This window comes from Geomonas diazotrophica, from assembly GCF_018919385.1.
GTDB lineage: Bacteria > Desulfobacterota > Desulfuromonadia > Geobacterales > Geobacteraceae > Geomonas > Geomonas diazotrophica.
Window position 1 is genome coordinate 171,475 of sequence record NZ_JAHLMF010000003.1, and the last position, 57,671, is coordinate 229,145.

Annotated in this window: 49 protein-coding genes, 1 tRNA gene and 1 riboswitch (1 of these 51 running past the window's edge); of the genes, 41 read left to right on the forward strand and 9 right to left on the reverse strand. The window is 60.7% G+C overall.

Annotated elements, in window-relative coordinates; translation table 11 throughout:
• Positions 1–34: 34 nt before the first annotated feature.
• Positions 35–814, reverse strand: a complete 780-nt coding sequence (locus KOM00_RS04370) for a carbon-nitrogen family hydrolase (protein ID WP_216497617.1) — start codon at positions 812–814, stop codon at positions 35–37.
• Positions 815–1,180: 366 nt separating this feature from the next.
• On the opposite strand from KOM00_RS04370, the gene hemW reads away from it, so the two are divergent.
• From hemW to KOM00_RS04405, 7 genes are all read left to right on the forward strand, one after another.
• Positions 1,181–2,326, forward strand: a complete 1,146-nt coding sequence (gene hemW, locus KOM00_RS04375) for a radical SAM family heme chaperone HemW (protein WP_216497618.1) — start codon at positions 1,181–1,183, stop codon at positions 2,324–2,326.
• A 114-nt stretch (positions 2,327–2,440) separates the two neighbouring features.
• Entirely contained in the window at positions 2,441–3,475 is a 1,035-nt protein-coding gene (gene hrcA, locus KOM00_RS04380; protein ID WP_216497619.1) for a heat-inducible transcriptional repressor HrcA, read from the forward strand.
• Positions 3,476–3,500: 25 nt separating this feature from the next.
• On the forward strand, positions 3,501–4,067 hold the full coding sequence (grpE, locus tag KOM00_RS04385; RefSeq protein WP_216497620.1) for a nucleotide exchange factor GrpE: 567 nt from the start codon (positions 3,501–3,503) through the stop codon (positions 4,065–4,067).
• Positions 4,068–4,216: 149 nt separating this feature from the next.
• The gene (gene dnaK, locus KOM00_RS04390) at positions 4,217–6,136 is read left to right on the forward strand and encodes a molecular chaperone DnaK (RefSeq protein WP_216497621.1); all 1,920 of its coding nucleotides are present in this window, start codon (positions 4,217–4,219) and stop codon (positions 6,134–6,136) included.
• 120 nt (positions 6,137–6,256) lie between these two features.
• Positions 6,257–7,378: a molecular chaperone DnaJ gene (gene dnaJ, locus KOM00_RS04395; RefSeq protein ID WP_216497622.1), complete on the forward strand. Its 1,122-nt coding sequence runs from the start codon at positions 6,257–6,259 to the stop codon at positions 7,376–7,378.
• Positions 7,375–7,908: a phospholipase D-like domain-containing protein gene (locus KOM00_RS04400; RefSeq protein WP_216497623.1), complete on the forward strand. Its 534-nt coding sequence runs from the start codon at positions 7,375–7,377 to the stop codon at positions 7,906–7,908. The genes dnaJ and KOM00_RS04400 overlap by 4 nt, the downstream gene beginning before the upstream one ends.
• A gap of 253 nt (positions 7,909–8,161) precedes the next feature.
• The gene (locus KOM00_RS04405; RefSeq protein ID WP_216497624.1) at positions 8,162–10,255 is read left to right on the forward strand and encodes a penicillin-binding protein 1A; all 2,094 of its coding nucleotides are present in this window, start codon (positions 8,162–8,164) and stop codon (positions 10,253–10,255) included.
• Here the strand turns inward: KOM00_RS04405 and gpmA are convergent.
• Together gpmA and KOM00_RS04415 are read right to left on the reverse strand one after the other, a co-directional pair.
• Entirely contained in the window at positions 10,252–10,959 is a 708-nt protein-coding gene (gpmA, locus tag KOM00_RS04410; RefSeq protein ID WP_216497625.1) for a 2,3-diphosphoglycerate-dependent phosphoglycerate mutase, read from the reverse strand. The genes KOM00_RS04405 and gpmA overlap by 4 nt on opposite strands.
• 30 nt (positions 10,960–10,989) lie before the next feature.
• Positions 10,990–12,312, reverse strand: a complete 1,323-nt coding sequence (locus KOM00_RS04415) for a M23 family metallopeptidase (protein ID WP_216497626.1) — start codon at positions 12,310–12,312, stop codon at positions 10,990–10,992.
• A gap of 549 nt (positions 12,313–12,861) precedes the next feature.
• On the opposite strand from KOM00_RS04415, the gene KOM00_RS04420 reads away from it, so the two are divergent.
• On the forward strand, positions 12,862–13,395 hold the full coding sequence (locus KOM00_RS04420; RefSeq protein WP_216497627.1) for a DUF3332 domain-containing protein: 534 nt from the start codon (positions 12,862–12,864) through the stop codon (positions 13,393–13,395).
• A gap of 401 nt (positions 13,396–13,796) precedes the next feature.
• Here the strand turns inward: KOM00_RS04420 and KOM00_RS04425 are convergent, their stop codons facing one another.
• Both KOM00_RS04425 and KOM00_RS04430 read right to left on the reverse strand, forming a co-directional pair.
• Entirely contained in the window at positions 13,797–15,023 is a 1,227-nt protein-coding gene (locus tag KOM00_RS04425; protein WP_216497628.1) for a cytochrome C, read from the reverse strand.
• Between the two features lie 342 nt (positions 15,024–15,365).
• Positions 15,366–15,441: transfer RNA gene (locus tag KOM00_RS04430), tRNA-Thr, on the reverse strand.
• Between the two features lie 322 nt (positions 15,442–15,763).
• Between KOM00_RS04430 and KOM00_RS04435 the strand changes: the two genes are divergently transcribed.
• The gene (locus KOM00_RS04435; protein ID WP_216497629.1) at positions 15,764–16,441 is read left to right on the forward strand and encodes a heavy metal response regulator transcription factor; all 678 of its coding nucleotides are present in this window, start codon (positions 15,764–15,766) and stop codon (positions 16,439–16,441) included.
• Between the two features lie 46 nt (positions 16,442–16,487).
• Positions 16,488–17,888, forward strand: a complete 1,401-nt coding sequence (locus KOM00_RS04440; RefSeq protein WP_236026740.1) for a heavy metal sensor histidine kinase — start codon at positions 16,488–16,490, stop codon at positions 17,886–17,888.
• Positions 17,889–18,081: 193 nt separating this feature from the next.
• Here the strand turns inward: KOM00_RS04440 and KOM00_RS04445 are convergent, their stop codons facing one another.
• Positions 18,082–19,452, reverse strand: a complete 1,371-nt coding sequence (locus KOM00_RS04445; protein WP_216497631.1) for an ATP-binding protein — start codon at positions 19,450–19,452, stop codon at positions 18,082–18,084.
• A 102-nt stretch (positions 19,453–19,554) separates the two neighbouring features.
• The gene (locus tag KOM00_RS04450; protein ID WP_216497632.1) at positions 19,555–20,268 is read right to left on the reverse strand and encodes a response regulator; all 714 of its coding nucleotides are present in this window, start codon (positions 20,266–20,268) and stop codon (positions 19,555–19,557) included.
• Between the two features lie 333 nt (positions 20,269–20,601).
• Between KOM00_RS04450 and KOM00_RS04455 the strand changes: the two genes are divergently transcribed.
• The 3 genes from KOM00_RS04455 (at position 20,602) to KOM00_RS04465 (ending at position 22,145) form a co-directional block, all read left to right on the forward strand.
• The gene (locus KOM00_RS04455) at positions 20,602–21,132 is read left to right on the forward strand and encodes a Spy/CpxP family protein refolding chaperone (RefSeq protein WP_216497633.1); all 531 of its coding nucleotides are present in this window, start codon (positions 20,602–20,604) and stop codon (positions 21,130–21,132) included.
• A 5-nt stretch (positions 21,133–21,137) separates the two neighbouring features.
• On the forward strand, positions 21,138–21,527 hold the full coding sequence (locus KOM00_RS04460) for a PDZ domain-containing protein (RefSeq protein ID WP_216497634.1): 390 nt from the start codon (positions 21,138–21,140) through the stop codon (positions 21,525–21,527).
• Between the two features lie 186 nt (positions 21,528–21,713).
• Positions 21,714–22,145 (forward strand): response regulator, encoded by a 432-nt coding sequence (locus KOM00_RS04465; protein ID WP_216497635.1) that lies wholly within the window; start codon positions 21,714–21,716, stop codon positions 22,143–22,145.
• A gap of 289 nt (positions 22,146–22,434) precedes the next feature.
• Here KOM00_RS04465 and thiC read toward each other — a convergent pair whose 3' ends face one another.
• Together thiC and thiD are read right to left on the reverse strand one after the other, a co-directional pair.
• Positions 22,435–23,745: a phosphomethylpyrimidine synthase ThiC gene (gene thiC / locus KOM00_RS04470; RefSeq protein WP_199390632.1), complete on the reverse strand. Its 1,311-nt coding sequence runs from the start codon at positions 23,743–23,745 to the stop codon at positions 22,435–22,437.
• Positions 23,746–23,889: 144 nt separating this feature from the next.
• Positions 23,890–25,344, reverse strand: coding sequence for a bifunctional hydroxymethylpyrimidine kinase/phosphomethylpyrimidine kinase (thiD, locus tag KOM00_RS04475; RefSeq protein WP_216497636.1), 1,455 nt, complete (start codon positions 25,342–25,344; stop codon positions 23,890–23,892).
• A gap of 186 nt (positions 25,345–25,530) precedes the next feature.
• Positions 25,531–25,632, reverse strand: a riboswitch (TPP riboswitch).
• Positions 25,633–25,783: 151 nt separating this feature from the next.
• Here thiD and alr point away from each other — a divergent pair.
• From alr to KOM00_RS04615, 28 genes are all read left to right on the forward strand, one after another.
• Entirely contained in the window at positions 25,784–26,923 is a 1,140-nt protein-coding gene (alr, locus tag KOM00_RS04480; RefSeq protein ID WP_216497637.1) for an alanine racemase, read from the forward strand.
• 135 nt (positions 26,924–27,058) lie between these two features.
• Entirely contained in the window at positions 27,059–28,090 is a 1,032-nt protein-coding gene (selD, locus tag KOM00_RS04485; RefSeq protein ID WP_216497638.1) for a selenide, water dikinase SelD, read from the forward strand.
• Positions 28,077–29,330 carry an ASKHA domain-containing protein gene (locus KOM00_RS04490; RefSeq protein ID WP_216497639.1) on the forward strand — a complete coding sequence of 418 codons (1,254 nt, stop codon included), beginning with the start codon at positions 28,077–28,079 and terminating at the stop codon, positions 29,328–29,330. The genes selD and KOM00_RS04490 overlap by 14 nt, the downstream gene beginning before the upstream one ends.
• Positions 29,331–29,452: 122 nt before the next feature.
• Complete coding sequence (purH, locus tag KOM00_RS04495; protein WP_216497640.1) at positions 29,453–31,015, forward strand: bifunctional phosphoribosylaminoimidazolecarboxamide formyltransferase/IMP cyclohydrolase; 1,563 nt, start codon at positions 29,453–29,455, stop codon at positions 31,013–31,015.
• A 115-nt stretch (positions 31,016–31,130) separates the two neighbouring features.
• Positions 31,131–32,402, forward strand: coding sequence for a phosphoribosylamine--glycine ligase (gene purD, locus KOM00_RS04500; protein ID WP_216497641.1), 1,272 nt, complete (start codon positions 31,131–31,133; stop codon positions 32,400–32,402).
• Between the two features lie 26 nt (positions 32,403–32,428).
• The gene (gene purE / locus KOM00_RS04505; RefSeq protein ID WP_216497642.1) at positions 32,429–32,935 is read left to right on the forward strand and encodes a 5-(carboxyamino)imidazole ribonucleotide mutase; all 507 of its coding nucleotides are present in this window, start codon (positions 32,429–32,431) and stop codon (positions 32,933–32,935) included.
• Between the two features lie 92 nt (positions 32,936–33,027).
• Positions 33,028–33,297, forward strand: a complete 270-nt coding sequence (locus KOM00_RS04510) for a cytochrome c3 family protein (protein ID WP_216497643.1) — start codon at positions 33,028–33,030, stop codon at positions 33,295–33,297.
• A 167-nt stretch (positions 33,298–33,464) separates the two neighbouring features.
• Positions 33,465–34,826 carry a cytochrome c biogenesis protein ResB gene (gene resB / locus KOM00_RS04515; RefSeq protein ID WP_216497644.1) on the forward strand — a complete coding sequence of 454 codons (1,362 nt, stop codon included), beginning with the start codon at positions 33,465–33,467 and terminating at the stop codon, positions 34,824–34,826.
• 68 nt (positions 34,827–34,894) lie between these two features.
• Positions 34,895–35,743, forward strand: a complete 849-nt coding sequence (gene ccsB / locus KOM00_RS04520) for a c-type cytochrome biogenesis protein CcsB (protein WP_216497645.1) — start codon at positions 34,895–34,897, stop codon at positions 35,741–35,743.
• A gap of 50 nt (positions 35,744–35,793) precedes the next feature.
• Entirely contained in the window at positions 35,794–36,762 is a 969-nt protein-coding gene (locus tag KOM00_RS04525; RefSeq protein ID WP_216497646.1) for a cytochrome c3 family protein, read from the forward strand.
• 67 nt (positions 36,763–36,829) lie between these two features.
• Positions 36,830–37,828 carry a glycosyltransferase family 2 protein gene (locus KOM00_RS04530; protein WP_216497647.1) on the forward strand — a complete coding sequence of 333 codons (999 nt, stop codon included), beginning with the start codon at positions 36,830–36,832 and terminating at the stop codon, positions 37,826–37,828.
• Between the two features lie 196 nt (positions 37,829–38,024).
• Complete coding sequence (locus KOM00_RS04535; RefSeq protein WP_216497648.1) at positions 38,025–38,969, forward strand: glycosyltransferase family 2 protein; 945 nt, start codon at positions 38,025–38,027, stop codon at positions 38,967–38,969.
• On the forward strand, positions 38,962–40,143 hold the full coding sequence (locus KOM00_RS04540; protein ID WP_216497649.1) for a glycosyltransferase family 4 protein: 1,182 nt from the start codon (positions 38,962–38,964) through the stop codon (positions 40,141–40,143). Before KOM00_RS04535 ends, KOM00_RS04540 begins: the two co-directional genes overlap by 8 nt.
• Positions 40,144–40,560: 417 nt before the next feature.
• Positions 40,561–41,166 carry a winged helix-turn-helix transcriptional regulator gene (locus tag KOM00_RS04545; protein ID WP_216497650.1) on the forward strand — a complete coding sequence of 202 codons (606 nt, stop codon included), beginning with the start codon at positions 40,561–40,563 and terminating at the stop codon, positions 41,164–41,166.
• Between the two features lies 1 nt (position 41,167).
• On the forward strand, positions 41,168–42,268 hold the full coding sequence (gene pseG, locus KOM00_RS04550; RefSeq protein ID WP_216497651.1) for a UDP-2,4-diacetamido-2,4,6-trideoxy-beta-L-altropyranose hydrolase: 1,101 nt from the start codon (positions 41,168–41,170) through the stop codon (positions 42,266–42,268).
• The gene (locus KOM00_RS04555) at positions 42,265–43,599 is read left to right on the forward strand and encodes a flippase (RefSeq protein ID WP_216497652.1); all 1,335 of its coding nucleotides are present in this window, start codon (positions 42,265–42,267) and stop codon (positions 43,597–43,599) included. Before pseG ends, KOM00_RS04555 begins: the two co-directional genes overlap by 4 nt.
• A gap of 87 nt (positions 43,600–43,686) precedes the next feature.
• Entirely contained in the window at positions 43,687–45,042 is a 1,356-nt protein-coding gene (locus KOM00_RS04560; RefSeq protein ID WP_216497653.1) for a DUF362 domain-containing protein, read from the forward strand.
• A 25-nt stretch (positions 45,043–45,067) separates the two neighbouring features.
• Positions 45,068–46,123, forward strand: coding sequence for an ATP-grasp domain-containing protein (locus KOM00_RS04565; protein ID WP_216497654.1), 1,056 nt, complete (start codon positions 45,068–45,070; stop codon positions 46,121–46,123).
• Positions 46,120–47,340, forward strand: coding sequence for a glycosyltransferase family 4 protein (locus tag KOM00_RS04570; RefSeq protein ID WP_216497655.1), 1,221 nt, complete (start codon positions 46,120–46,122; stop codon positions 47,338–47,340). Before KOM00_RS04565 ends, KOM00_RS04570 begins: the two co-directional genes overlap by 4 nt.
• A gap of 10 nt (positions 47,341–47,350) precedes the next feature.
• Entirely contained in the window at positions 47,351–48,499 is a 1,149-nt protein-coding gene (locus tag KOM00_RS04575; protein ID WP_236026741.1) for a glycosyltransferase family 4 protein, read from the forward strand.
• A gap of 17 nt (positions 48,500–48,516) precedes the next feature.
• A complete protein-coding gene (locus tag KOM00_RS04580; protein WP_216497657.1) occupies positions 48,517–49,704 on the forward strand; it encodes a glycosyltransferase family 4 protein in 1,188 nt (395 codons plus the stop codon).
• Positions 49,698–50,618, forward strand: a complete 921-nt coding sequence (locus KOM00_RS04585) for a glycosyltransferase family 2 protein (protein ID WP_216497658.1) — start codon at positions 49,698–49,700, stop codon at positions 50,616–50,618. Before KOM00_RS04580 ends, KOM00_RS04585 begins: the two co-directional genes overlap by 7 nt.
• Before the next feature lie 7 nt (positions 50,619–50,625).
• A complete protein-coding gene (locus KOM00_RS04590) occupies positions 50,626–52,257 on the forward strand; it encodes an AMP-binding protein (protein ID WP_216497659.1) in 1,632 nt (543 codons plus the stop codon).
• Positions 52,254–52,487, forward strand: a complete 234-nt coding sequence (locus KOM00_RS04595) for an acyl carrier protein (protein WP_216497660.1) — start codon at positions 52,254–52,256, stop codon at positions 52,485–52,487. The genes KOM00_RS04590 and KOM00_RS04595 overlap by 4 nt, the downstream gene beginning before the upstream one ends.
• Before the next feature lie 27 nt (positions 52,488–52,514).
• Complete coding sequence (locus KOM00_RS04600) at positions 52,515–53,600, forward strand: alginate O-acetyltransferase AlgX-related protein (RefSeq protein WP_216497661.1); 1,086 nt, start codon at positions 52,515–52,517, stop codon at positions 53,598–53,600.
• Positions 53,597–55,045 (forward strand): MBOAT family O-acyltransferase, encoded by a 1,449-nt coding sequence (locus KOM00_RS04605; protein WP_216497662.1) that lies wholly within the window; start codon positions 53,597–53,599, stop codon positions 55,043–55,045. Before KOM00_RS04600 ends, KOM00_RS04605 begins: the two co-directional genes overlap by 4 nt.
• 46 nt (positions 55,046–55,091) lie before the next feature.
• Positions 55,092–56,300 (forward strand): glycosyltransferase family 4 protein, encoded by a 1,209-nt coding sequence (locus tag KOM00_RS04610; protein ID WP_216497663.1) that lies wholly within the window; start codon positions 55,092–55,094, stop codon positions 56,298–56,300.
• Between the two features lie 45 nt (positions 56,301–56,345).
• Positions 56,346–57,671: the 5' portion of a YfhO family protein gene (locus KOM00_RS04615; protein WP_216497664.1), read on the forward strand. 1,128 nt of this gene lie beyond the right edge of the window; 1,326 of the gene's 2,454 nt are visible here — the first part of the coding sequence; its start codon is at positions 56,346–56,348; its stop codon lies off the right edge, out of view.

Below are 57,671 nucleotides of genomic sequence, written 5' to 3' on the forward strand. Positions count from 1 at the left end.
CTGAACCCTTGGGGAAGTCAACAGGAAACACGTCTTAGTAGCACTCCGGCCTTCTGTCCTGGAAGCAGTTGATGCTCTGGCGCCAGGCGGTGATCTCGGCGGGATCGAGGAGCGCGGTCGGTTCGCAGTTTTCGTACCCCCCTTCGGCCAGGAGTTCCCCCTTGGGGTTGACGATCAGGGAGGAGCCGAAGAAGTCCAGCTTCCCGATCATCCCGCAGGTGTTGGTGGCGACCACGAAGAGCTGGTTTTCGATGGCGCGGGCACGGATCAGGGTGCGCCAATGCTCCTCGCGCGGCTTGGGCCATTCCCCGGTGATCACGATGATCTCGGCGCCGTCCACCGCGAGCCTGCGGGCAAGCTCGGGGAAGCGGAGGTCGTAGCAGATGATGACCCCGATCTTGCCGACGCTCGTGTCGAGCAGACAGACGGCATCGCCGCGGTCGAGGTGCCGGTCCTCGTGCATCAGGCCGAAGAGGTGCATCTTTCGGTAGCTTCCCGCGAGCTTGCCGCGGTCGGCGACGTAGGCGGTGTTGTAGACCTTCTCGCCGTGCGGTTCCGGCAGGCTGCCGATGACGGTCATGGCGAACTCTCCGGAAAGGGCCAGGATGCGCTCCACGAGGGCCGGGGTCTGCAGGGCCAGCTGGTTCAACTGACGGTAGTCGAAGCCGCAGCTCCACATCTCCGGCAGTACCGCGAGCTCCACGCCATCTGCGGCGAGCCGGCGCAGTTTCTCGGTGACGTACGCGAGGTTCTTGTCGATGTCCCCCAGCGCTATGTTGAACTGCAGCGCGGCGGCCTTGATGCTCTTCTGCATGTCCCCTCCTGATTGAACTGGGTGCCTGCTCTAGGGCGATTGATCATGCGCCCCCTCTGCTGCGTCTTTGTCCCTTTTTGCCATTGTCAGTGACAAGGCGCCGACGGCTGGGCAAATATTTATTTGCCCCTACGGCGGTGGACGGCCATCTGCACGTAGGGGCGAATGATCATTGCCCTGTCCGATCTCCCCTTAGCGCCACCCTGGTTGACCCCTCCGCGAAGGGAAGGAAGCTGACGAAGTTCGGAGTGTAATATTCATCCCGGGGAATTTCAAGCATCTTCGTACAGTTGCGGCGCTTTTACGTGACAAGAAGAGACGGGATCTGCTAGAACGTTAGCTGGCGGGTAAAGGAGCGCTGCAGCCATGAGAGCAGGTCTATATATACACTTCCCCTTCTGCCTGAAAAAATGCCTGTACTGCGACTTCAACTCCACCGCCTGGTCGGGGGACGAACTTTCCGGGTACGTGGAGCTGTTGCTGCGCGAGATGGAGCTGCGCCACGAGGCGCTGGCGGAGCCGGTGCAGACGCCCACCCTCTACTTCGGCGGCGGTACGCCGTCGCTCATGGCGCCGGAGCTGGTGGGGCGACTGATCGAGCAGGCGGCGCTCCGCTTCGGGCTCGAAGGTGACGCCGAGGTGACCCTGGAGGCGAACCCGGGTACGCTGACACCGGAGCGGCTCTCCGGCTACCGGGCCGCCGGGGTGAACCGCCTGTCGCTGGGGATCCAGTCCTTCGAGGAGCGCCTGCTGCAGAGGCTCGGGCGGGCGCACACCGTGCCCCAGGCGCTCGCGGCCTTCGATCAGGCGCGCCGGGCGGGATTCGACAACGTGAGCATCGACCTGATGCACTCCCTCCCCGGGCAATCCCTGGACGACTGGCGCGCCGCACTCGGCCAGGGGATCGCGCTCGCCCCCGAGCACGTCTCCGCCTACGCGCTCTCCGTCGAGGAGGGCACCCCCTTCGAAAGGCTCTACGACCGGGGAGAGCTGATCCTGCCGGGGGAGGAGGAGGCCGCCCGGATGTTCGAGACCACCGCCGAGCTCCTCACCGGCGCCGGCTACCTCCATTACGAGATCTCCAACTTTGGCAGGCCCGGGCGCTTTTCCCGCCACAACCAGTCCTACTGGAGCCGGTTAAGCTACCTCGGATTCGGCTCCGGCGCGCATTCCTTCTGGAATCCCGACGGCCTGGGGCGCCGCTGGAACAACGCCGCCGACCTCGACGACTACCGCGCTGCGATCACCGCCCACCTCCTCCCCGAGCGGGAGCCGGTAGAGCTCTCCCTGGAGGACGCCGTCTCCGAGAGCTTCTTCCTGGGGCTTAGGGTGCTGACCGGGCTCGAACTTTCCCCTCTCAAGGCCGCCTTCGGCGAAGAGGCGCTGGCCGGCCGGCTGGCGCAGGTGGACGAGCTGCTGCGGGCGGGGCTCCTGGTCGCTGACGGGGAGCGCATCCGTCTCGCCGACCGCTCGGTAATCATCGCCAACAGCATCTTCTCCCGCTTTCTGTAAAACCGCTTTTATATCGCCAGAGAACCCCTTGACAAAGCAAAGGTGCATTGCTAACTTGAAGCTCGTTTAGCACTCGAACTTTTTGAGTGCTAAACGCTTTTGAGGACCAAGGCTATGGAAGAGCAACTTTCCGAACGAGGCAAACGCATCCTCGAGGCGGTCATCGAGGATTACATAACGACCGCCGAACCAGTGGGGAGCCGGACCATCACCCGCAGCCACGCGCTGGCGCTTTCGCCGGCCACCGTGCGCAACGTCATGTCCGACCTGGAGGAGATGGGGCTTTTGACCTCGCCGCACACCTCCGCCGGCCGCATCCCCACCGACAAGGCCTACCGCCTCTACGTCAATTCGATCCTGGAGGCGAAGCAGAACCTCACCGCGGGCAAGCGCGAAGAGATCCGCAGGCACTGCCGCATGGCGGGCAAGGATCCCGCCCAGGTGCTCAAGGAGGCGAGCCGGCTCCTTTCCACCACCTCGAGCTACATGGGGGTGGTGATGGCGCCGCGCATGGCGGCCAACGTCTTCCACCAGATGGAATTCGTGAAGCTGTCCAGCCACCGCATCCTGGCCATCCTGGTATCGCAGAACGGGACGGTACAGAACCGGCTTTTGGAAACGGAGGAGGAGATCCCGCAGGAGGACCTGGTCCGCATGGCCAACTACCTGAACGGGATGCTGCAGGGGCTGACCATCGCCCAGGTGCGGGAGCGGCTCTTGGCGGAGTTGCAGAGCGAGAAGGTCCGCTACGATTCGCTGATGGCGAAGGCGATCGCGCTTTCCGAGCAGACCATCAGGACCGACAGCACCGAGATCTTCCTGGAGGGGCAGGCGAACATCCTGGACCAGCCCGAATTCGCCGACGCCGCCAAGATGCGTGAGATTTTCCGGGCCTTCGAGAAGAAGAGCCTCCTTTTGGACCTGCTGGACCGCTCCATGCAGGCCGAAGGGGTGCAGATCTTCATCGGCTCCGAGTCGCCCCTGCTCAAGGTTGAGGGGATGAGCCTGGTCACCTCCACCTACCTCACCGGCAAGGACACGGTCGGGGTGCTGGGGGTCATCGGCCCGACCCGGATGGGCTACGGCCGGGTGATACCGATCGTCGATTATACGGCCAAACTGATCAGCCGCCTGCTCGAAACCGAGTAGCGCGAGAAAAGGAGAGTACAAAGGGATGGACAAGAAAAAACACGATGCGCACCAGCACGACAAGAAGGCGGAGGGGGCGCAGGACCACGTGGAGCTCGCGCAGCCGCTGTCCGATGCGGATCGGATCAAGGAACTCGAAGAAGCCCTGGCCGCCAAGGGGCTGGAGTCGGCGAGCAACTGGGACAAGTACCTGCGCGAGCGCGCCGACCTGGAGAATTACCGGAAGCGGGTGCAAAAGGAGAAGGAAGAGATCCTGAAGTACGGCAACGAGCAGATCGTCCTGGAACTTCTCCCCTCACTAGACAACCTGGAGCGTGCCATAGACCACGCCAGCGAGGATGATCCCATCGTCGAGGGGGTGAAGCTCACCCTGAACATGCTGGTCTCCACCCTGAAGAAGTTCGGCGTGACGGCGCTGGAGACTCCGCCGGGCACCCCGTTCGACCCCGCCTTTCACCAGGCGATGACCCAGGTGCCGAGCGAGGAGCAGGAGCCGAACACCATCGTGAACGTGTTCCAGAAGGGGTACCTCTTGAACGACCGGCTGCTGCGCCCGGCCATGGTCACCGTCGCCGTTAAGCCTGCGGCTTAGAGGCGGATTGAGATAAAGATCAAGATTTAGAGGGAGCTTTTACTTAGTCTTGATCTTTGTCTTTATCTTTTTTTCACCCCGCCCCTTGTTTTTTGCTGGGGGCATGACTAGCTTGCTGAGTGACAGTTACCATATGAGGAGGCAAACACATGAGTAGAGTAATAGGAATCGACCTCGGGACCACCAACTCCTGCGTCGCAGTGATGGAAGGTGGGGAGCCGGTTGTCATAGCGAACGCAGAGGGAAGCCGTACCACCCCTTCCATGATCGCTTTCGCCGAGAACGGCGAGCGGCTGGTGGGCCAGCAGGCCAAGCGCCAGGCGGTCACCAACCCCGAGAACACCCTGTACGCCATCAAGCGCCTCATCGGGCGCAAGTACGATACCGAGGCGGTCAAGAAGGACATCGCCATCTCCCCGTTCAAGATCGTCAAGGCCGATAACGCCGACGCGTGGGTCGAGGTGCGCGGTCAGAAATACTCTCCCCCCGAGATCTCGGCGATGGTGCTGATGAAGATGAAGAAGACCGCCGAGGACTACCTCGGTGAGACCGTCACCGACGCGGTCATCACCGTCCCGGCTTACTTCGACGACTCCCAGCGCCAGGCCACCAAGGACGCCGGCAAGATCGCCGGTCTGAACGTCCTGCGCATCATCAACGAGCCGACCGCGGCGGCACTCGCCTACGGCCTGGACAAGAAGAAGGACGAGAAGATCGCCGTGTTCGACCTGGGCGGCGGCACCTTCGACGTCTCCATCCTGGAACTGGGCGAAGGGGTCTTCGAGGTGAAGTCCACCAACGGCGACACCTTCCTGGGGGGCGAGGACTTCGACCAGAAGATCATCGACTACATCGCCGACGAGTTCAAGAAGGACCAGGGGATCGACCTCAGGGGCGACAAGATGGCGCTGCAGAGGCTGAAAGAGGCGGGCGAGAAGGCGAAATGCGAGCTCTCCACCTCGCTTGAGACCGACATCAACCTCCCGTTCATCACCGCCGACGCTTCCGGTCCGAAGCACCTGACCATGAAGCTGACCCGCGCCAAGCTCGAGTCCATCTGCGCCGACCTGATCGCGAAACTCGAAGGCCCCTGCCGCACGGCCCTCAGGGACGCCGGCCTCTCCGCCTCCGACATCGACGAGGTCATCCTCGTTGGGGGCATGACCCGCATGCCGATCGTGCAGAAGAAGGTGCAGGACATCTTCGGCAAGGTCCCCAACCGCGGCGTCAACCCGGACGAGGTGGTCGCCATCGGCGCAGCCATCCAGGGCGGCGTTCTGCGCGGCGACGTGAAGGACGTGCTTCTCCTCGACGTCACCCCGCTCTCCCTGGGCATCGAGACCCTGGGCGGCGTGATGACCAAGCTGATCGACAAGAACTCCACCATCCCGTGCCGCAAGTCCCAGGTGTTCTCCACCGCTGCCGACAACCAGCCGGCGGTTTCCATCCACGTCCTGCAGGGCGAGCGCGAGATGGCGGCGGACAACAAGACACTGGGCAACTTCGAGCTCTCCGGGATCCCGGCCGCGCCGCGTGGCGTGCCCCAGATCGAGGTGACCTTCGACATCGACGCCAACGGCATCGTCCACGTCTCCGCGAAAGACCTCGGCACCGGCAAGGAGCAGTCCATCCGCATCACCGCCTCCTCCGGCCTCTCCAAGGAGGAAGTGGAGAAGATGGTGCGCGACGCCGAGGCGCATGCCGCCGACGACAAGAAGAAGCGCGAGCTGATCGAGGCGAAGAACCAGGGGGACAACCTGGTTTACTCCACCGAGAAGTCCCTGAAGGAATTCGGCGACAAGATCGACGCCTCCGAGAAGCAGAAGATCGAGGAAGGGATCGCGGCCCTCAAAAAGGCGCTGGAAGGAAGCGACGCCGACGAGATCAAGAAGGCGAGCGAGACCCTGATGCAGGCCTCCCACAAGCTGGCCGAGGCGGTCTATGCCAAGGCGCAGGCCGCGGGCGCCGAGGGTGCCGAGCCGCAGGCCGAGCCGGAAGCGGGCGGAGCCGCCAAGGGCGAGAAGGTGGTCGACGCCGACTTCGAGGAAGTGAAGGATGACAAGAAGTAAGAAAGGGTTGCAAAGCGGGGCCTCTTTGGTAGAAGATGGCGCTGCATGTAGAAAATGACAACCGCAACGGGCAGCGTCTCATGAGATGGGGCGCTGCTCTTTGTGTTACGAGGGCATACTTTGGCAAACGGTGAAAAACAGGATTACTACGAACTGCTCGAGGTGAACAAAAACGCCTCCGAGACGGAGATCAAGAAGGCGTATCGGCGCCTGGCCATCAAGTACCACCCGGACAAGAACCCGGGTGACAAGAGCGCCGAGGACAAGTTCAAGGAGGTCTCCGAGGCCTACGAGGTGCTCTCCGACCCCGAGAAACGTGCGCGCTACGACCAGTTCGGGCACGCCGGCATGGGGGGCGGCGGCTTCAACGGTTCCCCCTTCGGCGGTTTCGGCGGTTCCCCCTTCGGGGACATCTTCGGCGACATCTTCGGGGAGGTGTTCGGCGGACGCCAGAAGACCTCGCGCGGCAAGCGGGGCGACGACCTGCAGTACAACCTGGAGATCAACTTCGAGGAGGCCGCTTTCGGGGTCGAGAAGAAGATCGACATTCCCTACGCCAAACGCTGCGAGACGTGCGGCGGTTCCGGCGCCAAGGCCGGCACCCAGCCGAAGACCTGCCCCACCTGCCAGGGGGCGGGCCAGATGCGGTTCCAGCAGGGCTTCTTCAGCGTTTCCAAGACCTGCTCGCACTGCAACGGCGAGGGGCGCGTGGTTGAGCATCCCTGCCCGAGCTGCCGCGGCACCGGTACGGTCCGCGACAAGAAGACCATCTCGGTAAAGGTCCCCGCAGGGGTCGAGACCGGCATCCGTCTCAAGCTCTCCGGCGAAGGGGGGCAGGGGATCAAGGGGGGCGCCAACGGCGACCTCTACGTGGCGCTCACGGTGCGCGAGCATTCCCTCTTCCGGCGCGAGGACAACGACGTCCTGTGCGAGATCCCGATCAGCTTCACCCAGGCGGCCCTTGGCTGCGAGATCGAGGTGCCCACGCTGGACGGCAAGGTGAACATGAAGATTCCCGAGGGTACCCAGTCCGGCGCCGTCTTCAGGATGCGCGGCAAGGGGGTCCCGGCGCTGCAGGGGTATGGGCGCGGCGACCACCTGGTCATCGCCAAGGTAGAGACCCCGATCAACCTGAACAAGCAGCAGCGCGAACTCCTGGAGGAGCTGGCGCGCATCAGCGGTGAGGACGTGAACCCGATGCGCAAGAACTTCTTCTCCAAGGTGATGGACATATTCACTTGATAAGAAAGCTCAACCGGTGCGCGGCGGTACTTTCGGCCATTGTTTTCCTGGTCGCCCGTCCCGCGCCGGCCCTGAGCTCCCCGGCCCAGGCGACGCTGCTTGCCGATGCCTCCTACTCGGGGGCGCTCAAGGAGCGGATTCGCGGGGCCCAAAGGCGCATCATCTGCGCCTTTTACCTTTTCAAGGCCACCGACCGCAGGGGGAACCTCCCCGCCGCGATCGCGCAGGACCTGGCGCAGGCCAGGGCACGCGGGGTGGAGGTCACCGTGATCCTGGAGGGCGAGGATTCTGTGGGGCGCGACAACCGCGCCGCCGCCGGGTACCTGGCACGCAAAGGGGTGCGGGTGCGGTTCACGCGCGACCGGCGCACCACGCATGCCAAGGCCGTGGTCATCGACGACCGTTTCGTCATAATCGGGAGCCACAATCTCTCCCACGCCGCGCTGACCAGAAACCGTGAGCTCTCGGTGCTCCTGGACGCGCCGGAACTGGCAGCGCAGGTGACGCGGTACCTCGAGGGGATCAGGTAGGGCGGACGAGTCGGATCGGGTCCGATATGGGGACAAAGGCGGGCGAATGATTATTCGCCCCTACAGGTCGCCCGGATCACGGCAGCACCTCTTTTCCAAGCATCCTGAGCCCTTGTGATCATCCCCAGTGGAGGGCTCCATCACTGTAGGGGCGAATAACCACTCGCCCAGCGCTCTCGCCTCCTATACGTTCGTTGCCATCACGAAAGCCGCAGCATCACCGTCGTCCACCTCCTTACAAGGAGTAGCAACCTTGCGTAACCGTCGGCACGTTTCACTGAAGAAGCTCTTCTCCCCCGTTCTCCTCGTTCTTCTCCTGGCACTCGGCTGCGCCGTTTCCGCCCACGCCTCCATCGCGACCTATCCGGAACTCCCGACCGGCTACACCTCCATCCGGGTCTTCGACGGACAGCAGCGCTACGTCGGGCGCATCCTCCCCACCCAGCGCTACTGGGTCTCCATCGACCGGATCCCGCTCTTTCTGCGCAAGGCACTGGTTGCCACCGAGGACGCCCGTTTCTACGAGCACGGGGGGATCGACGTGCGGGGCATCGCCCGGGCCCTGGTGAAGGACGTGGTGAAGGGCCGGCTCGCCGAGGGGGGCTCCACCATCACCCAGCAGCTGATCAAGAACAAGTTCCTGAGCGGCGAGAAGTCGATCGACCGCAAGGTGAAGGAAGTGCAGCTCGCCATGGACTTCGAGAAGAAGTACACCAAGGACCAGATCCTGGAGATGTACTTCAACGAGATCTACTTCGGCAACGGCGCCTGGGGGATCGCGCAGGCGGCGCGGCAGTACTTCGACAAGAACCCGGAAGAGCTGACCGAGGCGGAGTGCTCGCTCTTGGCGGGGGTGCCCAAGAACCCGGGGCGCTACAACCCGCTTGGGGACCAGGCCAGGGTGAGCGCGCGCCGCAGCGTCGTTCTGGCCCGCATGGTCGCGGTGAAGATGATCACGCCGCAGCAGAAACGGGCCATCGAGGCCCATCCCGCCACGGTGATCAAGCCGGGGCAGGCGCAGGGGTACCTCGACCTGGTGCGCAGACAGCTCGTGGAGCGCTACGGGGCGCACATCGTGGAGCAGGGTGGGCTGGACGTGATCTCGGCCATGGACGTGAACCTGCAAAAGCAGGCGGAGCAGGTACTGCGCGACGGCGTGAAGAAGGTGAACCCGAACCTGCAGGGCGCGCTCATCTGCATGGACCTGAAGACGGGTGACATCCTGGCCGCGGTGGGGGGCGTGGACAACGCCAAGGGGGGCTTCAACCGGGCCTTCTCGGCCAAGCGCCAGCCCGGCTCCGCCATCAAGCCGCTCATCTTCGCCGCGGCCCTGGAGCAGGGTTACACCCCGGCGAGCCTCCTGGACGACACCCCGGTAGCCTACAACAAGGGGAACGGCCAGACCTGGCGGCCGCACAACTACGAGAAGAAGAGCTTCGGCGAGGTGTCGCTTAGGCAGGCGCTGGCCCACTCCAACAACGTGATCACCGTGAAGCTGCTGGAATCGCTCGGGGTGAACAACTTCGTCACCTTCGCCGGACGCCTGGGACTTTCCCTGCGCACCCCCAACGACCTCTCCCTCGCCCTGGGTACCGACGAGGTCACCCTGAACGACCTGGTCTCCGCCTACTCCCCTCTCGCCAACGGGGGTATGCGCAGCGAGGGGCGGACCATCATCCGGGTCTACGATCGCAACCGCAAGAGCTGGAACGAGAATCCGTCGCAGGTGACCCCGGTGCTCTCTCCTTCCACCGCGTTTGTCACCACCTCCATGATGAAGGACGTCCTGACCTACGGGACCGCCAAGGGGCTGAAGAACTTCAGCCGCCAGCGCCCCGCCGCCGGAAAGACCGGCACCACCGACGACTACCGCGATGCGTGGTTCGTTGGGTACACGCCGCAGCTGATCACCGGGGTCTGGGTGGGGTACGACAAGCCGAAGCCGGGGGGAAGGGGTTTTACCGGCGGCGTGGTCTCAGCGCCGATCTGGGAGAAGTTCATGCGTAGCGCCAGCGCCGGTAAGCCCGCGCTGGACTTCACCAGGCCCGAAGGTGTGGTCACGGTCAGCATCGATCCCTCCACCGGCCAGTTGGCCACCCCCGAATGCCCGACCACAAAGGAAGAGGACTTCATCGCCGGGACAGAGCCGACCAGCTACTGCTCCAAGCACGGCGGCGACGCGATGCCGCCGGCCGCGCCGGTGCAGCCGACTCAGCCGACTCAGCCGACTCAGCCGACTCAGCCGACTCAGCCGGGTGCCTCCGTCCCCGGCAACGAGGCGCCGGCCAAGGAGCCTGCCGAGGGGGGCGAGGGGACCGACGGCGCTGCGGGAGAATTGATGCGTTAGGCGGGGGGGGCGATCTCGGAGGCGTAGTAGTGCCGGATCGGCTTCAGGTCGTTGTCCAGTTCGTACACCAGCGGCGTGCCGGTAGGGATCTCCAGGTTGATGATGTCCGAGTCCGAAACCCGGTCCAGGTACTTGATGAGGCCGCGCAGGCTGTTGCCGTGAGCTACGATGAGCGGGCGGCGGCTTTCCCGCAGGGCCGGGACGATCACCTGCTGCCAGCAGGGAAGCACCCGCTCCACGGTGTCCTGCAGGCACTCTGTCCTCGGAACCAGGTGCGGCGGGAGTGAGGCGTAACGCGGGTCGCGGCCGGGGTAGCGCTGGTCGCCCTCGCCGAGCGCGGGGGGGCGCACATGGTAACTGCGCCGCCAGAGCTTCACCTGCTCCTCCCCGTACTTCTCGGCGGTCTGCGCCTTGTTCAGTCCCTGCAGCGCGCCGTAGTGCCTCTCGTTGAGGCGCCAGTCCTTGCATTCCTCGATCCACATCAGGTCCATCTCGCGCAGGATGAGCCAGAGCGTCCCGATGGCCCGTCGCAGCACCGAGGTGAAGGCGACGTCGAAGACGAATCCCTTCTCCTTCAAAAGCCGTCCCGCGTTCCTGCTTTCCTCCTCGCCCTGCGGGGAGAGTTCCACGTCGGTCCAGCCGGTGAACAGGTTTTCCTTGTTCCAGACGCTCTCGCCATGTCGGACCAGCACCAGTTGCTGCATGAGCTCACCTCCTGTCCGCTTCCCCTCGCGCTACCTGGCGCCTCCCGCCTGCTTCGCCTCTTCGAGCTTGTCAGTTATGTTGTTCTTTATCCAGGACGGGTCCCACCACTCGATCGGATTCACCTCCTGCCCAGAGACCACCACGCCGAAATGGAGGTGGTCGCCGCCGGCAAGGCCGGTATCCCCGGTATCGCCGATGATGTCCCCCTTTTTCACCTGGTCCCCTTCCTTCACGGCGATCCGGCTCAGATGGCCGTAGAGCGACTGCAGCCCCAAGCCGTGGTCGATGATGACGCATTGACCGTAGATGCCGAGATCGTCGGCCCAGACCACCCGCCCTGCGTTCGCGGCCGGGACCTTCGAGTGCGCCAGGGAGGCCAGGTCGATCCCCAGGTGGTACTGCTCATCCACCTGTTTTCCCTTGTAGAAGTAGCTGCGCAACTGGCTGAAGGTGCCGCGCGGGGCGGAGTTGGGGAGGCGCAGGAACCCCCCTTGCCACAGCGGGGTGGGGGAGGTCTTCAACCCTGCCTGGTACAGGGTCTTTCGGTCAGCCTGCCTCACCTCCCGGTTCACCTTGAGGAAGAGCTCCTGCGGGGTCGCGGCCTGCGGGAAGCGATCCTTGAATTCGCCCGAGACCTTCTCCAGGAAAGAGTCGGTAAGCTCGATCCGGTCTCTGGGGAATGATTTCTCCAGCACGTGGTAGTAGATGCCGGTCAGCCTCTCGTTCCCCGCGCGGTCCACGGCCAGTACCTTGGGGATGAAGCGTTCCTGCAGCAGATCGCTGGGGAAGGGGAAGAGGCAGGCGTAGTAGCCGCCCGGCTGGCGGTAGGCGGGGTAGAAGCGGTCGGCGAAGAGCACGCCGGTCTTGGCGACCTCCCGGTTCACCGTGTACACCACCAGCCCGGCGCCGCCGCGGGAGACGTTGTGGGCGGTGCTGAGGACGGCGACTGCCGGGGGCTTGTTCAGGTAGTCGAAGTTGAAGGTCTGCTCGCTGCGGTTGCCGGAGCCGAAGCCGAAAATGGAGCGATCCACCGCGCGGACCTCCAGCCTGACCGGCCCTTCCTTGAGTCCCGGCTGGGCCGGGAGCCTGAAGGTCTCCGCCCCCTCCTTGATCCCGGAGGGGTACTCCCTGGTGAGGATGGGAAAGTTCTTCTGTCCCTGCACCAGGTTCACGTTCAGCGACTTGAGCCCCGAACGGTCCCGCAGTCTCAGCGTGACATCGAGCTTCGAGGAGATGGGGCCGCTTTGCCGGGAAAGGGCGAAGGCGGGGCCTGCAGTGTCCAGAAAATAATACACGCCCAACCCGAGAAGGAGCAGCAGGATCAGCATCATTGTCACGGCTGTCGTTTTCATGGCTCTCCCCCCCGGCAACTGGTCCGGCACAAGCGCTTTTGCGCGCTCGGCCGCCCGTTGCCGTCGAAAAAGATTAATCCAGGCTAAGCACCCTCGGATTTTAGCACCCGCCCCCTCGAAGTCCAGCCAGGGCGGCGCACCGGGGTGGAAGCCGGGGCGGCGAAGGCCGCTAAAAAATATTGTAGCGCTCTGTAAAAATTTCAGACAGGTGGTATATTTCTTTCAGCTAGCTAGCTGTAACTGAATGTCTCGGAAAAGGAGGTAGCTGCATCGAGGTAGCTTCCACTGAAGAGGATTCTAATTACGAAACAGCTGTACCAGCTCCGACGTTGAAAGCGTCGGGATGACCCCTGTAACGAGGGGATCGAGTAAAAAAAAGAGGCCTTGCGTATCAGTAGCGGGCCTCTTTTCTATTATGACTGTTGCGGGTGATTGTGTTACAGGTACAGCTGAAGTATATGAGCTGCAAGAACTGCAATTCTGTTATATTGGGAGAATCGGGATAGAGGTTGTCCCATAAGTACATCACATACCAAAGGAGGAATAGCTATGAAGAGGATTACAGCGGCACTACTTGCCATGGTGATGGCCATGGTCTCCCTGCAAGGTTGCTACGGCAAGATGGCGCTCACCCGCAAGGTGTACCAGGTGAACGGCGAGGTAGGCGACAAGTACCTGCGCAGCCTGGTGACCTGGGTATTCATCATCGTTCCGGTGTACGGAATTGCGGCACTGGTCGACTTCGTACTGTTCAACACCATCGAGTTCTGGAGCGGACACAACCCCGTGGCCCAGGGCGAGAAGGATTTCCAGTACAGTGAAAACGGCGACACTTTCAAGGTACACGCCCAGAAGAGCGGCGAAACCCTTCGCTACACCTTCAACCGCTACCATGGTGATACCTACCTTGACACCCTTACCATCGACTGGAACGTGAAGACCGGTAACTCTGTAGCGGCGCTGCGCGAGGGGGACAACGTGACCCAGTTCCAGGCGATGCGCGGCAAGGGCGGCGTGAAGGTAACGAGCTCGGCTCCTGCTGCTTTGAACGGGGGCGCGCAAATGACGGCTCTGTACCAGTAGGAGGGGGGGATACTCAGCGGCAGGAAGAGAGATGACAACGTTAGCGAGTTCAAACTCGATGAGGAGGCAACTGAAGCAGTATACCCGGAAAAAAAAAATTTCGACAGACTGTTTCTTTCGCATCGCCGGTGCTATGTTTGACTCAGCTAGCTAGCAAAGAGGGATCTCGGAAAAAAGGAGGTAATCAGCATCAAAGAAACTCCACCGATTCGGAATCTCACAACCTGAAGCTGTAACCTCCCGGTGCCTACGGGCACTGGCAACCACCCTTGAAAAGGGTACCCATGTAAGGCATCAAGTGAGGCCCGCCGTAACGGCGGGCCTTTTCACGTTGTGGAACCCAGCCTTGGAGTGCGGACTCTCCCGCTAAAATCTCGCCTACCTGTCCTGCAAAGGCTGCATCAGTCTCTCAGGTGACACTTGTTACAGAGGCTTCGCTGGAAGGTGGCAAAGTCGGTTGCACGCCGGTCATAAAATGTCTGTTGAATTTCAGAGGAGAGGCGGCCCAGGGAGTATTCGACGGGTGCGCCGTTGTCGGTTCCCGGGTACGTACCCTCATACACGAGGTAGGTGGACTGCATGTTCCATCTGGTACTTGCGTCCCACCCGCTGGCGTGGGCCCTGTGGCAGGACAGGCACATCACGTTTTCTTTTCCGGCAGGGCCGCTTTGTTTAAGATCGGCAGATGCGGCGATTGACTTCAGCACTGCGTAATCCCTCGTGTTCAACTCGTAAGGGACCATCGAGTTGTAGGATCTCTCGCGCTGCCCGGACAGGTCTCCCGAACGCACGTACGAGTTGTAGTTACTGGCAATACCCTCCGACAAGACGGCGCTGGCCCCAGAGGGATGGCTGTGACTGCTGTTAAGTTGGGCGTGGCAGTTGCTGCACCATTCGGACATGCCGCTCCCGTAGGCGACCCGGGTAGCGTAGGCGTTTTCTGACCGGTTGAAAACACGGGGGGCTATGGCTGCGGGTGGATCGGAGGCCATGGGGGGGGTGCCGGGGAGGCTGTTTGGCTGATATCCCCTGCCACAGAGCAGCCGGTACGTACCTACCGAGGCAGAGGCCGTCGGGTCGGGGCTGTCAGGGTAAGACCCCGAAGCCACGACCGGGGGGCCGGAGGTGCCAATTGAGCCATCGGCGCGCCGCCGGTAGTTGCCGTGAGGGTCATGGCAGCTGATGCAGGTGAGGCTTGAACTCGGATAATTGCCGCCCGGCGAGAAGCTATGGGTGCTGTCCGCCTCGTACCCGAAGTCGATCGCAACGATGTTGTGTCCGTGCCGCTCGCCGCGGCTGAACTCCGTTGCGCCGCGCGATGTCGACCACTTGTACGTTTTCTTGAGCCAGCAAAAATCTCCGGCTGGGGGGAGTTGGACACAGATGGAAAAGGAGCCCACGTCGGTTGCGATGAAGTACTTGGAGGGAAGGGCCACGCCGAGGGGGGCCTGATGGCAGATGAGGCAGGTCGACCCCGCATCCGAGCCGCGCAGTTGCGGTGGTGTGGTATGGCATCCTGTGCAGTTGCCGGTACCGCCGTTGTGGAACACTTCATCACTGGCGGTGCTTGCCACAACGTGGGAACAAAAAACCAACAGGACAAACGCGCATGACCTGGGAATTCTCATTGCATCTCCTGATTGCGGTGATTCCGGTGCGAGGACTGTCTCAGAATTCCTGTACCTACGAATCTTGCTACCTGAGGCGAGATATTCACTAACTGGTATGGTTTTGTTCCGCCGCCGTTCCACTGTTTTCGATTATTTTCCCATTACACTTCAACCTGTCAAGCACAGTGGTCTTGTCTTTGCGTTGGGGGCGGGTGGCATCTGACTGTTTTCAGATCAAGGGGCTGGAGGGCGCGGGATAGTCAAGCGGGGCGCTTGCTTGCAAGGATATGGCTGAGAGGGTGCCTTTGGGGCGCAAAAAAAACGAAGGGTTACAGTGCAAACTGCAACCCCCTGTGTGTATGGAGCCATCTATCGGAATCGAACCGACGACCTATTGATTACGAATCAATTGCTCTACCAACTGAGCTAAGATGGCCTGTTTAATGGTGTCTTCCGCCTTTTTGCACGGAGTATGAACTTTTACCGTAAATTCCTTCCCCAGTCAATCCCCTTCTGAACCGTCGCCAGCCCCGGTTGCCCCATCGAACCGGAAATGTTCGTCTGTCTCCCAGGTCACGATTCGGTAACAGTTGCATTAAAAGTTGACATAATTGGTTTTTACGATTCAAATTTCTTTGTGGTTTTGTCATATTTTCATCAAGTGTGGAGTAGTGCCATGGACTTCAGGAGAAGAAGGTCCGTGTTCTTGGCAACAAAGAGAGTTGTGCTTAGGGCACATGCGTAAAAAGGGTCCTGTTATGAATTTCCTGATCGTAGAAGACTATGTGAAGACAGCGGAACAGCTGAAAAAAGGACTTGCCGAAGTCAGCATCAACGCCGACGTTGCCGCCGACGGGGTGAAGGGGCTCGCCATGGCGAAGGAGAAGGAGTACGAGTTGATCATCCTCGACCTCATGCTCCCCGGCATCGACGGTTTCGAGGTGGTGAAGCGGCTGCGCCAGGCGGGGAAGAGCACCCCGGTGATCATGCTGACCGCGCGCGACGAGGTGCACGACCGGATCTGCGGTTTGCAGTCCGGGGCGGACGACTACCTGGTCAAGCCGTTCTCCTTCGGCGAACTCTGCGCCCGGATCCAGGCGCTGTTGCGCCGCGGCCAGGTGCTGCAGCAGGACGAGGTGCAGGTGGCGGACCTCACTGTCAACTTCTTCGCGCGCAAGGCGACCCGCTCCGGGAAGCACCTGGAGCTGACCCCCAAGGAGTTCGCGCTCCTCTCCATGCTGATACGCCGGGCCGGCGAGGTGCAGTCGCGCCTGCGTATCGCCGAGGCGGTCTGGAACCTCGGCTTCGACGCCAACCTGAAGATCGTGGACGTGAAGCTGGCGGGGCTGCGGGCCAAGGTGGACGGCCCCTTCGACAAGAAGCTGATCCACACCGTGCGCGGGGTCGGTTACGTGCTCGAGGACCGCGATGTGTGATGCCCCCCCTTCCCAGGAAGGCAGCGCCGGACGGCAGGTTCGGTCCATGGCGCACAACCTGGCCGTTTTGTACATCGTCTCCATCCTGGTAGGCTTCGCGTTGTGCGCCTCCCTCCTGTACTTGAAGCTGGTTCAGCACCTCAACGATTCCGCAACAGAACAACTGCAGACAGAGATCACCTCCGTGCGCGCCCTGGTCGGAACCCCCTCCGGCCTCAACGCCATCAAGCAGGTCATGCAGGCGGAAACGCGGGGGGAGGATGCCGCCAGCACCTGCATCCTGATGCGCATCGTGGACGGGGACGGGAGCGTTGTCGTGGACTGCCCCAACATGAGGGGAGTCATACCGGCCACCGCCTTCCCGCCGCCGGGAGACACCAGGTCGAAAAGATACAAGGCCGACGGCGGCAACTACCTGCTGAGGAGCGCTCGGCTCAGCGATCCCCTGTCCGAGGCCCAGGGATGGCGCCTGCAGATAGCGATGGATCTGACCGAGCATGATCACCTGGTCCGAACCTACCGGATCTACCTCGTTCTTTTCGGTTTCGGCGCCTTTCTCTTCGGTATCCCCAGTTCCTACATCGTGGTGAAACGCGGGCTGAGGCCTCTGAACGAACTCAGCAGCTCGATCAAGACCATAACCGGCAGCCGCCTCAACACCAGGCTCGAGGCGGCGCGCTTCCCGAGCGAGATGCATCCCGTGGTCGAGTCGGTAAACGCGATGATGGCCCGGCTGGAGAGCTCTTTCCAGAGGCTTTCGCACTATTCGGGGGACCTCGCCCACGAGCTGCGCACGCCGATCAACAACCTGATGCTGGAGGCGGAGATCGCCCTCTCTCAGGAGAGAAGCCCGCAGCAGTACCAGGAGATCATCTCCTCCAGCCTAACCGAATACGAGCGGCTGGCGGCGGTGATCGACAAGCTGCTCTTTCTGGCCCGCGCCGACAACGAGAAAAACGACCTGCTGTTCGAGAAACTGGATGCCGGGGCCGAGGTCGAGGAGGTGGTGGACTACTTCTCCGACGAGGCGAGCGCTGCCGGAATTTCCCTGGTTTCTCGTGTCGACGCCTCCTTTTGGGGGGACCGAACCCTGTTCCGCCGGGCCCTCAGCAACCTTATCAGCAACGCCCTGGCCTACACGCCTGCCGGAGGGGAGGTGACCATTTCCTCGTCCAACGGGAGTAACGGAGGGGTCGAGATTAACGTGGCCGACACCGGCTGCGGCATCTACTCCGAGCACCTCCCTTTTCTTTTCGACCGGTTCTACCGGGTCAAGTCCGGTTCGCAGCACAGCGGCACCGGCCTCGGGCTCGCCATAGTCAAGGCGATCATGGAGATGCACAACGGCGACGTCTCCGCCTTGAGCCGCCCCGGGCACGGGACCACCGTAACTCTGCACTTTCCGCAACATCCATCTTTGAAGGTGACGGCCGAGGAGAGGGGCTGACCTACGGACTAATGCACCGGCAGCGGAGCGCCGCAGCCGGTCTTTTTTTGCCAAAAACGTGGGGTGGCGGCAATACTCGGCCAAATACCATAAATTTGGTAACGATGCGGTAACGATAAGGTTTGTTTTTATTAATTACTTGAAAGGCGCGACGCTCTGCGTCCACGGGCGCGGCAATGAAAGAGGCGCCCGACTAGAGCGGCAGGCGGATCTCCACCTCCAGCCCTCCCTCGGCAAGGTTGTGCGCGGCTATGGCGCCGCCATGCAGGGCGACGGTCTTCTCGGCGATGGCGAGCCCGATCCCGGTGCCGCCGCTTTTACGGTCGCGGGCCTCGGCAACCCGGTAGAAGGGGCGGAAGATGTCGTCGAGCTGGCCTTCCGGAACCCCCGGGCCGCAATCCCGCACCCTGATCAGCGCTTCCTCCCGCTCCCTCTCCAGCGTAATCTCGACCGCAGTTTCTTCCGCCGTGTACTTCACCGCGTTTCTCACCACGTTTTCGAGGGCGCGGCTTAAAAGTTCCCGGTTCGCCATCAGCGTCACCTGCACAGTGGAGGTGAAACGGACGTGGCGGTTCCCCGCGCAGGCCTCGAAGTCGGCGTCCCGCGCCACCTCCTCCACCAGCCGCACCAGGTCGAGCTCCCCTTTCTCGATTTCTCCCCCCTCCTCCAGCTTACTCAGGGTGAGCAGTTCGGTGATCAAAAGGTTCAGCCGGTCGCTCTCGTACTCGATCCGGTCCAGGGCGCCCGCGGCGGAATGGGGTGTCTCCTTCCGGGCGATCCCGAGCGCGACGTTCAGCCGCGCCAGCGGGGAGCGCAGCTCGTGCGAAGCGTCCCGCACCAGCTGCTTGTGGGCCAGCACCAGTTTCTCGATGCGCCCCGCCATCAGGTTGAAATCCCGCCCCAGGTCGTTCAACTCGTACCCCGTCTCCCTCGGACTCACCTGGACCCGGCTCCCAAGATCGCCGGCCGCAAGCCCCTGTGCCGCGGCACGCAGGCGGCGTACGGGGGCGGTGAGGCGCCAGGAAAGGCCGTAGCAGGCGGCAGCGCTGATCACCAGGGTGATCAACAACTGCAGCCAGAAATGCGGCGGGAGACGGAAGGGAGGGGCTCCCGGAAGGGGGGGGGCGTGGTGCGGTTCGGCTGCGGCGAGGTACTCCCTGCCGGACGGCCCCTGCACGCGGACCAGTACCGCGCGGAGCTCTCCGGGGGGCGTGCCGGCGCCGGCGAGCTGGCTGCGGACGGCGGCGACAAGCAGGGGAGGGACGCCTGGAGAGATGGGCGTGCCGTCGGCGGCAAACAGGTAAGGTCGCGCCCCCCGCTCGCTTTGCTGGCGGGCATCGACGGCGGCCGTGCTCCCTACCTTTTCGCTCAGGGCAGCAGCGGTGCTCCCGTAGATTGCGAGCGCCTGTCCCAGGACCTCCTGCTGCTGCAGCTCCATGTGCCGCCGGTGCTCGTCGCGCAGGGGGGAGAGCCGCAGGTTGAAGGCGATCAGGAAGAACACCGCACCGGAGAGGATGGTGGAGAGCCAGAACCACATGAAAAGCTTGATGAAGATGGTGCGCATGAAAACCTTGAGGCAATTGACAACGCTTGAATTGACAATTGGCGATGAAAGGCCGCCCGGTTCCGGGAGGCCGGTGACGACGGGATCCGTCCTGTTAATGGGTCAGCGGGCGCGGTTGGCGGAGGAGAAGGCGTAGATGTAGCCCACGCCGCGCACGGACTTGATGCGCTCTTCGCCTCCTGCCGCGGGCCCCAGTTTCTTCCTGAGGCTGCTGACATGGACATCGATGCTCCGGTCGAAGCTGCTGAACTCCCGACCAAGGGCCTGCCTGGTCAGCTCGTCCCGGCTCATCACGTTGCCTGCCTGGCGCACCAGCGCCTCCAGCACCGAGAACTCCAGGGAGGTGAGCTCCACGGGGGACCCGGCGCAACTCACGGTTCTCGCGCCGAGGTCGAGGCTCACGTCGCCCACCTGTAAAAGGTCGGGCCTCGGTTCGGTTCCGGCGGGGAACGTGTCGTTGCGACGCTGGATGGCACGTAGCCGCGCCACCAACTCCCGAGGGTTGAAGGGCTTGGGGAGGTAGTCGTCCGCTCCCATCTCCAGCCCCACGATGCGGTCGATCTCGTCGCCGCGCGCGGTCAGCATCAGCACCGGGACCTGCGAACTCTGCCGGATACGGCGCAGCACGTCGAATCCGTTCAAGGTCGGCAGCATCACGTCCAACACCACGAAGGCGTACTCCCGGCAGAGCGCCTTGTCCGCACCCTCGGCACCGTCATGGACCGCATCGACCGAGTAACCCTCGCTGGCCAGATAGCTTGCCAACAGTTCGCACAGCCCCGTGTCATCATCTATGATAAGTATTCTCTTCGTCATCTTCTCGATCTGACTCCAGTTTTGAGCGCAAGTATAACGGAAAACGCCGCGCGTATGCTGTTAAGAAATGTAAAGATACGCCTCCTTTCGAAAAACCTCTTCTGACAAATCCGCACATCTCTTGACCCAACTTAACGCCGAGCTGGCGTAGCATTCAGAGGCAATGGACGATCAACGGTTCCTGTTTGCCGGAGATCCCCTCTCCCGGTGGGCGAGGGGAGGATTGCCTCTCCGCGACGTTCCGTCAGAGGGGCAGGGGCGAGGTGCTATGTGCGGCGGGCGACGGGGCGCTGCCACTGGCGGTCCGTCATTCAATAAGAAAGGAGAAAGGTGATGAGAAAAAACATGATTGGCCTCGCGGCTGCGGCCACGCTCTTCGGTGCGGCTTTCGCCTGCCAGGCGATGCCGTACGGAACGGACGCGCCGCTACCGCAGGAGCGAGGGGCTTCCGACCGTCACGATCTGTTGCCGTTGCCGGAGCACCTGGCTCGGACGCTGGATTTGAGCGACGTCCAGCAGAAGCGGATCCGCTCCATCCTGGACGAGCAGCGGGGTAAGGGGTGGGCGCAGATGGACAAGGAGTTTCAGCTGCGCGAGCAGTTGCACAGTTTGGAGGTCGATGCGGAGTTCAACGAACAGGCTGTGCGGGGAGTCGCCACAGCCCTGGGCACCCTGGAGGCGGAACGTCTGGTGGCGCGTGCGAAAACCCAGGCCCGGATCAACGCGGTGCTGACGCCGCAACAGCGCGCCCTGGCCGAGAAGCTGCACCCAAGAAAGGGAGAGCTTCCCCCGCCTCCTCCTTGCGGCTGCGGGCCGGAACAAAGGGGCGATCACGGCCCCGCAACCTTCCAGGACGGGAGGTGACCGGCATGAAGCTCTCAGTGGGGATTCAGCAAGACGGGCGCGGTGACGGGCAGGGACGGCTGGATGGCAGGGTCCACTACGACGCCCACAAGACGACGCTGAACCTCTTGGGTATGACCCTCACCGAGGTGACGCTGGACGAGGAGCGGAGCAAAAAGCTGGGCTCTAAGCAGGGGGTGGTAGTGCTGCTGGCCGACCGCGATCGTGATGCCTATCTGGCAGGCGTGAGGAACGGGGACCTTGTCGCCGAAGTCAACAGCACCAGGATCACCAGGTTGCAGGACGTTAGAAGGGTGCTGAGCGAGCAAGACCCGCACGAGCCTATCTTCATGTTCCTGTGGGACGGCACGGGGTGGCGCTTCGTCAACCTCTCTTTCATCACTTCGCTGCCGTAGGGGGATGCGCACTTCCACATTTGTTCCTCATTCTGGCAGTACCATCGGCGCGCTTTCTCCACCCGCACCGACACCAGCGGGCAACTAGTTGCAGGGACGTCTCTTACCTCCTCTTCGGGGCGTCCCTTTCGGCGAGCGGCAGGTCCGGTAACCTGCCGCCCTCCACTTTTGAACAAAGGGGAAACCATGGAAACTGGAACGCGATCGATCCTTTTTGTCGACGACGATCAGAAGTATCGCCGGTTGCTGACCAGCATCGTGGCCGATTCGGGCTTCGAGATCTGCCAGGCCGGCAGTGCCGAGGAGGCCCTGGTCATCCTGGGCGGCAAAAGATTCGACTTGATGGTTACCGACTTGCTGATGCCGGGGCTGGACGGTCTGGAACTCGCCGCCTTGGCGAAGCGGCTGGACCCGGGATTGGAGATAGTCCTCGCCACCGGCGCGGTTTCGCCGGAGGTGCTGGGGGAGGCATCCAGCATCGGGATTAGGACGGTGCTCGCCAAGCCGTGCCGGGTCGAGGACATCCTGGCGGTGGTGCGGGGGGAGACTCTGCCTCCCTCGACGGCCGCAGGGGGGATTGAGTCCCGGGTGACCATGCGGATGGCGCTTGGGCGTTGACCGCCGGCTAAATCATTTGCGCATGGCCGCCGGCCGTGTGGCAAAGAAGCGGAGCCGCAAAGGCGCAAAGAGAAAGCAGGAACGTTTTTACACCGTAATGCTTTTGCAGTTCCCGTTATTGATCTTTACCTTTGCGTCTTTGCGCCTTTGCATTAAAAAATTGGTCTTGATGTTTTTGCCGTACTGTTTTTCAAAAAGAAAAGCCGCTGTCCCTTCGGGGGGGCAGCGGCTTTTTCGTGGAGCAAAGGGGGGCGAATGATTATTCGCCCCTACAGGTTTTGCGGGACGGCTAGGCGCAGGCGGCGTTGGCGCGCTCGCGCTCGGTGGCGTCGTCCATCACCTTGTAGGCGCAGAACTCGCCGCACATGGTGCAGGCGCCGTGGTCGGCGACGCCGGACTCCTCGCGCAGGCGACGCGCCTTCACCGGGTCGATGGCCAGGGCGAACTGCCCTTCCCAGTCGAGCTTCTTCCTGCAGCGCGCCATCTGGTTGTCCTTCTCGATGGCGCCCTTCACGCCCTTGACGATGTCGGCGGCGTGGGCGGCGATGCGGGACGCCATCACCCCTTCACGCACGTCCTCGACGCTGGGAAGCTTCAGGTGCTCGGACGGGGTCACGTAGCAGAGGAAGTCGGCGCCGGCCGCGGCGGCGATGGTCCCGCCGATGGCGGAGGTGATGTGGTCGTAGCCGGGGGCGATGTCGGTGACCAGCGGACCCAGCACATAGAAGGGGGCACCGTGGCACAGCCTTTTCTGCAAGAGGATATTGGCCTCGATCTGGTTCAGCGGCATGTGTCCGGGGCCTTCGATCATCACCTGCACGCCGTATTCCTGGGCGCGCTGGGTGAGCTCGCCAAGGATGATCAGCTCGTGGATCTGGGCGCGGTCGGTGGCGTCGGCCAGGCAGCCAGGGCGGAAGCCGTCTCCCAGCGACAGGGTCATGTCGTAGGCCTTGGTGATCTCGAGCAGGCGGTCGAAGTGCTCGTAGAGCGGGTTCTCCGCGTTGTTGTGCGCCATCCACTCGATGGTGAAGGCGCCGCCGCGGGAAACGACGTCCATGATGCGCCCTTCCTTGCGCATGCGCTCGACGGTGGAGCGGGTCACGCCGCAGTGCACCGTGATGAAGTCGACGCCGTCCTCGGCGTGCTTGATGACACCCTGGAAGATGTCCTCCACGGTCATCTCGACGATCGCCTTCTTGTGCTTTCTCACCGCGTCGAGCGCGGCTTGGTACAGCGGCACGGTGCCGATGCAGGCGGAAGTCTCGGCGATGACGGCGCGGCGGATCTCGTCGACCGGGCCGCCGGTGGAGAGGTCCATGATGGCGTCGGCGCCGCTGGCTACCGCCACGCGTACCTTCTCCAGCTCCTTCTCGAAATTGAGGTCGTCGGCCGAACTGCCGATGTTGGCGTTGACCTTGGTCCTCAACCCCTTGCCCACCGCGAGCGGTGTGCCGTTTACGTGCTTGTTGTTATGGCAGATGATGATGTTCCCGGCGGCGATCCCGGCGCGGATGAACTCGGCGTCGACCCCCTCGGCGAGGGCTGCCGTCTTCATCTTGTCGGTGATGATCCCCTTGCGGGCGTATTCCAGCTGGGTCATGGCTACTCCTTTTATGGCTGGTTCCTGCGCGATGAAATATTTGAATCGAGGGCAAATGATTATTTGCCCCTACAAACGAACCTACCGTAGGGGCGAAAAATCATTCGCCCGCCTTCCTGATAATGGCACCCAAAGGCGCCTATCCTACTCCCCCTGGTCTCGTGCCGCCAGGAAATGGTTCACCGGGCCGTGCCCCTTCCCAAGCGGTTGGGAATACTTGATGGCGCGGGTGACGAACAGCTTCGCCCTCAATATGGCGCTCGGAAGCGGTTCCCCCTGCGCCAGGTAGCTCGCGATGGCGGAGGCCAGGGTGCAGCCGGTGCCGTGGGTGTTGCGGGTGAGCACGCGGGGCGCGCTGAAGCGGGTGAAGCCGCTGCCGTCGAAGAGAATGTCGGTCACCACCCCTTCGGTCAGGTGTCCCCCCTTGACCAGCACGTGCCTGGCCCCCATGAGGTGCAGCGCGCGGGCGGCCAGTTCCATCCCGGCGCTGTCGGTGATGGTGAGGCCGGTGAGGGCCTCCGCCTCCGGGATGTTGGGGGTGACCAGGTAGCTGGCAGGCACGAGCCTTTTCTTCAGCACCGAGAGCGCCTCGTCCTCGAGGAGTGCCACCCCCCCCTTGGCGCTCATCACCGGGTCGAGCACCACAATTCTCATCTCGTAGGCCGTCAGCTTGTCGGCGACGATCTCGGCGTTCTCCGGCGAGCAGAGCATGCCGATCTTCACCACGTCGATGGGGATGTCCGACAGCACCGCGTCGATCTGTTCCGCCAGGAAGGCCGGGGGGGAGGGATGGATGCCGGTGACGCCACGGGTGTTCTGGGCGGTGAGGGCCGTGATGGCCGAGGCGCCGTAGCTCCCGAGGAGGGTGATGGTCTTCAGGTCCGCCTGGATGCCGGCACCGCCGCCGGAATCGCTGCCGGCGATGGTGAGCACCCCGCCGCGCGGTTGCGGTTGGGTACGGTTGAACAAAAGCGACAGCTCTGTCGCGGCCAGGCCGGGAGAGCGGGAGGAAAGTACGGCGGAAATGACCGCTATGGCGTCCGCGCCGGCATCGATCACCGGGCAGGCGTTGTCCCTGGAGATGCCGCCGATGGCGACGATGGGGATCTGCACCTGTTGCCTCAGGTGGGCCAGCGCTTCCGGGCTTTGGAGATGCTCGACATCCTTGGTATCGGTGGGGTAGAGGGAGCCGAAGCCGATGTAGTCGGCACCTGCCTCCTGGGCGGCCAGCGCCTCTTCGACCGAGTGGGTGGAGATGCCGATCAGCTTCTTCGGCCCCAGGGCGGCGCGGGCCGCGGCCGGGTCTCCGTCCTCCTGGCCCAGGTGCAATCCGTCGGCGTCGAGAGCCAGGGCAAGCTCAAGGTCGTCGTTCACGATGAACTGCGCCTGGAACTCGGCGCACAGGTGTTTCAGGTCGCTTCCCAAAGCGAGGCGCTCCTCGTAGCTGCGCACCTTGTCGCGGTACTGCAGCAGGGCGACCCCGCCGCTCCCGAGCGCCTCCCGTACCCGCGGCACCAGGCGTTCACCCTGGTCCGTGATGAGGTACAGTCCCGCCACACGCCGCTCCTTCCCGCTATGGTCCACCACGAGTCTTAACAAGGGACACCTCTAAAAGATTTAACGCAAAGACGCAGAGCCGCGAAGACGCAGAGGCAAAGCGGGAGAACCGGGTCGTTCCCCTGGTAAGCCTTTCTTGGCGTCTCTGCGCCTTCGCGTCTTCGCGTTGAGGCTTTTGGTACGAAAACAAAAAGCCGCGACGGGGGTCACGGCTCCTGGATAAAAAGGTCGGAGTACGCGCCGCTTCCCTACGCCGGTACTACCCGGATCAGGTTCAAAGGGTTCAGGATCGACCTGTCTCAGTTCTGGCGAACTCCCCTAGCTGGCTTTGCTGAGGCCGTAAACATAATGGAATCCTCTTGCAAAGTCAATCGCTTTCGGGTTTTTGCCTTTACAGTCAGGGGCTAAAGTGGTAGAAAATTCTCTGGCCGGGACCGTCCCGGCCTGATTTCATTCAGATATACCGATACGGGATTTCGCGATGGACAGTCGTCCTACGGTGGTCGAGATAGATCTCGCCGCACTCAGGCACAACTTCGGGTTGGTAAAGAGGAAGGTGCCCAAGGGGTGCGGCATCCTTGCCGTGGTCAAGGCCGACGCCTACGGCCACGGTTTCCAGTACGTCTCCGAGGAGCTGGAAAAGCTCGGGGTGGACGCCTTCGCCGTTGCCTTCCTCGCGGAAGGGGTGCAACTGCGCATGAGCGGCATCTACCGGCCGGTGCTGATCCTCGGCGGGGTTTATCCCGGCGAGGAGAGGCGCTGCATCGGGTTGAACATCTCCACCGCGCTCTATTCGCTGGAGCAGGCGGCGGCGCTCGACCAGGCGGCCCTGGAGATCAAGTGCTACCGCAAGGCGAAGATCCACCTGAAGGTCGATACCGGAATGGGGCGTCTCGGGGTTCCCTGGGACAAGGTGCCCGAATTCCTTGAGCAGCTGAAGCGGTTCAAGAACCTGGAGATGGAGGGGATCTTCTCCCACTTCGCGAGCGCCGACGAGCTCGACCAGGACGGCCTCGCCTTCACCAAACTGCAGGCCGAGCGCTTCAACGCCGCCGTGGTCGAGGCCCATCGCCAGGGATTCGATCCCCGCTACATCCACGTCGCCAACAGCGCCGCCATCCTCGCGGCCGAGCTTCCCTTCTGCAACCTGGTGCGGCCGGGGATCATCCTCTACGGCGCCGCCCCTTCCCGGGATTTCGCGGCCGAGCAGGCTTCCTTGCCCGTCATGAAGCTGAAGAGCCGGGTGGCGATGCTCAAGTGGGTGGAACCCGGGACCAGCATCAGCTACGGCAGGCGCTACGTTGCCGACAAGCGGGCCCTCATCGCCAGCGTTCCCGTGGGGTACGCCGACGGTTATTGCCGCAGTCTCACCAACAAGGGGGAGGCCCTGATCCGCGGCAAGCGGGCGCGGGTCGCCGGCACCGTCTGCATGGACTGGATCATGCTGGACGTGACCGATATCGAGGGGGTTGCCGTTGGGGACGACGTGACCCTCCTGGGACCGGACCCGATGGGCGACCGCATCAGCGCCGAGGAGTTGGCCGAGAAGGCCGGCACCATCCCCTACGAGATCATGTGCGGCATCGCCACCCGCCGCGTGCGCAGGGTGTACATCGGGTAGGGCAGTGACTGGCAAAAAACAAGGGACCAGCAAAGACAAAACAGGGACCACACCGGATTAGCAGGGGGAGCGAATGCTGGTTTTGCTAGCCCCCCAGCCCCTAGTGCCTAGCCCCGATTTTCTTCAGGAGAGGTCATGACTGACAAGGTACGGCTCACAACGATGGTGCAGGCGGCGGGTTGAGCCGCCAAACTGGGCCCGGCGGGCCTGGAAGATGCCATCCGCGACATAACCCGCTCGGACGATCCCAACCTCATCGTGGGGGTTGAGGGGGCCGAGGATGCGGGGATCTACCGCATAGGGGAGAGCCTCGCCCTGGTGGAGACCACCGACATCATCACGCCGCTCGTGGACGATCCCTTCACCTTCGGCCGCATCGCCGCGGCCAACGCCCTCTCCGACGTCTACGCCATGGGGGGAAAACCGGTGACGGCGATGAACCTCGCCTTCTTCCCGGCCTGCTCGCTCCCCACCTCGGTTTTGGCCTCCATACTCGCCGGCGGCGCCGACGCGCTCAAGGAGGCGGGCGCCTGCCTGGTCGGTGGCCATACCGTCGAGGATGACGAACTGAAGTTCGGCCTTGCCGTCACCGGCCTCATCGACCCCTCCCGCATCGTGAGAAACTGCACCGCGCGCCCCGGCGACCTCCTCGTCCTCACCAAGCCGCTCGGGACCGGCATCGTGTCGACCGCCATCAAGGCCGAGATGATCGACGACGCCCTGGCAACGGAGGCCATCGGCTGGATGACCGCGCTCAACGCCAAGGCGTGCGAGCTTATGGTCGACTGCAACGCTACCGCCGCCACCGACGTGACCGGTTTCGGTTTCATCGGGCACGCCTGCGAGATGGCGCTCGGCGCTCAGGTAACCTTCCGCATCGAACTCTCCCGCGTTCCGGTCATGTCCGGCGTCCCGGCGCTCATCGGCGACGGCATGGTTCCCGCCGGCTGCTATCGAAACCGCCAGCATTACGAATCCCACGTAACCGGCTCCGGCGGCGACGCGCTGCTGCCGCTCTTCGACCCGCAAACCTCCGGGGGACTCCTCATCTCCCTCGCCCCCGACGACGCCCGTGAATTCCTCGCCCGCGCCGGGCAGTCCGGCCTCTTCGCCGCAGCGATCGGTGAGGTCGAGCCCGCCGGGGGGAGCGCCATTGTCTTCGTCTAAGGGGCTCTCCGCCGCTTTCGACCTCGGCACCACCACCATAGCCGCGTCGCTCGTCGATCCGGCAAGCGGAGCGCGCCTGGCCGTCACCGGGGCCATGAACCCCCAGCGCCGCTGGGGCGCGGACGTCCTGGCCCGCCTCACCGCCGGGGGCGATCCCGAAACCCTGCGCGCCATGCAGGCCGCGCTGGCCGCCGAGATGGAACGCATGACCGGCGAGTTGCTGGACCAGGCCGGGGCGTCGCCTGCCGATCTCGTCCAGGTGGCCGTCGCCGGCAACCCCTCCATGGAAACCATCGCCCTCGCCTTGCCGGTAGAGTCGCTGGCCCATCCCCCCTTCCGTCCCCTTTTTTCCACCGGAAAATCCGTTGCGACCCTCGACCTCGGCTGGAGCCGCGATTACCCGTGCTACCTGCTGCCGCTTCCCGGCGGTTTCGTCGGCGGCGACCTGCTCGCCTTCCTCTTCGGCATGGCGGCAGCACCAAAGCCCGGGACCCTCTTTCTCGACGTCGGGACCAACGCCGAGATCGCCCTTTACGACGGCGAACGCTACCTCGCCACCTCGGCCGCCGCCGGTCCCGCCTTCGAGGGGGGCAACCTGAAGTGCGGCATGGCGGCCCTTCCCGGCGCGGTGAGCGGCGTGCGCATCGAAGGGGACCGGTTGAAGATCAACACCATTGCCGGTGCTCCGCCACGCGGCATCTGCGGCACCGGTGTGCTGGAGACCGTGGCCGCCCTCCTGGAAGAGGGGATCGTCGCGCCGACCGGCCGCCTCCTTCCCGCTGCCGAGATCGATTCCAACCTGGGGACCCGGGTGCAGGAGGTGAACGGCGTTCCCGCCTTCGTGCTGCATCGTGACGCGAAAAGCCTCGTCTACCTCGACCAGGAGGATATCCGGGCCCTGCAACTCGCCAAGGGGGCGATGCGCGGCGGCATGGAGATCCTCCTAGGCAAGGCGAACCTCTCCATGGACGAGGTTTCGCAAGTGGTGTTGACCGGTTCCTTCGGCGCCGTGCTCTCTCCGCATGTGCTAAAAAAGGTTGGAATTTTCAACGAAAAAATGGTAAGAATCACCGGATTTATCAAGGAGGGGGCACTGGCCGGGGTGGAGCGCGTTTTGCTCGCCGCGGGCGGCCGCGAACAGATGGAGGACCTGGCGCAAAGGGTCCGCGTCATTCCCCTTTCCGGCACACCGCTCTTCGAAAAGCACTTCCTGGCAAATATAGATTTCCCGAAACCTTAAAACTTTAGCCACGGAGAAAATCTGAGGACATCTGAGCAAGCCTGAACCATTTCTGAAGGTTTACTCGGACTTCCTCCGCTTTTCTCCGTGGCAATTTTGGTTCTAAAAAAAAGGAGCGAATCATGGCAAAGATTGGGCGCGCGCTGGTAAGCGTGTCGGAGAAGACTGGAGTGGTGGAATTTTCCCGGGCGTTGGCCGGCTACGGCGTGGAGATCCTCTCCACCGGCGGCACTGCAAAGCTGCTGCGTGAGGCAGGCATCCCGGTGAAGGACGTCTCCGAGTTCACCGGTTTCCCCGAGATGCTGGACGGCAGGGTCAAGACGCTGCACCCGAAGGTGCACGGCGGGATCCTCGGCATGCGCGAGAACCCGGCGCACGTGGCCAAGATGCAGGAGCACGGCATCGAGCCGATCGACATGGTGGTGGTGAACCTCTACCCCTTCGAGGCGACCGTGGCCAAGGAAGACTGCACCATGGAGGACGCCATCGAGAACATCGACATCGGCGGCCCGACCATGCTCCGCTCCGCGGCGAAGAACAACCGCGACGTCACCGTCATCGTCGACCACGCCGACTACCAGCTCGTTCTCGACGAGATGAAAGCCAGCGCCGGCAGCGTCTCCCGTGAGACCAACTTCCGCCTCGCCGTCAAGGTGTACCAGCACACCGCCGCCTACGACGGCGCCATCTCCAACTGGCTCGGTGCCCGCACCGGCGAAGGTGTGGCCAAGTACCCGGACACCCTGACCCTGCAGTACCAGCTGGCACAGGGAATGCGCTACGGCGAGAACCCGCACCAGTCCGGCGCCTTCTACGTCGAGAAGGGGGGCAAGGAGGCTTCCATCTCCACCGCGCGCCAGATCCAGGGCAAGGAACTCTCCTACAACAACATCGGTGACACCGACGCGGCCCTCGAGTGCGTGAAGCAGTTCGACCAGCCCGCCTGCGTCATCGTGAAGCACGCCAACCCCTGCGGCGTCGCCGTCGCCGGCAGCATCATGGAAGCCTACGACCTCGCCTACAAGACCGATCCCGAGTCCGCCTTCGGCGGCATCATCGCCTTCAACCGCGAGCTGGACGAAACCACCGCGCGCGCCATCGTGGAGCGCCAGTTCGTCGAGGTGATCATCGCTCCCAAGGTCACCGAGGCCGCCAGCGAGATCGTGGCCGCCAAGAAAAACGTCCGCCTCATGGAGTGCGGTTTCTGGCCCGAGCAGCCCGCTCCCCGTTGCGACTTCAAACGCGTGAACGGCGGCATGCTGGTGCAGGACGCCGACCTCGATCTCTTCAGCGAGCTCAAGGTGGTGACCAAGCGCGCCCCGACCGACCAGGAGATGGAGGACCTCCTCTTCACCTGGCGCGTGGCCAAGTTCGTCAAATCCAACGCCATCGTCTACGGCCGCAGCAACGCCACCGTCGGCGTGGGTGCCGGCCAGATGAGCCGCGTCAACTCCGCCCGCATCGCCGCCATCAAGGCCGAGCACGCCGGGATCCCGGTCCAGGGTGCCGTCATGGCCTCCGACGCCTTCTTCCCGTTCCGTGACGGCCTGGACAACGCCGCCAGCGTCGGCGTCACCGCCGTGATCCAGCCGGGCGGCTCCATGCGCGACGCCGAGGTCATCGCCGCCGCAGACGAGCACAACATCGCCATGGTCTTCACCGGCATGAGGCACTTCAGGCACTAAACATCAACGGACAACTGACAATGGACAATTGACAACGCTACGTCGTCTGTGTCCATTGTCGTTTGAGGACCATCCCCTCCCCCCTCCAGGGGGAGGAGGTATGAGGGAAATCCATATGAAAGTATTGGTTGTAGGCTCCGGCGGGCGCGAGCACGCGCTGGTCTGGAAGATCGCCCAATCCCCGCTGGTGACCAAGGTGTTCTGCGCACCGGGGAACCCGGGTACGGCAGGGCTGGCTGAAAACGTGGATATCGCGGTGGACGACCTCCAGGGGCTGCTCGATTTCGCCAAGAAGGAAGGGGTGGAGCTGACCGTGGTCGGGCCGGAACTGCCGCTCTCTTTGGGACTGGTCGACCTCTTCGAGGAGAACGGGCTGAAGGCTTTCGGCGCCCGCAAAAACGCCGCCATCATCGAGGCGTCCAAGGCGTTCTCCAAGGACCTGATGCAGAAGTACGACGTCCCCACCGCGGCTTACGGCGTCTTCACCGAGGTGCCGGCCGCCATCGAGTTCATTGACAGGACCGGGATCCCCATCGTGATCAAGGCTGACGGCCTTGCCGCAGGCAAAGGGGTCATCATCGCCCAGACCCGCGACGAGGCGGTGGCCGCCGTCACCGACATGCTCTCCGGCAACGCCTTCGGCGCCGCAGGTTCCCGCGTCGTCATCGAGGAGTTCCTCAAAGGGGAGGAGGCGTCCTTCCTCGCCTTCACCGACGGCGAGCGCATCATCCCGCTTGCTTCCGCCCAGGATCACAAGGCGGTCTACGACGGGGACAAGGGGCCCAACACCGGCGGCATGGGCGCCTACTCCCCGGCTCCGGTGGTCACACCCCCCATCCACGAGAAGGCCATGGCGGAAGTCATGCGCCGCACCGTGGACGGCATGAAGGCGGAAGGGCGCAGGTACCAGGGGGTTCTCTACGCAGGTCTCATGATCGACGGCGATTCCGTCAAGACCCTGGAGTTCAACGCACGTTTCGGCGATCCCGAGTGCCAGCCGCTTTTGATGCGCATGAAGTCCGATATTGTTCCCATCCTCCTTGCGGTCGCCTCCGGCAGCCTGGAAGGGGTCGAGATCGAATGGCACGATAAGGCCGCGGTCTGCGTGGTGCTGGCGGCGGAAGGCTACCCCGCCGACTACCGCAAGGGGGACGTCATCGAGGGGCTCGCAGAGGCCGGCAGGGTAGAGGACCTGGTTGTGTTCCACGCCGGGACCAAGGCTAGCGGCGACGCCATCGTTACCAACGGCGGCCGCGTCCTCGGGGTCACGGCGCTCGGCGCCACCGTGAAGGAAGCCATCGACCGCGCCTACAGCGGCGTGAAGCTCATCACCTGGCCCGGCATGCACCACAGAAAAGACATCGGCGCCAAGGCCATGAACCGGTAAACCCTATCTTTGTTCGAGGAGTTTTTATGTCCAATCCGACCGTTTTGATTCTGATGGGAAGCGATTCCGACCTGACCACCATGGAGGAGACGGCCAGGGTTCTGACCGCGTTCGGCGTCCCCTACGAGATGCACGTTTCCTCGGCTCACCGCTCACCCGCCAAAACCTCGAAGCTCACCCGCGAGGCTGAAGGGCGCGGCATCCAGGTGATCATCGCCGCTGCCGGCATGGCAGCGCACCTGGCCGGCGTCGTCGCCGCCGAGACGCCGCTGCCGGTTATCGCCGTCCCCATGCCGGGCGGCGCGCTCAACGGCGTCGACGCCCTCTATGCCATGGTGCAGATGCCGGGCGGCATGCCGGTCGCAACCATGGCCATCGGCAAGGCTGGGGCCAAGAATGCCGGGCTCCTCGCGGTGCAGATGCTCTCCCTCTCCGCCCCGGAATTGCGAGCCAAGTTCGTCGCCTACAAGGCGCAGATGGCGGAAGAGGTCGAGCAGAAGGACCAGGCGCTGCAGGCCGCAAGGCAGGGCTGATGCCCATTTGCGATTGATTTTGCTTGACAATGAGCCCTGGGTTGTATACCTTCGGGCCGTTTTCAGATCCTAAAAAAATGGAGGGAAGACTCATGAAGAAGATTTTTGCTGCAGTAGCTCTGACTCTCGCCTTTGCTGTTTCCGCAATGGCCGCAGACAGCGTCGTTTATCCGGCTAAAAACGGTAACGTCACCTTCAACCACAAGGCCCACCAGGGCAAGAACGAGTGCAAAGTCTGCCACGGCGACGGCGCTCCGGCCAAGATCGCTATCAACAAGGACGCGGCACACGGCAAAGCCTGCAAAGAGTGCCACGCTGCCAAGGGCGGCCCGACCAAGTGTGGTGACTGCCACAAGAAGTAATCTCCCTTAGGGGAATCAAATTGCAGTGTTAGGGGTAACAGGTTCGCCTGTTACCCTTTTTTTTGTTCCCTACTGTATTCGTAATTTTTGTTTTGCGCTTATTGACAATTTGTCTATAATGGCAAACCTGCTATGACAGCTGTACATAACCTTACCGGGAGACGGCCTTGACTACGACGAACAAACGAGGATTTGCACAAGAGGTTTGGGATTTTTTCTGTTCCTTGAAACTTTCCATTTTCCTGCTGATCGGCCTGGCGCTGGTATCGATCATCGGCACCGTCATCCAGCAGGGGCCGCAGCGTGAGTACCTGGCGACACTGAGCGAGACCAAAATCCGTCTGTATAGCGCCCTTGGCTTCTTTGATATGTACCACTCCTGGTGGTTCATCCTCCTGCTCTACCTGCTCACCCTTAACCTGATCTGCTGCTCCATCAAGAGGCTGCCGCGCGTCTGGAAGGTGGTTTCCGAGCCGGTACTGGTCATGGACGACGGCTTCGAGAAGTCGCTTGCCAACGTGAAGGACCTGAAGCTCAAGGGATCCAAGGAAGAGCTCAAGTCGCGCATGGAGGCGTTCCTGCGCGCCGAGTTCGCCGTCCCGGTGATCACCGAGAAGGACGGCGAGTACCACCTTTTCGCCCAGAAGAGCCCCTGGTGCCGCCTCGGCGTCTACGTGGTGCACCTCTCCATCATCGTCATCTTCGTCGGCGCCCTGATCGGCTCCTTCTTCGGTTACAAGGCCTACACCAACATCCCCGAGGGTGGCGCCATCTCCCAGGTGCAGACCCAGAGCGGCAAGATGATCCCGCTGGGCTTCGACGTGCGCTGCGAGAAGTTCTCCGTTTCCTTCTACGACACCGGTGCCCCGAAGGAGTTCAGGAGCGTGCTGACCGTGTTGGAGAACGGGCAGCCCGTGCCGGGCTTCCAGAACCGCCCCATCATCGTCAACGACCCGCTCACCTACAAGGGAATCACCTTCTACCAGTCCAGCTACGGGCAGTCCGACGAGGGGGCGCTCTACCACCTCACCGTGCGTGACCGCAAGGGGGGCGCACCGGTCAAGCTGAACGCCCGTCAGGGCGAGCGCGTCGCACTTCCGGGCGGCGCCTTCCTCTCCGTCATGGAAGCGACCATGGACGTCCGTCCCTTCATGAGGGGCTTCGACGGTCCGGGCGCACAGGTCGAGTTCACCCCGGCCGGCGGCAACCCGCAGCCGTTCGTGATCCTCTCCGACAAGTACGAGTCCTTCAACGCCCAGCACGGCGGCGACCTGCTGATCACCTTCGACGGTATGGACCAGAAGTTCTACACCGGCCTGCAGGTGGCGCACGACCCGGGCGTCTGGGTGGTATGGTTCGGCTGCTTCCTGATGGTGTTAGGTATCTGCATGGCGTTCTTCATGTCCCACAAGCGGGTGTGGGCGCGCGTCACCGATTCGGGGGTCACCCTGGGCGGTTCCGCCAGCAAGAACCCGGCAGGCTTTGAGATCTGTTTCGATGACCTGGTCGAGAAAATCGGCAAGGCTTAAAGGATAACAACCATAACTGGGGCTAGCCCCCATCGCCGCTCTAACTGAACGACCGGAGGGTAATATCGATGTCCAGTTCCATGCTTTTCAATGTGACCATGGTACTTTACATGGTCTCCACCTGCATATTCTTTGCTTTCCTTGCCTCGCGCAACAAGTCCGTCGGGCTTGCCGGTACCTACGCGGCCCTCTTTGGTTTCCTGGTCCAGGGCGCGGCCATCGGCCTGCGCTGGAAGGAGTCCTATGACCAGGGGCACGGCCACGCGCCGCTGTCCAACCTGTTCGAATCGGTGGTCTTCTTCTCCTGGACCATCGTGCTGATCTTCTTGTTCATCGACTTCAAGTACAAGTACCGCGCCATCGGCTTCTTCGTCATGCCGTTCGCCCTTTTCGGCATGGCCTGGGCACAGCTTGGCCTGGACACCGGCATCGAGCCGCTGGTCCCGGCGCTGCAGAGCAACTGGCTCATGTACCACGTCATCACCTGCTTTTTGGGCTACGCGGCCTTCGCGGTCGCCTGCGGCATCTCGATCATGTACCTGATCAGGGAATCCATGGAAAAAGGGGGCGCCGACGTACAGGCCGGCGGGCTCCTCTCCATGTTCCCGTCCATCAGGGCCTTGGACGACCTGAACTACAAGGCGATCATGATCGGCTTCCCGCTCCTTTCGCTCGGCATCATTACCGGCGCCGCCTGGGCCAACTACGCCTGGGGCACCTACTGGAGCTGGGACCCCAAGGAGACCTGGTCCCTGATCGTATGGTTCGTCTACGCGGCGTTCCTCCATGCCCGCATCACCCGCGGCTGGGTCGGGCGCAGGGCGGCCATCCTCTCCGTGATCGGCTTCGCAGCCACCATCTTCTGCTACCTGGGGGTCAACCTCTTCCTTTCCGGTCTGCACAGCTACGGTAAGTAGGTCCCCAAGGGAATCCGGTGCGACATTTTCTCCATGCATATCTTTTCGCGTTGGTCCTGTCTCTGATCTGCGTCGGCGTCACCCTTTCTCCGGGTGACGCCCTCGCGGACGCGTTTGACTGCAGTATCTGCCACAGGGATCTGGTCCGCGGGAGCGTGCCGCACAAGCCGGTTGCAGCGGGGAGGTGTCTGGACTGCCACCAGCAGTTCAACGATAACCACCCCATCGATAAGGGGAGCATGGGGTTCAAGGTCCAGAAGGAGAAGCTGTGTGCCTCCTGCCATGGGCAGCTCGTGCAGAAGGCCGTCCTGCACAAGCCGGTTGGCCTCGGCCAGTGTACTCTCTGCCACATGGCGCACAGCGCCGAAGTCAAATCGCTTTTGCAGGATCCCAGTCCCACCCTCTGTTTCCGCTGTCATCCCAAGGAGCACTTCACCGGGTCGTTCACCCACAGACCCGTTGCCGACGGTGATTGCCTCGCCTGTCACGACGCGCACCAGTCGGACAGCAAGTCCCTTCTGCGCAAGCCTGGCTCAGAGCTCTGTTTCATGTGCCACGACCGCAAGCTGGCCACAGGCAAATCCGTGCACCAACCGGTTCGAAACGGCGACTGCATCAACTGCCACCAGATCCACGGCGGCCCCTACAGAAAGCTCCTGAAGGACGATTACCCGACCCTTCTTTACAAGCCCTTCAGTCCCGAGGCCTTCCCGCTCTGCTTCCGCTGCCACGATCCCAACCTTGTTGCGGCGGAGACCACCGACAGGTTCACCAAGTTCAGAAACGGCGAGCGCAACCTGCATGCGGTTCACGTGAAGAAGGCGGCAAAAGGGCGATCCTGCAGGATATGCCACAACCCACATGCCGAACAGCAGGAGCACCTCATCTATCCCAAAGCTCCCGGGTTCGGTGCCTGGGAAATACCAATCCGCTACGAGTCAACCCCCTCCGGTGGGGGGTGCACCGTCGGCTGTCACAAAACCTTGCGCTACGACAGAGTGAAGCCTGTTGAACAGTAACAGTAAGTCTCCGGCGCCTCGCCACCCGGGGTGTAGTCTCCTCTGCCAGCCATCAACAGCCCCCCTGATGCTACCTAAATTCTCCGTCATAATACCGATAAAACCGGGGGGGGAAGTGCACGCCCTTGCAGGGCTCGCCGATACGACGTACCCCGAACACCTTTTCGAGGTCCTCATTGCCTACGGTTGCCAGCCGAGTGTGCAGAGGAACGCGGCGGCGCGAGAGGCACGGGGGGATGTCCTATACTTTCTGGACGACGACTCGGTCGTGGCGCCCGACTTTCTCCACAGGGCAGCCTGTCACTATCGGGACGAGCGTGTCGCTGCAGTCGGTGGGCCATCGCTCACTCCAGCGTCCGATTCACCCCTGCAGCGGGCCATCGGCATAGCCTTTGCCTCAGCGGTCGGTGGCGGCGGCGTCCGGAACCGGTACCGGAAGTTCGGTGCAGCACGCTACAGCAGCGATAATGAGCTGATCCTGTGCAATCTGAGCTTCAGGCGCGAGATGTTCCTGGCGCACGAAGGTCTGGACGAGCGGCTCTATCCGAACGAGGAAAACGAACTGATGGACCGGCTGCAGTGCGAAGGGCTCCAGTTGGTGCACGATCCGGAACTTGCCGTGGAGCGCAGCCAGCGTCGCACCTACCGCGCCTACGTCCGGCAGATGTACGGCTATGGGCGCGGACGGGGCGAGCAGACTCTCATATCCGGAAAGCTGAAGCCCGTTTCGCTGGCGCCTTCGCTCTTTTTGCTGTACGCACTGCTGACGCCGTTTGCTGGCGTCCCGCTTCTAGCCCTGCCGCTTTGGGCGTACCTCGTCATCGTACTGCTGGCATCGTTGCAGGGGACTTTGGCTGGAAAGGATGCCTCGCTTTTCCCGAGGCTTCTCTTTGTTTACCCGACGCTGCATCTCGTCTACGGCGCAGGGGTCATTCGCGGCTTGATCAGCCCTCGTTACCGTGGCGGGAGACAGACCCACTGGGAAGTTGAGGTCCGGCGGGTTAAGGCGTTCGAGAAAGACGTTCAAGGTTCGACGTCCGACGCTAACGGCGTCCGTCCGGATTAGTCGAGGGCAGTCCGGCGGGACGCTAACGGGCAAACCCGATCAGCGTACCTTGCAGTTGCCGCACTTGAAGTGCAGGCGACAGATCAATCAGCGTCGAATTCAGCTTCTGTAGCTGCTGGTGGCAAAGAAACCAGGACATGTGATGTTTTAAAGCGTTGAACGTTGTACGTTGAACGGCTTTTAAGGGGAGACCAGTGTGGATCTGAGCATCGTAGTTCCCATATACAACGAAGAAGATAACATCCCCATCCTGCATGAACGCCTCAGCGAGGCGCTGTTTGACACGGGGCTTGAGTACGAGCTGATCCTGGTAGACGACGGCTCCTCGGACAACTCCTACGCAGCGCTCAAGCGCCTATCCTCCAAGGACGACCGCGTCAAGGTGATTCGCCTGCGCCGCAACTTCGGCCAGACCGCCGCCATGGCCGCCGGCTTCGATTCCGCAACGGGCCGGGTGGTGGTTCCGATGGACGGCGACATGCAGAACGATCCGCTCGACATCCCGCTGCTTTTGAACAGGATCGACGAGGGGTACGACGTCGTGTCCGGCTGGCGCAAGGACCGCAAGGACACCTTCGTAAACCGGAAGCTCCCGTCCATCCTAGCCAACTCGATCATCTCCAGGATGACCGGCGTGTACCTGCACGACTACGGCTGCACCCTGAAGGCCTACCGGCGCGAGGTGCTCGACGACGTGAACCTGTACGGCGAGATGCACCGTTTCGTTCCGGCGCTCGCGCACCAGGTCGGCGCCCTGGTCACCGAGATGCCGGTCCGCCACCACGAGCGGCTGCACGGCAAGAGCAAGTACGGCATCTCCCGCACCATGAAGGTGATCCTCGATCTGATGACCGTGAAGTTCCTGCTGAGCTACTCGACCAAGCCGATCCAGCTCTTTGGCCGCTGGGGGATCTACACCCTGTGCGCGGGCACGCTGAGCGGTGCCGTCACCGTGTACATGAAGTTCTTCGAGAACACCAGCATGAACCGCAACCCGCTTCTGATCCTGACCGCGTTCCTGCTCTTCATGGGGGTCCAGTTCATCGTGCTCGGTCTCCTGGCGGAACTGAGCGCCCGCACCTATTATGAGGCGCAGGGGAAACCGATCTACAACATCAAGGAAAAGATCAACTTTGGCTGAAACTCCCCTGCGCGTACTGGTGCTGGCGCCGACCCCGTTCTTTGCGGACCGCGGCTGCCACGTCCGCATCCTCGAGGAAGCGAGGGCCGCCATGGCGTGCGGTGTGGATGTTCGGCTGGTAACCTACCACATCGGGCGCGACGTCCCCGGAGTCCCTACCGAAAGGATCGCCGGCTTTTCCTGGTATAAGAAGCTCGAAGCCGGTCCTTCCTGGGTGAAGCCTTTTCTCGATCTGCAGCTTCTGCTTAAGGCCTACCAGGTGGCGCGCGAGTTCAAGCCGCACGTCATTCACGCGCATCTCCACGAGGGGGCCTTCTTCGGTGCCTTCCTGAAGATGCTGATCCGCGTTCCCATGCTCTTCGATTGCCAGGGGAGTCTCACCGCCGAGATTACCGACCACGGCTTCGTCAAACCCGGTTCCCTATTGCAGCGCTTCTTCGCCACGTTGGAGCGCTGGATCAGCCGCAGTTCCGACTTCATCGTCACCAGCGCCAGTCCTACCGTCGAACTGCTGCTGAAGGATGGCGTGCCGAGGGACAGGGTCCGGGCCTTGATCGACGGCGTCGATACCGGCGTGTTCGCTCCGCAGCCCAAAGAAGAGATCCGCGCGCGTCTGGGGCTTCCCGAGAAGCGTCCCGTTGTTGCTTACCTCGGCCTTATGAACAGCTACCAGGGAGTGGACCTGCTGTTGGAAGCGGCCGCGTATCTGAAAGGGCAGGGGGCGAAGATCCACTACCTCATTATGGGCTTTCCCGATGCGCCGTATCGTGACAAGGCCGAGGCGATGGGTATTTCCGACATCATCACCTTTACCGGCAGGATCCCGTACGACGAAGCGCCGCTATATTTGAGTGCAGGCGACCTTGCCGTCTCCCCGAAAGTCTCCCTCACCGAAGCCAACGGCAAACTTTTCAACTACATTGCCTGTGGCCTCCCCACCGTCGTGTTCGACACACCCGTCAACCGTGAGATCCTTGGAGACTGCGCCCTCTACGTTAAATTCGGCGATGCCGTAGACTTCGCCGGAGCAATCGGCCGACTGGCCGGTGACCACGAACTTCGTGAAGACCTCGGAGCTGAAGGCCGCGAGCGGGCGGTCCAGTTGCACTCCTGGCAGGCGCGGGGTAAAGAGCTTGCCGGCATCTACCAGATGCTGAAATCCCATATCAAGTAAGGAAGATGCGGTTTGGGACTCGACTGAGATTCGACGATTTGATTTCTAATCGACGAATCCCGCTGAGATTCGACGATTTGATTTCTAATTCGACGAATCCCGCTGAGATTCGACGATTTGGTTCCAGATTCGACGAATCTCGCTAGAATTCGACGATTTGATTTCTAATTCGACGAATCTCGCTGGAATTCGACGATTTGATTTCTAATTCGACAAATCTCGCTGAAATTCGACGATTTGATTTCAGATTCGACGAATCTCGCCGAGATTTGACGATTCGATTTCAGATTCGACGAATCCTGCCCAGGTTTCCTTCTCAGGCGTTCTCTTTTCTCTGATGGCCTCAGATTTTCACCTTGTCAATGGTTTTGATGTTTGTTGTTGAAAATTGTGTGGGATTATACTACTGTTCACTCCATGAACGGTGACGATGAAAAGGTTTTAGATACTTATCGCTCTTTTCTCCTCCTCTCGGAGATCTCCGGTGACCAGCAGCTCTCGCAACGCGAGCTGGCGAAACGCCTCGGCATCGCCCTGGGACTGGTCAACTCCTACCTGAAGAACCTGGTGGCCAAAGGCTTCGTCCGGGTCAACAGCTACCCCAAAAACCGCTACGCCTACCTCCTCACCCCCAAAGGCTTCGCCGAAAAAAGCCGTCTGGCCTACCAGCACTTAAGCTATTTCTCCGGCCTCTACACGGTTGCCCGTCAGGATTACCTGAAGCTGTTCAAGTCCATGTCGGCTCACGGGGTCAAGCAGGTAGCCTTCTGCGGCATCGACGAAGTGGCCGAGATCGCCTACCTTTCGTTGAAAGAGGCGGGTATGGAACTGACGGTGGCAATGGACGCCGAGGCGGCAGGTCGCAAATTCTTCGACAAGTCGGTGGTGACCCCGGCTATCGGCCTGTTGTCGGGCAACCACAACATCGTGATCACCTCGATGAAGCGGGGCGATGCCCTGCGCGAGGAATTGCTGCGCATGGGAGTGGATACCGGACGAATCTACCAGGCAGGGAAGAGCTGATATGGCTGGCGGGACGAACACAAGCATCAAGGTCGTATTCCGAGCAGATTCCTCGGTGAACATCGGGGCCGGTCATGTCATGCGCTGCCTTACACTTGCAGCGGCCTTGCGTGACAGAGGTTGCACCGTCTCATTCATCAGCCGGGACCTTACCGGAAATATATCCGCCAACGTGGAGGCTGCCGGTTTTCGGATGTTCAGGATTCCTGCAGGTGCAAACCCCTGCCCCGACGTACCCTTTGCGCTGGATGTGCCGGCGGATGTCGCCCAGACCGCAGAGATCCTGCGGCAGGAGCAAAATGTCGACTGGCTGGTGATCGACCATTATGGTATCGATGCCACGTGGGAGACCCCATTGCGCTCCCTGGTCGGCCACATCATGGTGATTGACGACATCGCCAACCGCAAGCATGACTGTGATCTCATCCTCGATCAAAACCTCTATGAAAACATGGAATCGCGTTACGACGGACTTGTGCCGGAGAACTGCGCGAAGTTTCTGGGGCCGCGCTACGCCTTGCTCCGTGATGAGTTCGTGCAGGCACGCCGCTCTCTACGGGAGCGCGACGGCTCGGTTAAGCGGGTTCTGGTCACCTTCGGGGGGGGCGATGCCAGCAACGAGACCGCCAAGGCCCTGGAAGCGTGGCGTCTTGTCGGTCGCGAAGACGTCGTGGTCGACGTCGTCGTCGGTGCGGCGAACCCCCACCGAGAGCAGTTGAAACAGTTGTGTTCCGAACTGCCCAATGTCTCCTTCTACTGCAATGTGAGCAACATGGCCCAGATGATGTCCGAGGCCGATCTCGCCGTCGGCGCCGGCGGCAGCACCACATGGGAGAGATGCTTTCTCGGGCTTCCCTCCATCACGCTCATCGTCGCCGAAAACCAGGCCGAAACCACAGCTGCTGTTGGTCGCAGAGGGGCAACGTTGAACCTCGGCTGGTATGAGAACGTAGCGGCCGCCGACCTTGCGGCAGCTATTAAGCAGGTCATTGGAACACCGGAGGTCATGCGAGACATGATCCGCGAAAGCTTTGTATTGATGGGAGATTCCGCGTCGCCCGGAGCTGTTTTGCTAGTAGAGAGGCTGTTAAGGAAATTATGAATCAGGCATGGGTTAGCTACCTCCCCGCATTTCTAAGAAAGCGGGTGGAGGGCAGGCACGAACTTCAGAAGGTCCTCACCAACGCCGGGTGGCTTTTCGGCGACCGACTGCTCCGAATGGGAGTAGGGCTCTTCGTCGGGATCTGGATCGCGCGCTATCTCGGCCCGACCCAGTATGGTCTTTTGAGCTATGCCGCGTCGATGATTGCGGTGTTCTCGGCAGTAGCTGTGCTCGGGTTGGATGCCATTGTCGTTCGCGAAGTAGTGAAAGAACCAGAGAGAGAGCAGGAGATCCTTGGAACTGTTCTCACACTTCGCCTGCTGGCTAGCTTCATCGCATACATCTTGATGGTAGCTACTACGTTCTTACTGCGCCCTGATGACCGTCTGTCTCAGATCTTGGTCGCAATCATGGGATGGGCCATGATTTTTGGTTCCTTTGACACCATTGACCTGTGGTTTCAGTCGAAAGTTTTGTCAAAGTACGTGGTTTATGCAAAGAATACTGCATTCCTCATCGCCTCTATTGTACGGGTGGTGCTTGTTGTCACTAAAGCGCCCGTGGTTGCTTTTGCGGCGGCCAACTCATTGGAATTCGGCCTTGCAGCAGTCGGCCTCTGCTGTGTATATCGCAGCAATGGCCAGTTGATAAGCAAACTCAGAACGAGTTGGGAGCTTGCGCGAAGACTGCTGGGGGACTGCTGGCCCCTCGTCTTATCGAGTGTGGTCTTCATGGTCTATTTACGCATCGATCAGATCATGCTTGGGCAGATGGCCACCTCGCATGAACTCGGTATCTATGCCTCGGCTGTAAAAATCGCCGAAATTTGGTTCTTCATCCCGACCGCGATCGTGTCTTCGGTATTTCCCAATATCGTGCGCGCGAGGGAAGTGGACGAGAAGGAGTTTTATAACCGGCTGCAGAAACTTTACAACCTCCTTGCATTCCTGGGCTACGCCATTGCCATTCCAACCACGTTTATAGCCAGTGTGGTGGTTCACCTCTTCTATGGTGAGGCATACGCAAGCGCCGCGCCGATGCTGGTGCTCCTCATCTGGAGTGATGTTTTTGCTAACCTCGCAGTTGCCCGAAACACCTTCTTAATGGCGATGAATTGGACGCGAGTCCTCCTGGTCATGACCTTCTTGGGCGCACTGGCAAATATCGCATTGAACTTTTGGTGGGTACCGAAATACGGCGGGGTCGGGGCGGCTGCCGCCTCATTGATTTCCTATTGGTTCGCGGCACACGGCGGCTGCTTTCTTTATAAGCCGTTACGCAGGACCGGTGGCATGTTGACCCGCGCTCTGATCTATCCACGGTTCTGGTAGCTTGGCTCTGAGAACCGGTACCTCGGAGATGCTCCTAAGCTATGGCAGCAATAGGAAAGGTTCCAAAGGAGAACCCAGGAAATGTACTTGGATGAATCCATCGTAGGCCTCGCTTCGATGAAGGGGAAGAAGTTAGATTACTCCGATGTAGACCGGATACAGGATCTATTACGACAAGTGTCGGGTGAGGTTTGTCGTGCAAACGCAATACCGGACCTGCCGTTGGGCGGAATCGTCAAACCTGGAAGCTCTGTTCTCCTAAAGCCAAACTGGGTTCTTCATCAGAATTTCAGCGGCAAAGGTACTGATTGTCTCGTCACGCACCCCAATTTTGTTCTGGCGGTGTTAAGAGAGGTCTTTAGCTGCTCTCCCAAAAAGGTGGTCATAGGGGATGCGCCGGTGCAAGGTTGCATCTTCGAAAACATCGTCACGGACAGTTGGCGAAAAGAAGTCGAAAAAATCGCAACCTGTCCTTATGAAATCGTTGATTTTCGAAGAACCGTTCTTAAAGAGGGCGGGCTGACAGTTGGACAGGTAAAAGATGCCCGCTCTCAGGATAGATTTCTTCTATTTGACCTAAAAGAGGACAGTCTTCTAGAGCCGGTAAGCAAAAATAACGTAGCATTCAGAATAACCTGCTACGATCCGGATATTCTTGCTAAACGCCATCATAAAGGCAAGCATCAGTACTTGTTGTGCAAGGAACCCTTTGAGAGCGACGTAATCATCAATTTGCCCAAAGTGAAAACCCATAAGAAGGCAGGCCTGACCGCAGCATTGAAGAACTTGGTCGGCATCAATGGAAACAAGGAATACCTGCCCCATCATCGTGTCGGAAGCCTTGTAGAGGGGGGAGATTGCTACCGTCAACTCTCGCCTTTAAAAAGAATTGCAGAATATTGTCTGGATGAGGCCAATAGAAACATTGGAACTCAAACCTGTGCCAGATGGATGAAAGGGTTCGAGAAAGTAATTAAGCTCCGTTCCCGGTTCGGGGATACTGAAATCGAAGGCGGTTGGTATGGCAATGATACTGTCTGGCGGATGGCGCTAGACCTGAACAGGATTGCCCTCTACGGTAGGCTTGATGGCACTATGTCAGATGCAAAGCAAAGGCACATCTATTCCATAGCGGACGGGATCATCGGTGGCCAAGGCGAAGGGCCTCTGGCTCCGACTCCGTTGGACTTAGGGGTCTGCACCTTGGCAGCTTCGTCTGCCTACGCGGACCTAGTTCACAGTTACCTGCTAGGGTTGGATTTCAGAAAGATCCCACTGGTTAGGGAAGCTTTCGGGGATTTTCGATTCCCGTTGGTTGGGGGTGACGCGGCAACCTGCCAGGTGGCGGCACAGCAGAGGCTCTATTCGCCGATGGATGTGTCGGCCGAATTTGGACAAAGGGCGGTTCCTGCGCGGGGATGGCAAGGGCATATCGAGTTATAGCTCCTCATAGATCAAGGAGATTGGAATGTTGATTGGCATACATCCGGATCATGTATGGGGGACCAGCTTCTCCGACAGGTGGATACCGTTTTTGAAAACTCTTGATGTGGACGTCAAGATCTTGGATTTGCTTCGCCAGGACGCACTTGACCAAGTCAAGGGATGCGATGGCGTGATGTGGCGTTGGGCGCACCGGGCGCAGGACAAGCAATCCGCGAAGATGATCTTGTACGTCATCGAGAAGTATCTTAAGCTCCCAGTCTTTCCCGAAACCAAGACTTCATGGCACTTTGATGAAAAGGTGGCTCAGAAATACCTTCTGCAATCCTTGGATGTGCCGCTCCCGGATCAATGGGTCTTCTGGAGTCACGACGACGCGTCTGCATGGGCAAAGTGTCAGGCAAAGTATCCGGTGGTCTTCAAACTTTCCGTAGGCGCTGGGGCCTCGAGTGTTGCCAAGGTGGACTCTTGCGCCGAAGCTCTCTCCTTCGTAGACCGCATGTTCAAAAGGGGAATCTTCCCGATGACCATGAACGAGTTTCGTCATCGGTTCATTCCCGCAAGTCGTCGTGAGGCGAAGAAGTTTTTGTGTCGTTTCACCGATACTTTTGGTTACATCGCGATGAACCAGTATCCGCGTCTCGATTCGGAATGGTGGAAGCCGGAGATGGGCTACGCGCTATTCCAGGAATTTCTTCCCAAGAACGAGTATGACACCCGAATAACAGTCATAGGTGACAGGGCCTTCGGGTTCAGAAGATATAACCGGCCCAACGATTTCAGGGCGTCTGGCAGTGGAAACATAGATTACAATCCTGCCGGCATCGATCTGGAGATGGTGAAAATTGCCTTCGAGACCTCGAAGGCGGCAGGCTTCACGTGCATGGCCTACGATTTTCTCTACAAGGACGGGAAACCGGTGGTTTGTGAAATCAGCTACACTTTTGCCGATTATGCCATCCACTCCTGTCCGGGGCATTGGGACAGCAACCTCTGCTGGCATGATGGCCAGATGTGGCCGGAGGATGCCCAGATCATAGATTTCGTAGAGTCAATCCGCAGAGGGAAAACTACGTCATGAGGATTGGCTTTGTAACCACGGAATACGTGACGGAAGAGCAGAATTACGATGGGGGGCTGTCCAATTACCTTAGTAGGATAAGCCTTGCTTTGAAGAGCAAAGGGCACGAGCCCGTCATAGTAGTTGCATCGTCATCTAACGGAAGCTTTCGTCACAACGAAGTTGAGGTAAACAGGGTGAAGGCCCTCTGTTACAGCAAAAGGTTGATGAAGATCCTCCAAATATTCCCTGGCCTCGATTGGAAAGTAGTCAGTTGGCAGCTCAATAGGAGAATTCGAAGGCTTCATCAAGAGCAACCTTTTGATGTCGTTCAGTATGCGAGCGTCGGAGCCACGATCCTGTCGCGGCACCAAGATATTCCGTCGGTTGCGAGAATTTCGGGTAATCAGAAACTTTGGGATATCGCCTATGAGGAAGCTCCGTCCCGTAAGAAAAGTGCCTACCAGGATCTCGAAATCGCAGGTCTGGGGCGGGCTGATTCGCTGTATGGCCCGAGCAGGGTGATTGCGGATTACCTCAAGGCGAATCACGGCTTCGACGTTCAAATCATAGAGTCCCCCTTCGTGCAGGAGTGCAGTGCCTTTAACACTGACGTCTATAGCAACATCCGTTCGAGAGTTGCCGGCGACTACCTCCTGTTTTTCGGATCGTTGGGGCTCGCCAAGGGGGTCAAGACCATAGCCGACATGGCGCATGATCTCCTCGAAAAGTATCCAAAGCTGAGCATGGTCTTTGTGGGCAAGGACATGGGGTACAATGGTCAGCCTATCATGAGCTATGTGTTGGAAAGAGCCGGAGAGCATGCCGATAGAATAGTCTGGCACGACAGGGTCAAGCATGAGCAACTCTATCCTGTTATCGAAGGGGCAAAACTGGTCCTGTTGCCCTCGAGGATCGACAACTTTCCCAACTGCTGTGTCGAGGCCATGGCTTTCAAAAAAGTCGTGATCGGGACCAAAGGCGCCAGCTTTGAACAGTTGATAGATGATGGCATCAGCGGACTGTTGTCCATTCCCGACGATCCACAGAGTCTGCTTGCTGTGGTGACAAAGGCCCTGGACATGCCGGAGCAAGAGCTTCAAGAGATCGGCGAGCGATCGTCACGGCGCGCAATGGAGCTGTCACCGGAAAAGATAGTTGAGCAGTTGCTGGCGTACTATAAGGACGTAATCGAGCGCACCAAGGCCAAAGAGATCAAGGCCGGACGGGTGCAGTAGGGTGGCCGGTTTGTCAAAAACCCTGCGCGGGAAGAAGGTCGTTTTCGTCTTTGGAAGTCTCGACCTAGGCGGCGCTGAACGACGCGGGCTCCTGCTGGCGGATTACCTCCAAAAATGCACTGGGGCCGTTGTCCAGGTCATCGGGTTGAACGACACGCCCGGCCGGCTTTCTTCCCTGTGCGATCAGCTTGGCATATCCTGGTGGGGCGTCCGCTTTCATTGGGGACTCAGGCGTCGTGTTACTTCTTTTCTCAGGGCGGTTCAGGCTGTCCGCCGGGGCGAACCGGACATCGTCCTTTCCTATACTCGTGTCCCTAATTTGGTCTGTGCCTGGGGGAAAAGGTGGCTCGGAGCGAAGTTGCTTGTATGGAACCAGGCGGATGAGGGACTACTGCTGAACGGCTCCTTCGCATTTCGTGTCGCGGCTGAGGCGCCTGACTGCTTTATTTCCAATTCAATGGGGGGGCGGGCCTTCCTGATGGAAACCTACGGCATCTCCCCGGACAAGGTCAACGTGGTACCAAACGGCGTCGCAATGGCCACGCCGCGGCTGGGAAGGGCTGAGTGGCGTAGTCAGTGGGACGTCGCCTTGGAAGTACCGGTTGTCGGAATGGTCGCCAACCTCAGCGTCTACAAGGACCACGACACCTTGGTCCGTGCCTGGGGCCGGGTCATCGCTGCCGGTTGGAAGCAGCCGCCTGTTCTGGTACTCGCCGGCAGGTGTGACGGTACTGAGCAGGGGCTGAAAGCTCTGGCCCATGACTTGGGCATTTCTGAGCAGTTGAAGATCATTGGTGCAGTTGATGATGTGGCGGGCCTGCTTCAGGCACTCGATCTCTTTGTCTATTCTTCCCGAAGCGAAGGCGTCCCAAACGGCGTGCTCGAGGCAATGGCATCCGGCTTGGCGGTAGTTGGCACCGATATTCCGGGCATACGAGAGGCGGTAGGCCCGGAGGGGGTGGCATACCTGACTCCCGTAGGCGACTGCGACGCGATGGCTGACCGGATAATAGAGTTGCTGCGGGAAAAAGCAGCCAGGCAGCAGGTGGGGCAGACGCTGCGGGAGCGGGTCGAGCAGAGCTTCTCCCTTGAGGTCATGTGCCGGAGGTCGGAGGACGTGATCGCCAGTGCCTTTCGTCATTATCAAAGGAAGGATTAGCTGGGAGATGGGTAAGCATGACGGTCCTTGAGAAAGATATGATCGCGGTGCGGTTGAACACGAGCCCCTTGGTGCGCAGTGTCGCGACACTCGGATGCCTGCTCGGCAGGATGATGCCCGTTCGCAAAGGGGCTCCCCTCTTCTTTTTCTACCCCTTCTTCCACGTGGGGGGGGCGGAAAAGGTGCATGCGGCGATCGTTCGGTGTTTTGCGGGGGAACACCCCTGGGTATTTTTTACCAAGAAGTCCGCCAATGACGGATTCCTTCCCTTATTTGGAACCAAGGCACGGCTTTGTAACCTTTGGCAGCTCTTGAAGTACGGCTACCCGCTGAGTGTCGGGATTATGGCCGGGTTTATCAACAAGCACGACAAACCCATCGTCTTTGGCTGCAACAGCCTCTTTTATTATCTGCTCCTTCCCTACTTGAGGAAGGAGGCCCGTTGCATCGACCTCATCCATGCCTTCGGCGGGGGCTCGGAACATTTCAGCCTTGGAGTGGCCGAGAGGCTTGACGCACGGATTGCAATCAACGAGCGGACGGTAAACGACCTAAAGGCACAGTACCGCGCCAACGGCATGTCTGATTCATTGGAAAACCGGATTGTCTTGATCGAAAACAGTGTCGACGTGCCGGATGAACTGTCACCTAAAATGCGGGGCACGACGTTGAAGGCGCTTTACGTCGGCAGGGGGTCTGAGGAAAAAAGGGTGCATCTTGTGGGGCGGGTAGCCTCGCGTTGCCGGCAACGCGGCATCCCCGTTGATGTCGTCATCGTAGGGGATGCCCTGCAGGCCGTCGAGGAACCGGATCGCGTCAATTGCACCTTTCTTGGGGAAATATCGGATCAAGAGCAACTGCAGGCCGTGTATCGCGATGCGGACCTGCTGCTCCTTACCTCCAGCCGCGAAGGATTTCCGATGGTGATCATGGAAGCCATGGCTTTCGGAGTGGTGCCCGTCTCGACCACCGTGGGAGGAATCCCATCCCATGTCCACTCGGGAACCAACGGCTGGCTGGTCCCGGAGGCCGCGGATGAAGGGGAAATCGTGGACCGGATGTGCGAAATGGCCGCCGCCATGTGCGAAGAGCGCGACCTGCTCGAGAAGTTGTCACGAAATGCCTATTCCTATGCGAAGAAGCATTTCAGCGGGGAATCCTTTTGCGCCGCCTACCGTGGTCTTCTCTTAGGTGAAAGATGCTGATATCGATCCTCGTACCGGTGTTCAACTGGGACATATCAAGGCTGATTGCCTCACTTCTGGCAGAGATAGATACACCCGCTTTAGAGGGACTGGTCGAACTCATTGTCGTAGACGACGCATCTACCGATGCCGCGCTTCTTTCCAAAAACAACGCCTTCCTGGCCAGCAATTCCCGGCCCTGCTTAAGATATCTTCCGGCCAGGGAAAATCTTGGGCGTGCCAGGGTCCGCAACACGTTGGCGGCAGAAGCTAGCGGCCGTTTTCTGCTGTTTCTTGACTGCGATGTACTCCCCGACTCCGGCGATTTCATCGGCAAGTACCTCTTCTGTGCAGAGGCGGACAGCCATGACGTCGTATGCGGAGGAATAAGTTACCGCACGAGAGTGATGCTTGGCACCGAGTTTGACTACCACGCCTACCTTGGCAATCGCAAAGAGGTAAAATCTGCCGCTGACAGGAACAAGGAACCCTGGCGCCACATTCTCACCTCCAACATCATGGTCAGAAAAAGCGTCTTTGAGTGCACCTCTTTCGACGAGCGCTTTACCGGCTATGGATACGAAGACATCGAATGGGGGGTACGCTTATCGAGGGAGTACCGGATCCTGCACATCGATAACACGGCATCGCACCTCGGTCTGGTGTCGAAGATAACCACTTATGACAAGATGCGGGCGTCCGTACGCAACTATCTGCTTCTTAAGGAGCTCTGCCCGGGTGCTTTTCACGCCTCGACGATCAGTAAACTGGTTTCTCTTTTGACGGGCCTCAGCGAATCGTTATTGGAGAAAATCGATGTCATATTGAAGAGCATGTTCTTGAGTCAAAGTCGTAACGATGTGGCATTTTTGCTCTATCAATTTAATTTTGCAGTGTTACTAGCACTCGGAACAAAACGAGCTGCACGGCGGTAAATCTAACATGGAAGATGTGATCGCGAACCAGCAGCATAACATCGGCGATATCTGTACCCGGCAGCAGTGCCTGGCGGGGAGGGGGGGGCGCCTTGCTTTCCGCTTCATCAACGTCCAGGGGGAGCGCCAGGACTTCACCTTCCTCGACCTGGACCGGGAGAGCAGCAGGTTTGCCAACGTACTGCAGAAGCTTGGTTTTGCCGCAGGGGACGTTTTCTTCACGTTCCTTCCGAAGATGCCTGAGCAGTTCTTCTCCTTCTTGGGGGCGCTCAAACTTAACGTCATCGTGGGGACACTCTTCTCCAACTTCGGGGACGACGCACTTCTGGACCGGCTTGGAGATTCAAACGCGAAGGGCATCCTGCTCAGGAAAAGCGCGCTGAAGAAGCTCGGACGGATCCGCGAACGCCTCCCTGCGCTATCGCTGGTGCTCGTGGTCGACGCAGATGCGGACCTTGCTCCGGACATCCTCAGCTATCGCAGGCTCATGCGGGAGGCTGCACCGGAGTTCACTGCTCCGGTTACCGGCGCTGATACCCCGTCGGTTCTGCACTACACCTCGGGCTCGACCGGAAAGCCCAAAGGCGTGTTGCACCGCCACGGCAGCATTGTGCACCAAAGCCGGACGGGACGCGAAGTGCTGCAGCTTGGGGAGGAGGATACCTACTGGTGCACCGCTGACCAAGGCTGGGTAACCGGGACCTCCTATGGCATCATCGCGCCTTGGAGCCTGGGGGCCACCCAGATACACTACGGCGGCGGCTACGATGCCGGGGTGTGGTTCGACATTCTCGAACAAGAGAAAGTGACGGTGTGGTACACCGCTCCGACCGCGCTTCGCATGCTCATGCGGGAAGAGGAAAGCGTCTTCAAGGGGAGGGATTTGAACGCCTTGCGGCACGTCTTCAGTGTGGGGGAACCGCTTAACCCCGAGGTGGTCCGATGGGGGGCGGAGGTGCTGGACCGGCAGATCTACGATACCTGGTTTCAGACCGAAACCGGCGGCATCATGGTCAGCAACCGGCCGGGCCTCCCCGTGTTGCCGGGCTCGATGGGGAAACCCGTGCGGGGCGTGGAGGCGGCAATCCTCTCCGATTCAGGGGTGCCGCTTCCCGACGGCGCTCAGGGGCATCTTTGCCTGAAGCCGGGATGGGAATCTATGTTCGTGACCTACCTCAACAACGAGGCCGCATATCACTCCAAGTTCAAGAACGGCTATTACTACTCCGGGGACACCGCCTATCGCGATGGCGAGGGCTACTTCCATTTCATGGGCAGAAGCGACGACGTCATCAACACGGCAGGGCACCTGATCAGCCCGTTCGAGGTCGAAAGCGCGCTGCTGGAAATCCCTGAGGTGGCTGAATCGGGGGTCATCGGCGCGCCCGATGAACTGCTTTTTGAAAAGGTCGTCGCTTTCGTTTCGCTGCACGACGGGTGCAGCCAGTCGCCGGAGCTCGAACTCAAAATCCGGTTGCACGTGGCCAACAGGGCCTCTTCCATCGCCACCCCTCAGGAAATATTCTTCGTGGCCTCGGTGCCGAAGAACAAAAGCGGCAAGATAATGCGCCGCGTCCTGAAGGCCCGTTACCTGGGAACCGATACCGGAGACATATCAACACTGGAGGACGATGTATGACAACAATGGAGCGGCTCAATGCCATTTTCTGTGAGGTGTTTGACGATGACGATCTGGAGATTGCGCCGGAGATGACGGCCGCCGATGTGGACGGGTGGGACTCGCTGTCCCATATCAACCTCATCGTGGCCGTCGAGAGTGCGTTCAAGATCAGGTTCAACCAGCGGGAGCTGCTCACCTTCAAAAACGTCGGCGACCTTTTGCATTCCATCGAAAGCAAGATCGGGTAACGCCTCCATGCACCACGGAAGCTCAGAATGACCAAAAGCCTTAAATGTCTTTACACCGCAGTGATGCTGTTCGCCGCGTTCGTCGTTGTCGGGGGGAAGTTTCCTGCCGTCGGCAGGCTGTTTCTCCCGAAGGAGCCCACGGCGTACATCCTGGGCGACCAGTACCGGATGTGCGACCTCGACCGCTTCCGGGAAGAGATCCCGGCGGGAAAGCCCTCGGCCGCTGCCACCTTGGAAGAGGCTGACGTTCTCACTCTTGGCGACTCGTTTTTCAACAGTGCCCTTGCCTCCGATATCTTTGCCAACGAGCTCGGCCGGCGGTTGGGGGGGAAGGTGCACAACCTTGCCACCAAAGAGTTCTTCGAGCCGCAAAGCTATCCCCTGTCCTACCTGCAGCACATCGGATACCGGGGCGACCGCAAGAGGATCCTTGTTCTTGAAACCGTGGAGCGCAGCGCGCTGGAAAGGTCCGGTACCTACAACGGAGCGGGGGCGGCGGCCGGCAACGAGCTCGACGCCCTCGCCTTCAAGGTGCTCAAGAACAACGACGTCGAATACTTTTTCAAGCACAACGTGATGGTCGGGCCATTGGAGTCCCGGCTCAAGAACTTCAGGTTCAAGTACCTGAACATCGTCGACAAATCGATAGGCGCGTATTCCCTGAACCCCAACATGCTTTTCTATCAGCGTGACGTAGAGTTCAGCAGGGTGAAAAAGACTGACGCTGTCGTTGTCGCGGCTGCCAGGGACATCGCAAAGCTCTCTGCCACCCTGAAGGAACGCTACAACATTGACCTTGTGTACATGGTCATCCCGGACAAGTACTCGGTTTACCGGGGGCTGGTCAAGGGTGCGCCTTCGTATGACCGGTTCATCCCCCGCCTTTGCAGCAGGCTGACCGAGTTCGGCGTGAAGAACATCGATGTCTACACGCTCTATGAGCGCTACAACCGGCCTGGAATACCGCCCCTGTATTTTGCGAGCGACACGCACTACACCGCCCACGGCAAAGCTGTCCTCGCCGAGGCCACGGCAAACATGCTCCGTTCCACCCTTCCCGCCAGAGGAGACGGCATGAGCACGATAGCGTCTTCCGGGGAGGGCGGCAGATGAACTTCAATTCCATCGAATACCTCCTCTTCGTTCCGCTCGTGTTTCTGGCACTGCTCCTTGCCGGCGCAAGGTTTCGCTGGGTGGTGCTCCTTGCCGGGAGTTGTTACTTCTATCTCACGCTGAAGCACCTGTACCTGCTGATGGCGCTCTTTGGCGTTACCGCCGTCACCTACCTTTGCGGCATCGGCATCGAACGGTGCAAAGAGCAACGCTGGAAGCGGGCCTTCTTCTGGAGCGGCGTAGGTGCCGACCTCCTGGTGCTTGCAGGCATGAAGTATCTCCCCTTCATCGAAGGGAACCTGAACCTCCTGCTTAAGGGGGTGTCCTCGGGCCTTGCGGTTCCGGAAGGGCGCGTCCTTGTTTCCATCGGCGTCTCCTATTTCGTATTCCAGGCTGTCTCCTACCTGGTTGACGTGTATCTCGAGATGGAAAAGGCCGAGCGCCATCCGGGCTACTTCGCGCTTTACCTCGCCTTTTTCCCGAAACTGTTGCAGGGGCCCATAGAACGGGCTGGCGATCTCCTGCCGCAGCTGCGTGAGGCACAACCGTTCGACCAGGAAAACATACGGGCAGGCCTGCTCCTTTTCGGGTGGGGACTTTTCAAGAAGGCCGTTGTGGCTGACCGCCTTGCCTTGTACGTCAACACGGTCTACGGCGACGTGCATGCCTACACCGGGCTGACCCTCTGGATTGCGACGTACCTCTACGCTTTCCAGCTCTACTACGACTTCTCGGGCTACACCGACATGGCCCTGGGAACGGCTCGCATGCTAAACATCCGGCTCACGCAGAACTTCGCGACACCGTACCTGTCACGGTCGGTGGCCGAATTCTGGCGGCGCTGGCACATTTCCTTTTCCCGCTGCATTCTTGACTACATCTTCAAGCCGCTCCAGATGCAGTTCCGTGCCGGGAAGAACTGGGGGACGGCAGCTGCCCTATTGATCGCCTTCCTGGCTTCTGGGTTGTGGCATGGTGCCAGCTGGTGTTTCGTCATCTGGGGCGGGTTGCACGGCATCTACCTCGCGTCGTCTGTCTTCTACAAGCCCTGGCAGAAAAAGATGCACCGGCGCCTTGAGGTGGAAAAGTCGGGGCTGCTTAAGGTCTGGCAGACCCTCTTCACCTTCCACCTGGTCTGTTTTGCCTGGATCTTTTTCAGGGCGGCCTCGGTTTCCGATGCTTTTTACGTCGTCGCGCACCTGTTCGAAGGAAGTTCCGGGTTAGCCGACCTCTTTGCGGCTCAGGGGGCGACCGACCTCGCTATCGTCTCGGTATCGGGCGTGCTCATGCTGTCGGTCTACCTGGTGCGGGAGCGGAACTTGGCGCAAAAGGATTTTTTCCAGGCGCCACTGTGGATCCGGTGGGGAGTGTATCTCGGACTCACGGCAGGGCTGCTCTTCTTTAATATGGACAGCAACGCAGGTTTTATTTATTTTAACTTCTGATGTGGCAGGCCGGGCAGAGCACCAGGCAACTGGCAAAGGAGTGCAGGTGAAAATAGTCTTCCTGGCACCGTTCGGGATTCGCCCCAAGGGGACCGTTTTGGCTCGCATGATCCCGCTTGCCGAGGAGCTCCAGGCCCTGGGGCACGAGGTCGTGGTCATCGCCCCTCCCTACACGAACCCCGAGGACTCCGGAAAGACGGAAGTGGTACGCGGCGTGCGGCTCGTGAACGTAGAGCTTGGCCCGAGCCACAAGGTTCTTGCCGTTCCTGTGCTCGCCTGGCGCATGTTCCGCTCGGCGCTCGCGGAAAAAGCCCACCTTGTGCACCTGTTCAAGCCAAAAGGGTATGGTGGTGTCGCTGCGATGATGCACCTCGCCTTGCAAAGTCTTGGACTGAGGTTACCCCCCCTGTTCGTCGATACTGATGACTGGGAAGGCGACGGCGGCATGAACGAGTTGCATGCCTATTCGGGGCCGGAAAAACGCTTCTACCGCTTCCAGGAACGGTGGCTGCTGCGCCATGCTGTTGCGGTGACGGTGGCAAGCCGGGGCCTGGAGCATCTTTGCGTGGCCGCTGGGGCGCTGCCGGAGCGCCTGCTCTACCTCCCCAACTGCGTCCGCGAACTGGGGAAAAACGACGGGACGGTGGCGCGCGACGAGCTGGGAATCGACCGGCAGGCCCCGGTCATCCTTTTGTACACGCGTTTTTTCGAATTCAGCCAGGAGAAGCTGCATTACGTCTGCTCCGAAATCTTTGCACAGGTTCCGCAGGTGAGATTTCTGGTGGTAGGCAAGGGACGCCACGGTGAGGAGGATGCGCTGCGCTTAGCGGCACAGGAAGCCGGTTTTGCAGGCGCGCTTGTCATGGCGGGGTGGACGGAGCCGGAGCGGATACCAAAGCTTCTTGCCGCCGGCGACGTGGCCATCTATCCCTTCGCCGATACTCTGGTGAACCGGACCAAGTGTCCCGCTAAACTCACCGAACTGTTACTGGCGGAGCGGGCGGTAGTGGCCGATCGAGTCGGGCAGTTGGCCGAGTACATCCGCGACGGCGAGTCCGGCATGTTGTGCGATCCCGATCGCTGGGAGGAGATGGTGCACCATGCTGTTGGGCTGCTTTCCGACAGCGAGCGACGCCTCAAGATAGGTGCCGCGGCGCGAACGCACCTGTTGCAGAACTTCAACTGGAAGGCCGCGGCGCAGCGGCTGCAAGAGTTTTATGCCGGAGCCGCACGTCTCGCGCCGCCTCGGTGTTAGCGGCTACTTTGCCCCAATGTATTTCACTTTCGGAGCCTTGTCTTTATGAATGAACGCCGCAAAGATCTTCTTTTTCTGGCGATGCTGCTGGCCGTGCTGCTGCTTTTCTTTTCCAAGATCCTCTTTACGCACCAGATCATCCGTGCTCCGGACATCATCGCCGAGTTTTACTGGGGGGTGAGGGATTACGGGACCAGGGCCTTTCTGGACCTGTGGAAGGTCAACCTCGTCGCCGACTGGAACATCTATGTCAACAGCGGGCTCACCCTGGAAGGGGGGGGCGCGTCCGGCCAGTTACTTTTTTTGCGCAACCTCGTTTTCTGGCTTTTTCCCGCACCGGCGAACGTCGCCTGGTATATCGTGCTGCACTTTTTCTTCGCCGCCACAGGCACCTACTACCTGTGCCGACTGCTGGGCGCAGGGAGGCTGGGCGCGTTTTTGGGCGGTCTGATTTTTGTCCTGGCACCGGAGAACGCATCGCTGATCAACGCCGGTCACGTCATGAAGTTGGCTACCATTTCGTTTGTGCCGTGGGTCTTTTATTTCTTTGAAAAGGGGTTCCAGACCAGGCGCCTGGTGTATTTTCTTACTACCGCGGTAGTCCTCGCTCTCCAGTTCTTCCACACTCACTGGCAGATAGCGTATTACACCTGCCTTGCCGTGGCATGTTACGGCATCGCCAGGTCGATACTCATCCTCAGGGAGGAACAGGTAGTGGGGAAGGAATTCGCGCGCCTTCTTGGGCTTAACGTGGCACTGCTGGTATTTTTCCTGACCACCGTCGCCATTTCGCTCGCACCTTTGGCCAACTGGGCCAAAGAGACCAACCGTGGCGTCAACAGCGGTGCCAACGTCGTCGCGACCTCTGGGCAGAAGACGGCAAAAGGGGGGCTTGACCGGGAAGAGGCGATGTCGTGGTCGATGCCGCCCGAGGAAACCGCCGCATTTGTCATCCCGGGCCTTTTCGGTTTTTCACGCCAGGAGGGGGGGGATAACCCAACCAACATCGATGTCTACTACTGGGGACGGATGAACTTCACCCAGACCGTAAGCTATATGGGGCTGCTCCCGTGGTTGCTGCTGCCCCTGCCCCTTATCTTCAGGCGCGACCGGTACACATGGCTAGCACTTGCAGCCGTAGTGGTAGGTGTGCTCTTCTCGATGGGCAAGTACACCCCGTTTTACAACCTGCTCTTTGACTACTTTCCCGGCATCAATCGGTTCAGGGTGCCGAAGATGATGATGTTCATCCCGGTGCTTGGGCTGGGAGTCCTTTCCGCGCGTGCCGTCGACCTGCTGCTCGACCCGGCGCTGCGCCAGAGCCGTGAGTTCAAGCGGTACATCACGGGGGTTGCCCTTGTTCCTATTGCC

Excerpts from the sequence above, each read along its gene's own strand:
- KOM00_RS04370 (WP_216497617.1), bottom strand. The coding sequence starts at position 814 with ATGCAGAAGAGCATCAAGGCCGCCGCGCTGCAGTTCAACATAGCGCTG.
- hemW (WP_216497618.1), top strand. The coding sequence starts at position 1,181 with ATGAGAGCAGGTCTATATATACACTTCCCCTTCTGCCTGAAAAAATGC.
- hrcA (WP_216497619.1), top strand. The coding sequence starts at position 2,441 with ATGGAAGAGCAACTTTCCGAACGAGGCAAACGCATCCTCGAGGCGGTC.
- grpE (WP_216497620.1), top strand. The coding sequence starts at position 3,501 with ATGGACAAGAAAAAACACGATGCGCACCAGCACGACAAGAAGGCGGAG.
- dnaK (WP_216497621.1), top strand. The coding sequence starts at position 4,217 with ATGAGTAGAGTAATAGGAATCGACCTCGGGACCACCAACTCCTGCGTC.
- gpmA (WP_216497625.1), bottom strand. The coding sequence starts at position 10,959 with ATGCAGCAACTGGTGCTGGTCCGACATGGCGAGAGCGTCTGGAACAAG.
- KOM00_RS04415 (WP_216497626.1), bottom strand. The coding sequence starts at position 12,312 with ATGAAAACGACAGCCGTGACAATGATGCTGATCCTGCTGCTCCTTCTC.
- KOM00_RS04420 (WP_216497627.1), top strand. The coding sequence starts at position 12,862 with ATGAAGAGGATTACAGCGGCACTACTTGCCATGGTGATGGCCATGGTC.
- KOM00_RS04425 (WP_216497628.1), bottom strand. The coding sequence starts at position 15,023 with ATGAGAATTCCCAGGTCATGCGCGTTTGTCCTGTTGGTTTTTTGTTCC.
- KOM00_RS04435 (WP_216497629.1), top strand. The coding sequence starts at position 15,764 with ATGAATTTCCTGATCGTAGAAGACTATGTGAAGACAGCGGAACAGCTG.
- KOM00_RS04440 (WP_236026740.1), top strand. The coding sequence starts at position 16,488 with ATGGCGCACAACCTGGCCGTTTTGTACATCGTCTCCATCCTGGTAGGC.
- KOM00_RS04445 (WP_216497631.1), bottom strand. The coding sequence starts at position 19,452 with ATGCGCACCATCTTCATCAAGCTTTTCATGTGGTTCTGGCTCTCCACC.
- KOM00_RS04450 (WP_216497632.1), bottom strand. The coding sequence starts at position 20,268 with ATGACGAAGAGAATACTTATCATAGATGATGACACGGGGCTGTGCGAA.
- KOM00_RS04455 (WP_216497633.1), top strand. The coding sequence starts at position 20,602 with ATGAGAAAAAACATGATTGGCCTCGCGGCTGCGGCCACGCTCTTCGGT.
- KOM00_RS04460 (WP_216497634.1), top strand. The coding sequence starts at position 21,138 with ATGAAGCTCTCAGTGGGGATTCAGCAAGACGGGCGCGGTGACGGGCAG.
- KOM00_RS04465 (WP_216497635.1), top strand. The coding sequence starts at position 21,714 with ATGGAAACTGGAACGCGATCGATCCTTTTTGTCGACGACGATCAGAAG.
- thiC (WP_199390632.1), bottom strand. The coding sequence starts at position 23,745 with ATGACCCAGCTGGAATACGCCCGCAAGGGGATCATCACCGACAAGATG.
- alr (WP_216497637.1), top strand. The coding sequence starts at position 25,784 with ATGGACAGTCGTCCTACGGTGGTCGAGATAGATCTCGCCGCACTCAGG.
- purH (WP_216497640.1), top strand. The coding sequence starts at position 29,453 with ATGGCAAAGATTGGGCGCGCGCTGGTAAGCGTGTCGGAGAAGACTGGA.
- purD (WP_216497641.1), top strand. The coding sequence starts at position 31,131 with ATGAAAGTATTGGTTGTAGGCTCCGGCGGGCGCGAGCACGCGCTGGTC.
- purE (WP_216497642.1), top strand. The coding sequence starts at position 32,429 with ATGTCCAATCCGACCGTTTTGATTCTGATGGGAAGCGATTCCGACCTG.
- KOM00_RS04510 (WP_216497643.1), top strand. The coding sequence starts at position 33,028 with ATGAAGAAGATTTTTGCTGCAGTAGCTCTGACTCTCGCCTTTGCTGTT.
- ccsB (WP_216497645.1), top strand. The coding sequence starts at position 34,895 with ATGTCCAGTTCCATGCTTTTCAATGTGACCATGGTACTTTACATGGTC.
- KOM00_RS04530 (WP_216497647.1), top strand. The coding sequence starts at position 36,830 with ATGCTACCTAAATTCTCCGTCATAATACCGATAAAACCGGGGGGGGAA.
- KOM00_RS04545 (WP_216497650.1), top strand. The coding sequence starts at position 40,561 with ATGAACGGTGACGATGAAAAGGTTTTAGATACTTATCGCTCTTTTCTC.
- pseG (WP_216497651.1), top strand. The coding sequence starts at position 41,168 with ATGGCTGGCGGGACGAACACAAGCATCAAGGTCGTATTCCGAGCAGAT.
- KOM00_RS04555 (WP_216497652.1), top strand. The coding sequence starts at position 42,265 with ATGAATCAGGCATGGGTTAGCTACCTCCCCGCATTTCTAAGAAAGCGG.
- KOM00_RS04565 (WP_216497654.1), top strand. The coding sequence starts at position 45,068 with ATGTTGATTGGCATACATCCGGATCATGTATGGGGGACCAGCTTCTCC.
- KOM00_RS04570 (WP_216497655.1), top strand. The coding sequence starts at position 46,120 with ATGAGGATTGGCTTTGTAACCACGGAATACGTGACGGAAGAGCAGAAT.
- KOM00_RS04580 (WP_216497657.1), top strand. The coding sequence starts at position 48,517 with ATGACGGTCCTTGAGAAAGATATGATCGCGGTGCGGTTGAACACGAGC.
- KOM00_RS04585 (WP_216497658.1), top strand. The coding sequence starts at position 49,698 with ATGCTGATATCGATCCTCGTACCGGTGTTCAACTGGGACATATCAAGG.
- KOM00_RS04590 (WP_216497659.1), top strand. The coding sequence starts at position 50,626 with ATGGAAGATGTGATCGCGAACCAGCAGCATAACATCGGCGATATCTGT.
- KOM00_RS04595 (WP_216497660.1), top strand. The coding sequence starts at position 52,254 with ATGACAACAATGGAGCGGCTCAATGCCATTTTCTGTGAGGTGTTTGAC.
- KOM00_RS04600 (WP_216497661.1), top strand. The coding sequence starts at position 52,515 with ATGACCAAAAGCCTTAAATGTCTTTACACCGCAGTGATGCTGTTCGCC.
- KOM00_RS04605 (WP_216497662.1), top strand. The coding sequence starts at position 53,597 with ATGAACTTCAATTCCATCGAATACCTCCTCTTCGTTCCGCTCGTGTTT.